This window comes from Pseudomonas sp. Mn2068 (assembly GCF_049319725.1).
Taxonomy (GTDB): Bacteria; Pseudomonadota; Gammaproteobacteria; order Pseudomonadales; family Pseudomonadaceae; genus Aquipseudomonas; species Aquipseudomonas gingeri.
Map to the genome: position 1 here is coordinate 55,912 of NZ_JBMOUG010000009.1, position 57,671 is coordinate 113,582.

General features: G+C 63.7%; 33 protein-coding genes (1 of these 33 running past the window's edge). 10 read left to right on the forward strand and 23 right to left on the reverse strand.

Annotated elements, in window-relative coordinates:
* Nucleotides 1–118: 118 nt before the first annotated feature.
* Nucleotides 119–799 carry an alpha/beta fold hydrolase gene (locus ACL9RJ_RS20810; RefSeq protein WP_017125696.1) on the forward strand — a complete coding sequence of 227 codons (681 nt, stop codon included), beginning with the start codon at nucleotides 119–121 and terminating at the stop codon, nucleotides 797–799.
* Between the two features lie 41 nt (nucleotides 800–840).
* Here the strand turns inward: ACL9RJ_RS20810 and ACL9RJ_RS20815 are convergent, their stop codons facing one another.
* The 3 genes from ACL9RJ_RS20815 to ACL9RJ_RS20825 all read right to left on the reverse strand — a co-directional run bounded on the left by ACL9RJ_RS20815 (nucleotide 841) and on the right by ACL9RJ_RS20825 (nucleotide 5,473).
* A complete protein-coding gene (locus tag ACL9RJ_RS20815) occupies nucleotides 841–1,566 on the reverse strand; it encodes a hypothetical protein (protein ID WP_177119581.1) in 726 nt (241 codons plus the stop codon).
* Between the two features lie 33 nt (nucleotides 1,567–1,599).
* On the reverse strand, nucleotides 1,600–3,180 hold the full coding sequence (locus ACL9RJ_RS20820; protein WP_017125698.1) for a hypothetical protein: 1,581 nt from the start codon (nucleotides 3,178–3,180) through the stop codon (nucleotides 1,600–1,602).
* 388 nt (nucleotides 3,181–3,568) lie between these two features.
* A complete protein-coding gene (locus tag ACL9RJ_RS20825; protein WP_052328568.1) occupies nucleotides 3,569–5,473 on the reverse strand; it encodes a hypothetical protein in 1,905 nt (634 codons plus the stop codon).
* Between the two features lie 393 nt (nucleotides 5,474–5,866).
* Between ACL9RJ_RS20825 and ACL9RJ_RS20830 the strand changes: the two genes are divergently transcribed.
* Nucleotides 5,867–8,071 carry an autotransporter outer membrane beta-barrel domain-containing protein gene (locus tag ACL9RJ_RS20830; protein WP_042935227.1) on the forward strand — a complete coding sequence of 735 codons (2,205 nt, stop codon included), beginning with the start codon at nucleotides 5,867–5,869 and terminating at the stop codon, nucleotides 8,069–8,071.
* A 76-nt stretch (nucleotides 8,072–8,147) separates the two neighbouring features.
* On the opposite strand, the gene ACL9RJ_RS20835 is transcribed toward ACL9RJ_RS20830, so the two are convergent.
* The 5 genes from ACL9RJ_RS20835 to acnA all read right to left on the reverse strand — a co-directional run bounded on the left by ACL9RJ_RS20835 (nucleotide 8,148) and on the right by acnA (nucleotide 20,953).
* Complete coding sequence (locus tag ACL9RJ_RS20835) at nucleotides 8,148–9,752, reverse strand: hypothetical protein (RefSeq protein WP_244861829.1); 1,605 nt, start codon at nucleotides 9,750–9,752, stop codon at nucleotides 8,148–8,150.
* A 592-nt stretch (nucleotides 9,753–10,344) separates the two neighbouring features.
* Nucleotides 10,345–11,910 (reverse strand): methyl-accepting chemotaxis protein, encoded by a 1,566-nt coding sequence (locus ACL9RJ_RS20840; protein ID WP_177084966.1) that lies wholly within the window; start codon nucleotides 11,908–11,910, stop codon nucleotides 10,345–10,347.
* Nucleotides 11,911–12,125: 215 nt separating this feature from the next.
* Complete coding sequence (locus ACL9RJ_RS20845; RefSeq protein WP_422765618.1) at nucleotides 12,126–12,917, reverse strand: lysostaphin resistance A-like protein; 792 nt, start codon at nucleotides 12,915–12,917, stop codon at nucleotides 12,126–12,128.
* A gap of 131 nt (nucleotides 12,918–13,048) precedes the next feature.
* Nucleotides 13,049–17,965: a hypothetical protein gene (locus tag ACL9RJ_RS20850; RefSeq protein WP_422765619.1), complete on the reverse strand. Its 4,917-nt coding sequence runs from the start codon at nucleotides 17,963–17,965 to the stop codon at nucleotides 13,049–13,051.
* Nucleotides 17,966–18,211: 246 nt separating this feature from the next.
* Nucleotides 18,212–20,953, reverse strand: a complete 2,742-nt coding sequence (gene acnA / locus ACL9RJ_RS20855; protein WP_017125707.1) for an aconitate hydratase AcnA — start codon at nucleotides 20,951–20,953, stop codon at nucleotides 18,212–18,214.
* 247 nt (nucleotides 20,954–21,200) lie between these two features.
* On the opposite strand from acnA, the gene rlmM reads away from it, so the two are divergent.
* Together rlmM and tusA are read left to right on the forward strand one after the other, a co-directional pair.
* Complete coding sequence (gene rlmM, locus ACL9RJ_RS20860; protein WP_017125708.1) at nucleotides 21,201–22,268, forward strand: 23S rRNA (cytidine(2498)-2'-O)-methyltransferase RlmM; 1,068 nt, start codon at nucleotides 21,201–21,203, stop codon at nucleotides 22,266–22,268.
* Between the two features lie 26 nt (nucleotides 22,269–22,294).
* Nucleotides 22,295–22,546: a sulfurtransferase TusA gene (gene tusA, locus ACL9RJ_RS20865; RefSeq protein ID WP_017125709.1), complete on the forward strand. Its 252-nt coding sequence runs from the start codon at nucleotides 22,295–22,297 to the stop codon at nucleotides 22,544–22,546.
* Between the two features lie 21 nt (nucleotides 22,547–22,567).
* Here the strand turns inward: tusA and ACL9RJ_RS20870 are convergent, their stop codons facing one another.
* Nucleotides 22,568–23,971, reverse strand: a complete 1,404-nt coding sequence (locus tag ACL9RJ_RS20870; RefSeq protein ID WP_212810731.1) for an MATE family efflux transporter — start codon at nucleotides 23,969–23,971, stop codon at nucleotides 22,568–22,570.
* 175 nt (nucleotides 23,972–24,146) lie between these two features.
* Between ACL9RJ_RS20870 and pdxB the strand changes: the two genes are divergently transcribed.
* Nucleotides 24,147–25,289 (forward strand): 4-phosphoerythronate dehydrogenase PdxB, encoded by a 1,143-nt coding sequence (pdxB, locus tag ACL9RJ_RS20875; protein ID WP_178991107.1) that lies wholly within the window; start codon nucleotides 24,147–24,149, stop codon nucleotides 25,287–25,289.
* 58 nt (nucleotides 25,290–25,347) lie between these two features.
* Here pdxB and ACL9RJ_RS20880 read toward each other — a convergent pair whose 3' ends face one another.
* Nucleotides 25,348–25,524 (reverse strand): PA1571 family protein, encoded by a 177-nt coding sequence (locus ACL9RJ_RS20880; RefSeq protein WP_017125712.1) that lies wholly within the window; start codon nucleotides 25,522–25,524, stop codon nucleotides 25,348–25,350.
* 277 nt (nucleotides 25,525–25,801) lie between these two features.
* Here ACL9RJ_RS20880 and ACL9RJ_RS20885 point away from each other — a divergent pair, with 277 nt between their 5' ends.
* A complete protein-coding gene (locus ACL9RJ_RS20885) occupies nucleotides 25,802–27,589 on the forward strand; it encodes an ABC transporter transmembrane domain-containing protein (protein ID WP_017125713.1) in 1,788 nt (595 codons plus the stop codon).
* Between the two features lie 53 nt (nucleotides 27,590–27,642).
* Here the strand turns inward: ACL9RJ_RS20885 and ACL9RJ_RS20890 are convergent, their stop codons facing one another.
* The 8 genes from ACL9RJ_RS20890 to ACL9RJ_RS20925 all read right to left on the reverse strand — a co-directional run bounded on the left by ACL9RJ_RS20890 (nucleotide 27,643) and on the right by ACL9RJ_RS20925 (nucleotide 37,122).
* Nucleotides 27,643–27,924, reverse strand: a complete 282-nt coding sequence (locus ACL9RJ_RS20890; protein ID WP_017125714.1) for a pyrimidine/purine nucleoside phosphorylase — start codon at nucleotides 27,922–27,924, stop codon at nucleotides 27,643–27,645.
* A gap of 86 nt (nucleotides 27,925–28,010) precedes the next feature.
* Entirely contained in the window at nucleotides 28,011–28,553 is a 543-nt protein-coding gene (locus ACL9RJ_RS20895; RefSeq protein ID WP_422765620.1) for an exonuclease domain-containing protein, read from the reverse strand.
* A 122-nt stretch (nucleotides 28,554–28,675) separates the two neighbouring features.
* Entirely contained in the window at nucleotides 28,676–30,637 is a 1,962-nt protein-coding gene (locus ACL9RJ_RS20900; protein ID WP_103032519.1) for an acetyl/propionyl/methylcrotonyl-CoA carboxylase subunit alpha, read from the reverse strand.
* Nucleotides 30,638–30,720: 83 nt separating this feature from the next.
* Nucleotides 30,721–31,539, reverse strand: a complete 819-nt coding sequence (locus ACL9RJ_RS20905; protein ID WP_017125717.1) for an enoyl-CoA hydratase/isomerase family protein — start codon at nucleotides 31,537–31,539, stop codon at nucleotides 30,721–30,723.
* Nucleotides 31,536–32,693 (reverse strand): citronellyl-CoA dehydrogenase, encoded by a 1,158-nt coding sequence (gene atuD, locus ACL9RJ_RS20910; protein WP_017125718.1) that lies wholly within the window; start codon nucleotides 32,691–32,693, stop codon nucleotides 31,536–31,538. The genes ACL9RJ_RS20905 and atuD overlap by 4 nt, the downstream gene beginning before the upstream one ends.
* A 136-nt stretch (nucleotides 32,694–32,829) precedes the next feature.
* On the reverse strand, nucleotides 32,830–34,446 hold the full coding sequence (gene atuC, locus ACL9RJ_RS20915; protein WP_422765621.1) for a geranyl-CoA carboxylase subunit beta: 1,617 nt from the start codon (nucleotides 34,444–34,446) through the stop codon (nucleotides 32,830–32,832).
* 3 nt (nucleotides 34,447–34,449) lie between these two features.
* Nucleotides 34,450–35,319 carry an SDR family oxidoreductase gene (locus tag ACL9RJ_RS20920; RefSeq protein WP_177084947.1) on the reverse strand — a complete coding sequence of 290 codons (870 nt, stop codon included), beginning with the start codon at nucleotides 35,317–35,319 and terminating at the stop codon, nucleotides 34,450–34,452.
* Nucleotides 35,320–35,331: 12 nt separating this feature from the next.
* Nucleotides 35,332–37,122 carry an acyclic terpene utilization AtuA family protein gene (locus ACL9RJ_RS20925; RefSeq protein ID WP_177084945.1) on the reverse strand — a complete coding sequence of 597 codons (1,791 nt, stop codon included), beginning with the start codon at nucleotides 37,120–37,122 and terminating at the stop codon, nucleotides 35,332–35,334.
* A 175-nt stretch (nucleotides 37,123–37,297) separates the two neighbouring features.
* Between ACL9RJ_RS20925 and ACL9RJ_RS20930 the strand changes: the two genes are divergently transcribed.
* Both ACL9RJ_RS20930 and ACL9RJ_RS20935 read left to right on the forward strand, forming a co-directional pair.
* The gene (locus tag ACL9RJ_RS20930; protein WP_017125722.1) at nucleotides 37,298–37,921 is read left to right on the forward strand and encodes a TetR/AcrR family transcriptional regulator; all 624 of its coding nucleotides are present in this window, start codon (nucleotides 37,298–37,300) and stop codon (nucleotides 37,919–37,921) included.
* 123 nt (nucleotides 37,922–38,044) lie between these two features.
* Complete coding sequence (locus ACL9RJ_RS20935) at nucleotides 38,045–38,836, forward strand: substrate-binding periplasmic protein (RefSeq protein ID WP_177130121.1); 792 nt, start codon at nucleotides 38,045–38,047, stop codon at nucleotides 38,834–38,836.
* A 62-nt stretch (nucleotides 38,837–38,898) separates the two neighbouring features.
* Here the strand turns inward: ACL9RJ_RS20935 and ACL9RJ_RS20940 are convergent, their stop codons facing one another.
* A complete protein-coding gene (locus ACL9RJ_RS20940) occupies nucleotides 38,899–39,447 on the reverse strand; it encodes an RNA polymerase factor sigma-70 (protein WP_017125724.1) in 549 nt (182 codons plus the stop codon).
* 306 nt (nucleotides 39,448–39,753) lie between these two features.
* Between ACL9RJ_RS20940 and ACL9RJ_RS20945 the strand changes: the two genes are divergently transcribed.
* Together ACL9RJ_RS20945 and ACL9RJ_RS20950 are read left to right on the forward strand one after the other, a co-directional pair.
* Nucleotides 39,754–40,512: a thioesterase II family protein gene (locus ACL9RJ_RS20945; protein ID WP_017125725.1), complete on the forward strand. Its 759-nt coding sequence runs from the start codon at nucleotides 39,754–39,756 to the stop codon at nucleotides 40,510–40,512.
* A 74-nt stretch (nucleotides 40,513–40,586) separates the two neighbouring features.
* Nucleotides 40,587–53,600: a non-ribosomal peptide synthetase gene (locus ACL9RJ_RS20950; RefSeq protein WP_422765622.1), complete on the forward strand. Its 13,014-nt coding sequence runs from the start codon at nucleotides 40,587–40,589 to the stop codon at nucleotides 53,598–53,600.
* 135 nt (nucleotides 53,601–53,735) lie between these two features.
* Here the strand turns inward: ACL9RJ_RS20950 and ACL9RJ_RS20955 are convergent, their stop codons facing one another.
* The 4 genes from ACL9RJ_RS20955 to dsbD all read right to left on the reverse strand — a co-directional run.
* Nucleotides 53,736–55,844 carry a hypothetical protein gene (locus tag ACL9RJ_RS20955; RefSeq protein WP_422765623.1) on the reverse strand — a complete coding sequence of 703 codons (2,109 nt, stop codon included), beginning with the start codon at nucleotides 55,842–55,844 and terminating at the stop codon, nucleotides 53,736–53,738.
* Between the two features lie 191 nt (nucleotides 55,845–56,035).
* Nucleotides 56,036–56,815 (reverse strand): thiol:disulfide interchange protein DsbG, encoded by a 780-nt coding sequence (dsbG, locus tag ACL9RJ_RS20960; protein ID WP_017125727.1) that lies wholly within the window; start codon nucleotides 56,813–56,815, stop codon nucleotides 56,036–56,038.
* Nucleotides 56,791–57,660, reverse strand: coding sequence for a TlpA disulfide reductase family protein (locus ACL9RJ_RS20965; protein ID WP_017125728.1), 870 nt, complete (start codon nucleotides 57,658–57,660; stop codon nucleotides 56,791–56,793). The genes dsbG and ACL9RJ_RS20965 overlap by 25 nt, the downstream gene beginning before the upstream one ends.
* Nucleotides 57,661–57,671 carry the 3' end of a protein-disulfide reductase DsbD gene (dsbD, locus tag ACL9RJ_RS20970; protein WP_017125729.1) on the reverse strand. The gene runs 1,738 nt beyond the window's last position, so 11 of the gene's 1,749 nt are visible here — the last part of the coding sequence; its start codon lies off the right edge, out of view; the stop codon is at nucleotides 57,661–57,663.

Consider the following 57,671-nt stretch of genomic DNA (forward strand, 5'->3'; position numbering starts at 1 on the left):
GGCCTTGCAGTGTCTGTGCAGGCAGGTAAGGTGCATTCATTTTCAGGAAAAGCGGCGCAGCGATGCGTTACATATCTAGAGGCCCGCTGTCGGTGCGGGTGGTGAAGTGAGAGGTCTTATGTCGACGCAGCAAGCAACCCGGTCCCAGGCACCCTGGCCGGCCAATCCCGCCTATCTGTACAACGCCGCCGGGGACGAAGGCCCGCGGGCCACGCTGATCCTCGCCCACGGTGCCGGCGCGCCGATGGACAGTGAGTTCATGAACGCCATGGCCGCGCGCCTGGCGGCAGAGGGCATCGACGTGCTGCGTTTCGAGTTTCCCTACATGGCCCAGCGACGCCTGGATGGCGGCAAGCGTCCGCCCAACCCGCAGGCCCGGTTGCTGGAGTGCTGGCGCGAGGTGTACGAGCAGGTCCGGCAGCAGGTCGGCGGGCCGTTGTTCATCGGCGGCAAGTCCATGGGCGGGCGCATGGCCAGCCTGGTGGCCGACGACCTTGGCGCGCAAGGACTGGTGTGCCTGGGCTACCCGTTCTATGCCGCGGGCAAGCCGGAGAAGCCACGGGTGGCGCACCTGGCCGGGCTCGCGACAGCGACGCTGATCGTCCAGGGTGAACGCGACGCCCTGGGCAATCGCCAGGCGGTATCGGACTATGCGCTGTCGGCCCGGATCGAACTGAGCTGGCTGCAAGCTGCCGATCACGATCTCAAGCCATTGAAGGCCAGTGGCTTCAGCCATGCGCAGCACCTGGACACAGCGGCGCGGCAGATCGCTGAATTCATTGGCCGACATGCCGGCTGAAGCGCCGGTTGCCCTGCCTGCGGCAACCGGCGCGGTTGGGCTCAGCGCGAACCGATGCTGACCACGACCTCGGTGGCGGGCGAGCGTTTCGACCAGTTGCCGACCACGTCATGGACCTCGTAGCGCACCGGCAGCTTGCTTGAGTCGCCGACGGCCTCGATGATCTGCGGCGGAATCGGGATAACCACCTCCGTGCCGGCTTCCGCCGCTGTCAGCGGCGGGTGGTCGACCGTCGATTCGGCCCAACTGACCCGGATCCGATCGCCTTCGCTCATCTGCTCGTAGGGCGTGACGATCACCCGCACACCCTGCGGGTCGACGATCACTGCTGGCGGCTGCACCCGGGGCGGGCGCAGGGCTTCGTTCTCGTAGGGCGTGGCCGGATCGATATCGATGCCGCCGGGGGCTTCCAGCTTGACGCGGATGTGGGTGATGTCGGAGTCCTGCGAGGTACTGCCGGGAAACGGGGTGAAGCGATAGCGAACCGGCACCGGATCCCTGGCCGACTCGATGTTTCCGGTATCCACCGCCAGGGTGACGAAGTCATTGATCGGTGGCGCGTCCCTCGGGTGATCGTAGCTGCTGACGGGGTCCGCGATTGCCCCCCAGTACAGGTCGATATGATCCAGGGGCTTGAGGTCCAACGGCCCCACCAGCACGGGCAGGGGTTTTTCCGGGTCGGCTACGTCAATGGCACCGACTCCGGCGGGATTGACGCTGAGGATCACCGGTTGATCCAGGTTTTTTGGGCTGATGTATTCAGACATGATGAAGGCTCCAGAAAGAGAAAAGACAGGTGGTCACTGCCCGCGTGCCTCGGGGCACCTGCCGGACACACGCATATCCACATAGGCGCTGCGCCGCTTTGAACGACCGATGCCGGTGAGGCTTTCCACGCTGAACGTGGCCTCGGCATGGCCATAGCAATTGCTGTCCAGCACCGCGCGCGGCACCTTCAGGTCGTAGCCATCGCGAACCTGTTCCTCGGTCAGTGGAGCGGACGTGTATGGCCACTGGTTTTTCGGATTGCCGCCCACCAGTTGGTCGAAGCCTTCGTAAAGAAAATGGATGACATCGCCTGGCCTGATGTTCAGATACGGGGCGATATGGACCGGTGCGCCGTCCTGGCCGTTGATCGTATTGATCGCACCATGCTCGTTCAGGTCGGTGAAGACCGGGGCTTCCGGTCCGTTCGGACCACCGGGCAGTTCATCCCGGGAGCGGACGATGATGCCTTGTTCCGGCGACCTGGAAGTATTCGGATTGCCGGCCTGGGTGATGGTGTACTGCACGCGTATATCAGTGCCGGTGCCCACCGGGCGGAAACGGTTGTTGGGCACCGCCAGGTTCAGGTCGCGGGCGGCGCTGATATCGCCTGCGGTGATGCGATAGGGCGGTTCGAACATCGCCTGGCCGCCCCAGGTCAACTGGATGAGCTGCCCTTCGACGAACGCGGGGTTCCAGGCGATGATGGCGCTCGCGTCCCGTTCGAAGTCGTTCTCGTCGATCAGGTTGTCCACGGCCTCGGGCGAGGCGCCGCGAATGATCGGTCGCGCCATGTCGCCGGGCACCGGCAGCCTGGCCCTGACGACGATATCCAGCGGCAACGAGTAACCGACGACATGACCGTTGCGGCTGACCTCATAGCCCAGGCGGATGTCACCGTCGCCGGCCTGTTCGATGGTTTCGAAGGCCACGTCGATACGCAGGATGATCGGCTGGCCGATGGTTGCCGGGTCGAAGGGACCCAGAGCCACGCTGCCCCAGTGCAGGAGAATCTGATCGCCGTCTTCCACCAGGTCCGAAGTGGGGATCCAGACTTCGATACCGGCCTGGGCCTGTTCGTGACTGATCGGCTCGACATAGCCATCGATGATTGGCGCGGGCAGGTCGAGCACCGGTTCATTGAGCAGCAGGAGAACGTTTGTGGCGGTCGATTCCTGTGAGCGGTTGCCGGCCCGATCCGTGACGGTGTAGAGCACCGGTCCGTTGAAATCGCCCAGTGACTCGAGAAAGGCGCGGGAAAACTCGATGATCACCTCCCGGGGCTCTATGTCACCCTCTTCGACCCTGCCGCCAGGCCCTTCGGTATCGCCCCAGAAGGTGCGGATCCTGTCACCGATGGCGAAACCGCTATAGCCGTGGACGGTGCCCGGCAGCACATCGCCCAGTTGCGTCAGCTCTTCCGAGGTGAGGCCGTCGTTGACCTGTGGCGGGAAATCGAGAGGGCCGAGGGTTGTGGGATGGCCGGGGGCGGTGGTGTCGATTTCAATCGAGGTAGGAAAAGACGGGGTCGTGCTGTTGTTATCGATATTGCGTACTTGATACCCCAGTTGATACTTGCCTTCTCTCAGTAGTTCGACTGGGATATCGAGTGTCAATAGATCTCCGGGGATGTCGCCCTCGGTAATAGGTTTTGGGCTCCCTACTGGATTGTTGTTCCAGAGTAATTGATAGGTTTCGTTTGTGCCGGGATTGTTCCATACAGGGAAAGTGACGGGAACGGGAGCATTCAGGACGGCAATGGGCAAGAGACCTTCGCCGTCATCAAGGGCCGATTCAACCCTGGGTTTTTCCAGGGCGGGCTCATCAGTGTTCCATTGTCTTTTTTCAAATGAGTTTTCCATGTGATCGCTCTTTAGTGAAGTTTATTGAAGTCGGGTTAATGGCAGGGTCGAAGAACCCTGCCATGTTTTTTTGGGGGTTATCAGTGGGCGTATTTTTTTTGAGCAGGAAGCTAATGGGTTACAGCCATTTGCTGCTCTGGACTTAGGAACAACCGAATCCAGGTCGGCTCATGTCGACCCTGACATGGGCCACACGGGAAGTGGCTGGTTCTTGGTTGTGCTCCGGCTTTGGCTCGACTCGGAAAGTAGCCTCCGCTCGACCCACGCAAAGTTCCCGCAACTTGGCGTCTGGTATCTGGAAGTCATAACCGTTGACGATATCCCACTGGTCTAATTCGCGTTGATCGGTGTGATGGGCCCCCAGAATCGGATTATTGTTTCTGTCGTATCCGTCGAAGGTCATGTAAACAGTATGTCCGATCTTGATATTGTCGTAAGGATCGACCCGTAGCGGTGTACCATCCGGGTTTTCGATAGGCCCCACGACGCCGCCTCCCGGTGTGGTACGGGTGAAGCGTGGTTCCGGCAGGCCGAGTTCGCCACCGGGTTGTTCGTTTCTGGAGCGAACCACGACATTCTGTACGGGGGCAACAGTTGGATTGGGGTTACTGGTACGGGTCACGGTGTAGCCTACCGGGATGGCCGCTCCGGTCCCCTGATTCTTGAGAATCTGGTTGAGGATCGGGAGGGTGAAATCCACTCCGGCATCAAAGTCGGACTGTTTGATTTCATACCACTGCGGTACTTCCTGTTCTCCCCAGGCGAGGTTGATGAAGTCACCGGCGCGCAGACCTGTCACCCAGCGGAAAATGGCGCGGGCATCGAGCTCGTAGTCATCCGGATCGATGACATTATCTTCGAGGTTGGGACTGCCACTGGTGCCCTGGATGGTCAGGGCCCGCAGGTTTTCCTCCGGCACTGGTAAGGTCAGGAACACCTCGACTTCCTTGACCAGGGAAGTCCCCTTCAGTTCGCCTTGGCGACGGACCTCGTATTTGACATTGACCTGACCTTCCGGAGTGAGGTTGATCACATCGAACTGGAGTACGGGCTGCAGAACCGGGTCGTTGTTTTCGTCGCCCGGGCGCAGCTCCAGCTCCGGCAGAGGGTTGTCATCGCCCCAGAAAAGTCTGATCCGATCACCTGGTGCGGCTCCGTCATAGCGGGGAATACCTACGGTAACGCCTGTTTTCGCATCCTGATAATCGATAATGCCGTCATCCGCCTGTTCCACTACGGGAGCCGGCAGGTCGTCCGGGACATCGGCCAGCAGCAGCCTGATGTAGTTAGGGACCGAACGCGGGGAAATATTCAGTGCGCGGTCGGTGATGAGGTAGGTGACTTCGGCTTCGTTACTGCCTATCTGCGTCTCGACCTGCTCCAGGAATGTCCGGCTGAAGGACAGGGTGACTTCTTCGCGTTCCACATCATTGAGGTTGACAGGGACCGATGGACCTTCGATATCTCCCCACCAAGTCTGGATGATGTCGCCATTGGCCATGGTGCTATAGCTGGTGACCAGCACGTCCAGTTTGTCACCCAGAGCGGTCAGTTCGGCAGAGGTCAGGCCACCTTCGACTTCCCGTGGAAAGACCATGGGGCCGTGGTTGGGTAGACCGGGTGCGGTCTGGTCGATTTCCAGCAGGTAATCATTGGATGGAGTTTCCTCATTGTTGACCGTGTTGAGGAATTTATATGCCAGCCGGTACTTTTTGTCAGTTGGATTGGAGGGGTCATTTTTTTCCACCAGGTATTCCTGGGGGATTTGCCGGCGCAAGTGCCTTGTTGGATTGTCCAGGTCTTCTTGTGTCACGGATGTCCAGGAATCATCCGGCAGATATTCACCTTCCCAGAGCAGTCGGTAGGAATAGTAAAGTTCGGCATCGTCCGGCAGGGCGAAGGTGACTTCCAATGGTGCGTTCAAAGCGGTGACTGGCAATAGTCCATCGGTAAAGGCCAGAGGCACATCGGGTACCGGATAGTTCGCACGGTCGGTTCGAATATAGCTTTCGCGATTCAAGATAATATGAGTTTTTGAATTGCACACGTTGGATTTCCTTTGTTTAAATATTTTTTGGTGATTTTCGGATGCGAGCGAGTTCGTCTACGTGATCTCGACTTTCAATTAAGCTTCGATCACTTAGTTATGTTGCGCTGGCTTCAGAGATAAAGCGGTATATGGGCTCTATCTGTTTTGGAAGTAATCGGGTTTGGGTTTTTATGTCAATGCTTTTTGAGGAAATATTTTTGTATTTTATATTGTGAATGTTCTGTAGGAAATTGCCTCTGTTGTTTGGAGAGGTTGCTTGGATTTTATTGGGACATGTTTAGTGTGAGTCAAAAGTCATCCCTCGCAGAATGAATCATTCAATAATTCACGCGGGAGAGATGTATGCGGTACCGGGGCCAAAAAAAAGAAGGCTTTATTCGTAAGGCCGGATTGAGCGTCGTGGGTTTGTCCTGTGGCGCTGCATTGAGTTTTCAGGCGCACGCGCAACAGATCGATGGCGGGAGTGGCATCAGCGGAACGGTGACCAACCGGACCGAAACACTGGACGCTTCCAGCCCGGTGGATTCGTGGAGCGTGCTCTATAAGGGAACATTGCAAATATTCGACGGCGCAGTGACCAATCAGGTAATCGTCAGCGAGGGCGGATATGTCTACATCGATAACGGGACGGTAAATGGGGTACTGAGTTTGTCCTACGGTACGGCATCTGTCGTCAGGGGAACGATCAGCAACACCACAGGTCGAGGGCTTCAGGTCGGCACCACCAATACTGCTGACGGGCGTATGAGTTCCACCGCCACCCTGCAAGACAGCAGTGTATTCGGGATGGGAATCGGTGCGATCGTTTCGCCGCTTGGCAACCTGACGCTGAACCATTCCATAGTGACTGCCGCCGCCGATGGCGCGGACGACGGAGAGGCTATTCGTCTTGCCGGCAGCACGTTGCGGATGACCAATGGCAGTGTCGGGCGGGGAGAGTCGGTTGGCCTGAGTATTATCGGTGATACCTCGGGGCCCGGTGTTCCGCCAATCGATATAAGGTCTTCGGTCGTGCTCGATAATTCGACGCTAGAAGGCCTGACGGGCCCCGCCATCCGAGTGGTGACTGGTTCCAAGGCGGATATTTCCATTCAGAACGGCTCCACCTTGCTGGCTGGCGACGGCAATTTGCTGGATGTCACGGGGGCCAGCGAAGTCACTTTCAACGTCGATAACAGCACGCTCACCGGCGATCTGGTCGCCGACGACACCAGCAGCCTGGATGTCACCCTGCAAAACAATGCCCAGCTCACCGGTAACCTGATCAACACCAATAGCGTGGCCATCAACAGTGGAGCGAACTGGACGATGGTCGGCGATGCCGAGGTCAAGTCGTTATCCATGGGCGGCGGCAGTGTGACTCTGGGCTCGGCCGAGCAGTTCTACACCCTGTCCCTGGGCGAGTTGTCCGGGACCGGGATGTTCAATATGCATGTCAACCTGTTGGACAACACGGGCGATCTGCTGGACATCAATGGCGAGGCCCATGGCGACTTCCTGCTGAATATCCAGAACACCGGCCTGGAGCCCAACTCCCCCGAGATCACCCCGCTGCATGTGGTGCATACCGAAGGTGGCAATGCCGTGTTCGACGTAGTCGGCGGCAGTGTCGATATCGGCGTCTATTCCTATCAGCTGGAAAAGCAGGGGGATGACTGGTTTATCGTTGGCGCCGGCAAGACCATCAGCCCCTCGACCCAGGCAGCGCTGGGCCTGTTCAGTGTTGGGCCGACCGTCTGGTATGGCGAACTGGCGACCTTGCGCAATCGGATGGGCGAGATACGTACCAGTGGCGAGGGCGGTGGCTGGATTCGCGGTTATGGCAACCAGTACAACGTCAGCGCGGACGCCGGGTTTGCCTACAAGCAACGCCAGAAAGGCCTGTCGCTCGGGGTCGACCTGCCCGTACCGGTGGGCAATGGGCAACTGTTGGTCGGGGTCATGGCCGGTCATAGCGAGTCCGACCTGAGCCTGAGCCGCGGTACTGCCGGCAAGGTCGACAGCGGCTATGTCGGGGCCTACGGCACCTGGTTGACGGAAGAGGGCTACTACCTGGATGCGGTGGCCAAGCTGAACCGCTTTCGCAACAAGGCGGATGTCCCGATGACCAATGGCGTCAAGGCCAAGGGCAGCTATGACAACTTTGCCTATGGCGGTTCACTGGAGTTCGGCAAGCACATCAGGTTGCAGGACTCGATGTTTGTCGAACCCTACGCCCAGCTGTCCACGGTCAACGTCAAGGGTGACAGCTATACCCTGGACAATGGCCTGCGGGCGAAGAACGACCATACGCTGTCCGTGCTCGGCAAGGCGGGCGCGACGCTGGGACGCAACCTGGAACTCAGCGATGGCGGCCTGTTGCAGCCTTATCTGCGCGCGGCGATGGTCCATGAGTTCTCCCGCAGGGGCAATACGGTGAAGGTCAACGATGTGTCCTTTGACAACAACCTGTTCGGGACCCGTGCCGAACTGGGCGTCGGGGTCTCGGCGGCCTTGTCGAAGAACCTGCAACTGCATGCGAACTTCGACTACATGAAGGGCGAGCACATCGAGCAGCCCTGGGGTGTGAATATCGGTATGCGCTACGGTTTCTGATGGCCGGGCAGCACTGCCCCGGCGTTCTGCAGAACCCTCGACGATCCTTCGTCGAGGGTTTTTTTATGGCTGGGGATCAGCGCACCGTCACGGTTGCACGCGATGAGATATAGACGTCGGCCGGCAACGAAGTGATCCGCCCCAGCTCGCTGATGACCTCGTAGCGCGCCCGGCCACGCCCGTGCTCGACGGCCATCAGGCGTGCCAGCGGCACCCGGAAGCGAACGCCGTGGCGGATCTCGTGGTCGGTCACCAGCCGCTCGGCGGTGAACTGCGCTTCAACGATCTCGCTGCCCCCCGTCAGGGCATCGAAGCCGAAGAACTGCAGGACGATGCGGTCGCCGGCCTTCATGTTGCGATACGGCGTCACATGCACCACGGTGCCCTCCGGGTCCCGGCGCGGGTCGACCACGTTGAGCACGTTGGCCCCCCTGAACACCGGTTCCAGCAACCCCGCCGAACCACCCGGCAGTTGCATCTGGAAGATCACGGCCACCGACTGCTTGGGCGAATAGGAGGTGTTCGGGTTGCCCTCGCGGGTCACGGTGTACTGTACGCAGATGTCCACTCCGCAGCCCTGTTCGGTAATCAGGCTGTTCGGGACATTGATGACCAGGTAGCAACCGCTGTCGACATCCTGCTGGGTAATCGGGCGTACCAGCGGCTGCGTCGACTTGCCCCAGAACAGATTGATCCGGTCACCGGCCCGGAAGGCGTCGCGCCAGGCGATGACAGCGTCGGCCGACAGCTGTGCGTGGTCCTCGTCGAGGTAGTTGTCCAGCGTCCGGGCGTTGGGGTTCTTGCCCTTGATCACCGGTGCGGCCAGTGCTTCGTTGACCACCGTCTGCGGCGTCGGGTCCTGGGGCCCGGGTAATTGCAAAAAAACCTCGAGTTCCAGGTCCGGGGACGTGAAGACCTCGCCATTGCGGCACACCTGGTAGTGCACCTTGGCCGGACCGTCGCCATGGCGGGAGATGGCCAGGTAGCGCACCATCACGTTCAGCAGCAGGGGTTTTTCCAGCTCATGGGCACTGACGACACGCCGGCCGGAGGCTTGCTCGCCGTTCCAGAACACCCGGATCTCGTCGCCAATGGCGACATGCTCGTAGCGGGGCACGGCGATTTTCACGCCGATGCGGGCGTGTACATCGTGCACCTGGCCGTCCTCGATCTGCAAGGCAACCGGGGCCGGCAGGTTGGCCGGCAGTTGCTGCAACTGCAGCTTGAGGGTGACCGGCTGCGAACGTACCGAGGTATTGCCGGCCCGGTCGCGCACGCTGTAGCTGACGGGGAAGTCGCCGTTGCCCAGTTGTTCGAGGAAGCCGCGCTCGACGGTGATCTGCACTTTGTCGGTCCCGGGTTCATCGGGCTGTACCGTGTACGCGGGGCCGGACTGTTCACCCCAGTAGCTCTGGATGACATCGCCCCATTTCATCTCGAAGTAGCCGGGAACGGTGGCGGTGAGCCGGTTGCCAAGCTCGATCAGCTCGCTGTTGGTCAGGCCGTCCAGGGCCTGCTCCGGGAGGATCGGGGCGGCGAGGAGGGTGCCGCCGGGTGGGGTGCGGTCGATGATAATGGGGGCGGTATCAGAGTCGACGGACTCCTGGCTGATAGTGTCATATGCCTTGTATTGGAGTTTGTTCTCTCCTTCGCCGGATAGCAGCTCCACAGGCAATGACAAGGTCAGCAGATCCCCTGTTTGATAATTCTCCAGAGAGACAGGCGACCCTGCCAGGACCCCGTTCCAAATCAGTTGGCAGGTTTCCGCAGGGTCGACGTTGTCCCACACGGTGACTGTAACAGCCAGGGGCTGGTTCAGATCGGCCACTTGCAACAGCCCATCCTCCGGGGCGGCAACGGCAACAAACGGGGCTTTCAGAAAAGTGGATTGGGTTTGACTCGCTAAATCCTTCATAAGGATATCCCTGTAATCTAATTGAGTGTTGTCAGTCGTTTTCACACTCGGACACGTCGGCGTTTATTGCCGGTGTTGTGTGTCGTCGCGTGCTTATCTGGCAAATAAGGCATTCAAGTCTTGGATGAAAGGTAACTGTCTGTGCGATATAGTGCCAAGAGCTCAACGAATAGTAAGTTCGATGTGTTGTCAAGAGTTTTGCGCAAGTAAGTTTGTTTGTCTGGCTTATGTAAGTTTTGAGTTTATATATATAAGGAAAATTCTTACTTCTTAAAAAGAAAAGTTTCTGATTTCGTCCGCGCAATAAAAAACCCGATGATTATCAGTCATCGGGTTTGTTGGGTTGCCTGTTGCTCTGTCAGCGATTGAAACGCTCCACCAGAGAGTATTGCGTGTTGGCCGTATGGGTCAGCTCCTCACTCAATTGGGCCGAGTTGTGCGCCTGTTCCGAAGTCTGGTCAGCCAGTTGCGCAATAGTGCTGATATTGCGGCTGATCTCTTCGGCCACGGAACTCTGTTCCTCGGTGGCAGCGGCGATCTGGGTGGTCATGTCGGTGATATTGGCCACCGCCTCGCTGATGCCCACCAGCGCGGCATCGGCCTCGAGGACCCGGGCCACACCTTCCTGGGCCTGGCGATGACCGGCGTCCATGGTCTGCACGGCGGTGCCGGCGGTCTGTTGCAGCTTGGCGATCAGGGCATGGATCTGCCCGGTGGACTCGCTGGTGCGCTGCGCCAGCTGGCGTACTTCGTCGGCAACCACCGCGAAGCCACGGCCCATTTCCCCGGCGCGGGCCGCTTCGATGGCGGCGTTCAGGGCCAGCAGGTTGGTCTGGTCGGCGATGCCCTTGATCACATCGACCACGCCACCGATCTCGTCGCTGTCCTTGGCCAGCTGGGTCACGGTACCGCCGGTTTCCCCGACCACCACCGACAGTCGCTCGATGGCTTCGCGGGTTTCCCCGGCGATGTCGCGGCCACGACGGGTCAGGCGATTGGCTTCCTGGGTGGCGTCGGCCGTGCGCTGGACATGGCTGGCGACTTCCTGGGTGGTGGCGGCCATCTGGTTGACGGCGGTGGCCACCTGTTCGGTTTCCTGGCGCTGGCGATCCAGGCCGCTGGAGCTCTTCTGGGCCAGCTCGTCGGACTGCCGGGCCTGGGCATTGAGGTGCTCGGCGGTATCCTGCAGGCGGGTCAGGCAGGTCTTCAGGCGCGCTTCCTGGCTGAGGATGGACATCTCCAGGCGCGCCTGGGCACCACGGCTGTCGGTGTACATCTGGGCGATCAGTGGGTCCGAGGTGGTCTGTTCGGCCAGGCGCAGCAGGCGCTTGAGACCGCGTTGCTGCCAGCTCAGGCCGAGCAGGCCCAGCGGCACCGAGACGGCGGCGGCGAGGGCGAAGCCCCAGTGGGAGTTGAGCCAGACGCCGATCAGGAAGCTCACCTGGCTGACCAGGATGAACGGCAGCCAGTCCTGCATCACCGGCAGCCACTTGTCGCGCTGGGGAATGGCCGACTTGCCCTGGTTGATGCGCTGGTACAGCGCCTCGGCCCGGCGGATCTGCTCGGCGGTGGGCTTGACCCGCACCGATTCGTAGCCAATCACCTGGTTGCCTTCGAAAACAGGCGTCACATAGGCGTTGACCCAGTAATGGTCGCCGCTCTTGCAGCGGTTCTTGACAATGCCCATCCATGGCAGGCCTTGTTTCAGAGTATTCCACATGTGCGCAAACACCGCCGCCGGGACGTCCGGATGCCGCACCAGATTGTGTGGCGCGCGGATCAGTTCTTCGCGGGAGAACCCACTGATTTCGACGAAGGCGTCGTTGCAGTAGGTGATCACGCCTTTGGCGTCGGTAGTGGAAATCAACCGTTGCTGAGCGGGAAAGGTGCGTTCGCGTTGGGTAATGGGTTGGTTGTTACGCATGGTTTTTCAATCCGCAAGGCTTTGACAGGTTTTCGGCAAGGCAGGGGAAATATTGAATATATTTTTCAACTTCCAGCGCCGGTTCACATTTTCGCCCTTGCGCACTCGTACTCGTCCTTGAATACGAGTCGAACACGCGTGAAGTTAACGCGTTGATTTTTCCGTTTGCGATTTGACCGAACGGAAATACCCATCGAGTACTTCCGTTCCATTTATCACGGTTGCAACATCGGATAAGTAAAGAAAACGAAGTGCAGCGTATTAAGCGCGACATGGGTGGCGATAGCCGCGGCCAAACCGCCAAAACGGTAGGCCAGACCATAGCCGACGCCGGCCAGTGTCGCCAGTAACACCCATTGCCATCCGGCACCCATGTGCGCCAGCCCGAAGATCAGCGCGGCGCCCAGCAGCGCCAGGGTCTCGCCACGGGGCAAGGACTTGAAGCAGCGGCCCAGGCCGCCCTGGATATAGCCGCGAAACAGGATTTCCTCGACCAGGCTCACCAGCAGCAGGTTGTTCAGCAGCCAGAGCCAGCCCTGTTCCGGCCATTTCGGCGCCCAGTCGACGATGCCCAGGATGACGGCGCCGCCCAGGGCCAGTAGCGATGTCGCGGCCCCGGCAATCGCCGTGGTGCCCAGCACCCGTGCCGGCGGGCGCTGCCGGACCAGCCACGGGCAGACCAGCAGCAACCAGAAGCCGATCAGCGGCTTGTCGAGATTGAGGTACAGGGTGAACGGCACGGCATCCGGGGTGAAGCGCACCGCGCTGATCATCCGGCCATTGCCGAAGCCCGGCAGCCAGTGCAGAGCGAGGCCGACGGCGACCAGCAGGAACAGGCCGTGGCCCAGGTAACGAAGCGGGCGATTGCGTTGCTGGAATGCCGCGGCGCCGGAGGCCAGCAGCAGGGCGAAGGCGATCAGGCTGGGCAGGCCCAGGTGGCCCACGCTCAACGCCAGGGCATAACCAAGGGAAAGCAGGGCCAGGTAAGCCCAGGGCAGAGCAGACATGCAGGGTCCTCGAGTCGTTGAACAGTAAAGCCCGGTCGTCTGGGCGAGGGATTATAACGTCCGGTCCAGAGCGCCTGGCCAATGAAAAACACCGGCATGGCCGGTGTTTTTTCAACCACGCTCGAGGGCGATCACGGCTGTGCCGGAGGCGGGTACTTGCCGTGGCTGGACACGATCTTCAGCGGCTCCTTGAATTTCGAGCCTTTCAAGGGCAGGTCGGGCATGACGCCATTTTGCAGCGGACCCTTGATCAGGAAGATATTGTCGCCCGAGAGCCCTTCGCCGGAAATCTTGTGCAAGGTCCAGCCTTCCGGCAGTTCGGACGTTCTCAATTCGAAGTAATGAGAGACGCGTGCCTTCTGCTGGGTGCGCCCGTGCAGTTTGCCAAAGATATTCTGGGAGAGTTTCTCCGGTGCAAGGCTGCCCGGTGCCAGGTCGGTCACGTAGATGCCATAGTCGGTACGGGTAAAGTCGCCCAACGGACTTTGCCGGGTGACCGGCAGGTGCATGTGCAAGGCCGTACCGTAGCCACTTCCGCGAATGGCGGCGTATTTGTCCCGGCCCATGTACTTGTACATGAACTCGCTCCACTCCGACCTTGGAATCTCCCGGCTTCTCAAGTTCGGACAATGGGGAACACTCTCGAAGTGTCGACTGGTCACCGGCGGCGATTCGGCGCTCTCGGGCGCCGGGCGTTTCTGCCGTGAAAGGATATCCGTGGAAGTTGCAGGTGCAGACGTAGGCGTAGATGTTTTTGCCTCCTGCAATGTTGTCTCATGGAGTTTTTTCCAGGATGTTGATTGAAGGCTGTCTCCCTGCATTTGCACATAGAACTTGTTCCGCAGTGCACGACTGGGAAGGATGCTTTCTATTTTTCCGTGGTATTGAGTGAGTTGCCTGGAACTGAGCGCCGCCCAGGCGTTATCGCCATCACGGACGGCAATGCTCCAGGTCTCGTCCGGACTCTTCACCAGAAACTTCTGCGTGGGCAGCGTGCCCGGCTGATTGTTGGTCTTACTGTAGAAGGCATGTACGTCGACCGAGTTGGCTTCCGGCCGCCGTTTTATCCGGATTACCCGGGTGTCTGCGCCAATGAAGAAGTCGAGCTTGGGAAGGGGCCTGATCGGTAGCGTGTCTTCCAGGGCGGCGCAGCCCAGTGCGGGCGCGGCAAGCATTTTATCGAAGGGCAGCCCGGCCGCGCCCGGGAGCTGGCGAACAGGTCGCGGGCAGCCGTTGTGCTTGCGGAACCTGCCGGTGATGTGGTCGCCTGCCGAGTCAAGCTGCTGTCCGAACGCCTGCCGGGCGTCGTGCAGTGCCTGCGTCGTCCGGCCCCTGGCATTGCGTAGGTTGTGCCAGAGTTTATTGACGGTACGTGCCAGTGTCCGCGGGCTGTACAAGGGAAGGGGCGAGACGGAGAAAACGCTCTCGCCCACGGCTTGGGTCAGTTGCAGGCCGCTTTTGCGCAGGCCGTGGCGGAATGCCTGATTGGCCAGGCCTGCGCTGACGCCACTGCCCACGTTGTTCAGGGTCTGCCATAAGCCACCGATGGCGGTTCGGCGGACAGTCTCTCCCGCCGCGCTGGTGAACGCGTGCTGTCCGATGGCGAAAACCTGGTTTCTCAGCCCCTGGCCCAGGGACGTCTGCAGGCCCGCGCGAACCGCCGTGGCCAATGTCTTGACCGCGGAACCCACGCCTTTGGCACCGGGAAGCGCCGTCAGGGCAATCTCCATGACCAGGCCGAGGTGGTCCTCGTTGCTTCGCTCGGCGGCGGGTTTGGCAAAGTAGTCGTAGAACGGAATCAGCGACAGGAGGCTGAAGCGTTCTCCCCGGTTATGGGGCGGGAGGGTGTTTTGCTCCTTGGAATGACTGACCTCCCAGATCATGGGCGTATCCCATACCGGCGTGACCAGCTTGTCGATGACCTGTCGGGCGGTGCTGGCGGGGTCGCCTGGGCAGAGTCGGCCGGCGTTGAGCCCGGCGTGCCATTCGCCGGCTTCCAATCCGACCCCGGCAGGAATACCGGCTCTTACCAGTCGGCCTCCCACCGACGCCGGCTTGGGCAGCAGCATGGCGGAGCGGCTCCAGATATCAATCCAGCTGGTGCCCAGTCCGTCATCCGCCTTCAGGATATTCAGGAAGTGGCTTTGACTGCCCTCCAGCGGTTCGAACTCGACGACGGCCAATGTTCCAGCCTTGTAGAACAGCGAGTGGCGTGACGAGGGAGCGAGGATGCGCCAGCGCCCGCGGTCAAGGGCATGCAGTTTCTGCAGTGGCAGGCCCTGAAAGATCAGTTCGAGTTGCGACTTGACGATGGGCAGGTACTTCTCTCTGTAGCGGGTCGAATCCTCCGTGAACTTTGTGAGGAGCGCGTTTCTCTGGGCCAGGAAATAGTCGTGTTGCACCATGTTCATGCCGCACAGGAAAGCGTCGAGGGTACTGATGTCCTGATCGCCGAAGCGCGCATCGGGATCGGCACCCAGGGCCCAGAGTTGCACGCTCGCCATGGCACGCAGATCCGGCGCCCGCTCATGTTGCACTGACAGCAACTGCGCCTGGTTTCGTTCTTCTGCCTCCCTGGTCAGGTCGAGCCATTCCATGGCGTTGGCATAACCCCAGGCGCGCGCGGTGGCGGCGGTCTGCTCGCCCAGGATGAGGCCGCTCAGCTCGCTGAGTGGATTTTCCGCCGGGGCCCTGGCGGAAGAAAGCCTTTCGGCGTCGCCTGTTTCCTGCGAGTCGATATCGAGATCGTTCTGCCTGGCGATACCCTTGGCCATTGCCACCACCTCGGCGATCGAACAGGCCATCGAGGCACGGGGCGTGATTTCGTTGAGCAGTCGCGCCGCCCAGCGCAGGGTGATCGCGGCAGCATCACTCTGATAATCCAGGGTCAGGTCGTCGCTGTCTCGCAGGAACAGCTCCGGGCGTGCGCGTTGCAGCAGCAGGCCCGCGAGAAAGGTGGCGTGGCCTTTCTGGTCGGTCACTTGCTGGTCCATGAGGCGTGCGTGGATGGGCGTGATCAAGTGTTCCCTGAGATGGCCCCATGTCTGGAATTCGGGGCCCGGCACCGTACCGCCAAGGTCGGAGCCCAGTTGCCACAGGTCCTTCACCGCTGGCCAGGCGATATCCAGCAGCGTTTCCACGAGCAGGCAGGCCTGCTCGCCCGGGGTCAGTGCCGCTGGCGTCGCGGATGCCGGGGCCTGGGTCATTTGCGCGGCCCATTCCGTGAATTTCGGCAAGCCTTGCAGTAGCTGGTAGTGTTCGAACGCGCCCCACGCCGGCAGCGCCTGGATAAAGGGGGCGCTCAAGCCGATCTTGTCGAGCACGCGTGAGGCGAATGCCGGTGCCGACGCGCTTTCCTTGCTGGCGTCCTGTAGCTGTTGTCGGTTGGCGGCGAAAGTGGCGCCCGCGTCCTCCAGCAGGAGCACCGTTTCCGCCACGGGGATTTCAGCCGGTTTTGCCGGTTCGATCCCGGGCCTCCAGGCACTGGCGGGGATGTACTGCCGTGTCAGCAGTGTGCTTCGGAACACCAGTTCCAGCAGATCCATCTGCGGATCGGCGGCCACCCAGGGCGCGATAAATGCTGGTATCGAGGAAAAGCCGTTGTCGGCAATAACCGTCGCGGAGGCTGCAAGGCCGCGCACCAGTCGCCGGAGAATAGCCCAGGCGCCCGCCGCCGATCGGATCTGCATGCCGGTGAAGTCTGACAGGAGGACATGAAGATCCGCCTTGCGACAGAGGTACGAAAGCGCGCGATTGGCCTCATCGAGAGTCGATGCGTGTTTCAGCGCCATCAGCGGTGTCGGCGTCATCCCCGTCATATCCTGGTGCATGGCTACGTAGGGGTAGAAGGCGTAGGGATAGAGAGCTTCGGTAATGCTGCGGGTCTGGCTCCAGCGTTCGCTGGCCCGGCTGCGCAGTTGTTCTTCGCCGAGCACGCTGGCGCAAGGATCCTGGGGAAGGATGGAGAAAACCGCTTCGTCGTCCGGCCCCGCCAATGCCTTCAGGGTGCTCTCGACTTGGCGCAGGCCTCCGGTATGGGTGTCCAGCGCGATACGCTGGAGTCCCAGGGCGAAATGAACAGCCACCGGCTGCGCGTCCGCCGGGATCGGCAAACCCAGTACATCGCCTGAGGGTTTGCGTTCGGCACCCTCGATGTTTTCCGTGGTGGTCGAGCAGAATTCGCTCTTTATATCGAAAGGCGCCAGGGTATCGTCGTATGACCAGCGGGCCATGGCATAGGCAGTCAATCGCAAGTCGCTTCGACTGCCGATCTGGCTCGCGTATTCAGGCAGCATTTCCTTGAGCAGCCTGGCGCAGAACAGTTGCACGTCCGCCCGTTCGAGAAAGTGCAGGCAACGCTGCAACAGGTCTTTTTCGTCCTTGAAAGGACTGTTGTCGATGCTGCCGAGGTTTTCGCGGATCCAGTCATTGAACAGTAAATAGTGTTCCCGGTAATTTCCGTTGGCCGTGGCGGCATCGACCGCATCCATGAACACCTCCGGCGATGAATACAGGAGATGGTTGCACGCGGCACAGTACCAGGGTACTTCGACATTGTTCGCGGTATAGCGGCGTCCATCGGGCAGGGGGCGTGAGTTGTCTTGCTCCGTGCCGTCCAGCAAGGCTCGTGCCTGGCTGGCGACCTTGACCAGGGGTTGGCTGATGTCAGCCCAGTAACTCTTCGGGCCTTCATGGCGATCATCGGACAAGAAATTGTCCGGCAGGTTGTTTTCCGTCCTGAACAAGTCAAAGGCGTAGGTGAGATAACTGTCGGTCTTGTCCAGAATCGTGCGAAGAGTGGTCGAAGGGTGGCGATACTCATCTTTCGCCGTCAGCAGTTTCGAATGGGCGACATCGAATACCGACGCTGAAAGCCCTCCCGTAACTCCGGCCTGGTCGACGACCGCCAGGAAAGAGGCGGCTGCCGCGGCGAGGCAAGTTTCTGCGGTGTATCCGGAGACTGGGGGAACAAGTTGCGGGCGCGAAGTTGCGTGGGATTGAGCGGTTTTCAGAAAAGCCTGTTCAAATTGTATTGAGTTCTTGTTCATGCAAGTTGTCTTTTTGTAGTTGTGGGGCTTGCCTCCAGTTTAGATAGGCTCGAATTTAAATTGAAAGTGCTCGAAAGTTTACTGGCTTACTTGTCGGTGCGGGAGGAAGTTTCAGCGCAATAAGGAAACTATCAGTTTGTCTGTAGGATAATATTCGGCAATAAAAGGCCGGGTCTGCAACCTGCGCCCTGTGGAAAGCGCACCGGCCAGGGCCGGTACGCTTTCACGCGGGATGACAGGAAATACTCAGGAAGCAATCAGTTGCCGCAATACATAGTGCAGGATTCCCCCGGCTTTGAAGTATTCCACTTCATTGAGCGTGTCGATCCGACACAACACGTCGACTTTTTCCTGGCTGCCGTCCTCACGGGTCAGGGTCAGTTGCAGGTTCATCCGCGGTTGCAGTTCGGCGCCGCTCAAGCCGCTGATGCTCAGGGTTTCCTTGCCGGTCAGGCGCAGGCTCTTGCGATTCTGGTCAAGCTTGAATTGCAGCGGCAGCACGCCCATGCCCACCAGGTTGGAGCGGTGGATACGTTCGAAGCTCTCGGCGATCACCGCCTTGACGCCCAGCAGGTTGGTGCCCTTGGCCGCCCAGTCACGGCTGGAGCCGGTGCCGTATTCCTGGCCGGCGATCACCACCAGCGGCGTGCCTTCGGTCTGATAACGCATGGCCGCATCGTAGATCGCCAGCTTTTCGCCCGAAGGCACATGCAGGGTATTGCCGCCTTCTTCGCCGCCGAGCATTTCGTTGCGGATGCGGATATTGGCGAAGGTGCCGCGCATCATCACTTCATGGTTGCCGCGGCGTGAACCGTAGGAGTTGAAGTCCCGTGGTTCCACGCCCTGTTCGCGCAGATAGCGTCCGGCCGGGCTGTCGGCCTTGATATTGCCGGCGGGGGAGATGTGGTCGGTGGTCACCGAATCCCCCAGCAATGCCAGTACCCGGGCGCCCTTGATGTCCTCGACCACCGGCAGGGGCCCGGTGATATCGTCGAAGAACGGCGGGTGCTGGATATAGGTCGAGTCCTTCTGCCAGACATAGGTGGCGGCCTGGGGGACTTCAATCGCCTGCCACTGGGCGTCACCGGCAAACACCTCGGCGTATTCCTTGTGAAACATCGCGGTATTGACCTGGGCCACGGCGTCGGCGATTTCCTTCTGGCTCGGCCAGATATCGCGCAGGTACACCGGTTTGCCATCGCTGCCGGTGCCCAGCGGTTCGCGGCTGATATCGAGGCGCACGCTGCCCGCCAGGGCGTAGGCCACCACCAGCGGCGGCGAGGCCAGCCAGTTGGTCTTGACCAGCGGATGGACGCGGCCTTCGAAGTTGCGGTTGCCGGACAGTACCGAGGCGACGGTCAGGTCCGATTGCTGAATGGCTTTCTCGATCGGTTCCGGCAGCGGTCCGGAGTTGCCGATGCAGGTGGTGCAACCGTAGCCGACCAGGGCAAAACCCAGTTCATCGAGGTAGCGGGTGAGACCGGCGGCCTTGTAGTAGTCGGTGACCACCTTGGAGCCGGGGGCCAGGGAGCTCTTGACCCAGGGCTGGCGCTTCAGGCCTTTCTCCACGGCCTTCTTCGCCAGCAGCCCGGCGGCCATCATCACGCTGGGGTTGGAGGTATTGGTGCAGGAGGTAATGGCGGCAATCACCACCGCGCCATCCTTCAGGCGGTAGGTATGGCCTTCATAGCTGTAGTCGACGCCGCCGACCTGATCCGCATTGCCGACGGCGACACCGCCGCCGCCCTCGCTTTCCAGGCGACCTTCTTCCTTGCTCGCGGGTTTGAGCTGCAAGCCCATGAAGTCACTGAAGGCCTGGGCGACATTCGGCAGCGAGACCCGGTCCTGCGGGCGTTTCGGCCCGGCCAGGCTGGCCTCGACGCTGCCCATGTCGAGGGCCAGGCTGTCGCTGAACAACGGCTCCTGGCCCGGCAGGCGCCAGAGTCCCTGGGTCTTACTGTAGGCCTCCACCAGTTCCACGGTGGCGGCCGGCCGGCCGGACAGGCGCAGATAATCCAGCGTGACCTCGTCCACCGGGAAGAAACCGCAGGTGGCGCCATATTCCGGGGCCATGTTGGCGATGGTCGCGCGGTCCGCCAGGGGCAGTTCGGCCAGGCCGTCGCCGTAGAACTCGACGAATTTGCCGACCACGCCTTTCTTGCGCAGCATCTGCGTCACGGTCAGCACCAGGTCGGTGGCGGTGATGCCTTCCTTGAGCTTGCCGGTGAGCTTGAAGCCGATCACTTCGGGAATCAGCATCGACACCGGCTGGCCGAGCATCGCCGCTTCCGCCTCGATGCCGCCGACGCCCCAGCCGAGCACGCCGAGGCCGTTGATCATGGTGGTGTGGGAGTCGGTGCCGACCAGGGTGTCGGGGAAGGCATAGGTGCGGCCGTCCTCGTCCTTGGTCCAGACCGTGCGCCCCAGGTACTCGAGGTTGACCTGATGGCAGATGCCGGTGCCCGGCGGCACCACGCTGAAGTTGTCGAAGGCGCTCTGGCCCCAGCGCAGGAAGGCATAGCGTTCGCCGTTGCGCTCCATCTCGATATCGACGTTCTGGCCGAACGCCGCCGCTGTGGCGAACTTGTCGACCATCACCGAGTGGTCGATCACCAGGTCGACCGGCGACAGCGGGTTGATCCGCTGCGGATCGCCGCCGGCCCTGGCCACGGCGGCACGCATGGCGGCCAGGTCGACCACCGCCGGCACGCCGGTGAAGTCCTGCATCAGGACCCGGGCCGGGCGGTACTGGATTTCCCGGTCGGAACTGCGTGTCTTGAGCCAGGCGGCGAGTGCCTTGAGGTCGGTGCCGGTGACGGTCTTGCCGTCCTCCCAGCGCAGCAGGTTTTCCAGCAGGACCTTGAGCGACATCGGCAGCTTGTCCAGGTCGCCGAGCGACTGGGCGGCTTGCGGCAGGCTGAAGTAGTGGTAGGTCTTGGTGCCTACATTCAGGGTTTTAAGGGTTTTCAGGCTATCGAGCGATGACATGAAATGACTCCTTGAGGCCCGCACGGCACGGGCCGGGTGGAACGAACAGAGCCTTGAATCTAGCTCCGTTCGGGGGATCTGGCTAATCACTGGACTCTATGGGGCAGTCCAAGGTTCCGAACTCGGCTATCATGCGCAGGTTTAAATGACAGGCTTGGCTTCGATTACAGGAGCCGGCTTGCCGGCGATGAGGTCGCAGAGTCCGTGCAAGCCTCCTCGTCACAGTCGCCCAGCCCAGGAATTTTTTGTGAACACCCTCTTTATGCACTGCCGGCCAGGTTTCGAAGGCGAAGTCTGTTCCGAGATCTCCGAGCACGCCGCGAACCTGAATGTCGCCGGTTACGCCAAGGCCAAGGCCAGCAGCGCCTATGCCGAATTCGTCTGCACCGAGGACGATGGCGCTGCGCGGCTGATGGCCGGCCTGCGCTTTGCCGACCTGATCTTCCCGCGCCAGTGGGCCCGGGGCAGCTTCATCGACCTGCCGGAAACCGACCGCATCAGCGTGATCCTTGCCCAACTGGCGACATTCCCGCTCTGTGGCAGCCTCTGGCTGGAGGTGGTCGATACCAATGACGGCAAGGAACTGTCGAACTTCTGCAAGAAATTCGAAGGACCGTTGCGCAAGGCCCTGACCCAGGCCGGCAAGCTGGTGGAGGATGCCGGCAAGCCACGCTTGCTGCTGACCTTCAAGAGCGGCAGGGAAGTCTTTCTCGGCATGGCCGAGGCGGATAATTCGGCGATGTGGCCGATGGGCATCCCGCGCCTGAAGTTTCCCAAGGACGCGCCGAGCCGCTCCACCCTCAAGCTGGAAGAGGCCTGGCACCACTTCATCCCCCGCGATCAGTGGGAAGAGCGGCTCAATGGCGACATGACCGGCGTCGACCTCGGCGCGGCTCCTGGCGGCTGGACCTGGCAACTGGTCAATCGCGGCATGCTGGTGACCGCCATCGACAACGGCCCGATGGCCGAAAGCCTGATGGACACCGGGCTGGTCCAGCACCTCATGGCCGACGGCTTTACCTTCAAGCCGAAACAGCCGGTGGACTGGATGGTCTGCGACATCGTCGAGAAGCCGGCGCGCAATGCCGCCTTGCTGGAAACCTGGATCGGCGAGGGGCATTGCCGCGAAGCGGTGGTCAACCTCAAGCTGCCGATGAAGCAGCGTTATGCCGAGGTCCGGCGCCTGCTGGAGCGGATCGAGGAAGGCTTCAAGGCCCGCGGCATCCGGGTGGCGATCGGCTGCAAGCAGCTGTATCACGACCGTGAGGAAGTCACCTGCCATCTGCGTCGACTGGATATGAAAAAGCCGCGATAATGCCGAACCGGTTTCAGGAGTTAAGCATGACCCAGCCCCATGACCCCAATGTTGACGGCACCCTCGATGCCACCGGCCTCAACTGCCCCGAGCCGGTGATGATGCTGCACCAGCATATCCGCGACCTGCAGCCCGGCGGCCTGCTCAAGGTGATCGCCACCGACCCGTCGACCCGTCGCGATATCCCCAAGTTCTGTGTGTTCCTCGATCACGAACTGGTGGAGCAACGGGAAGAGTCCGGCACTTACCTGTACTGGATCCGCAAGAAGCTCGGCTAGACGGCCACGACCTGCCGGAGCCTAGCCCCGGCTCATCCGGATCCGCTTGCGCGCACTGCGTGCCAGGCGGATCGACAGCATCACCGCCGCGCACGACAGCCCGACGATCAAGCCCACCCACAGCCCGCTGGGGCCGCTCGGTGCACCGAACCAGTCGGTCAGGCCAAGGGCGTAGCCCACCGGCAGGCCGATTCCCCAATAGGCGAACAAGGTCAGGATCATGGTCACCCGGGTGTCCTGGTAGCCGCGCAACGCCCCGGCTGCGGTGACCTGGATCACATCCGAGATCTGGAACAGCGCCGCATACACGATCAGCATGCTCGCCACCTGGATCACCACCGGATCGCGGGTGTAGACCGTCGCGATAGGCTCGCGAAGCAGCAACATCAGACTGGCGGAAATACAGCCATAGACCAGCGCGGTGGCCACCCCGACCCCGGCGGTGAAGCGTGCTTCCCGTGGTTGCCCGCGGCCCAGGGCCTGGCCGACGCGCACGGTGATGGCCATGCCGAGGGAGTAGGGGACCATGAACACCAGCCCGCTCATGTTCAGGGCGATCTGGTGCCCGGCCACCACATGGGCACCCAGGCTGCCGATCAGCAGGGCGATCACCGCGAAGATGCTCGACTCGGCGAACACCGCGATGCCGATGGGCAGGCCGATGCCCAGCAGACGCTTGATCACCGGCCATTGCGGCCAGTCGAAATGGCTGAACACCTGGCTCGGTCGATAGACCTTGGCCCAGCGCACCCAGCCGGTCATGCCGAACAGCATCACCCACATCACGATCGCCGTGGCCCAGCCGCAACCGGGACCGCCCATGGCCGGTACGCCGAGGTGGCCGTAGATAAAGACGTAGTTCAACGGAATGTTCAGGGCCAGCCCGCACAGGCCCAGGACCATGCTCGGCCGGGTGCGGCCCATGCCGTCGCTGCAGCAGCGCAGCACATGATAGAGCGCCACCGTCGGCAGGCCGGTGCCGATGCCGCGCAGGTAGTCCATGCACGGGCCGATCAGTTGCGGATCGACTTTCATCAGGTGCAGGACCGGCTCGGCGTTGTAGAGGATCACGCCCGCGCCCAGGCCCACCACCAGCGCCAGCCACAGGGCCTGGCGCACCAGCGGGCCGATCTCGGCCGGCGTGCCGGCACCATGGCGCTGGGCGACTTTCGGCGTGGTCGCCAGCAGGATGCCGGTCATCAGCAGGAACACCGGCACCCAGATCGAGTTGCCCAGCGCCACGGCCGCCAGGTCCCGGGGGCCGACGCGCCCGGCCATGACCGCGTCGACAAAACCCATGGCGGTGTGTGCCAGCTGGGCAATGATGATCGGCAGGGCCAGGCCCAGCAGGTTGCGCACTTCCAGGCGCACCCGTGCCGGGCGGCTGAGGGGCTGGGCGTCCAGGGGAGCAGTAACGGTGTTCACCAGTGATGTATCCAAGTGTTGCGAAGAAAACCGGGGATTCTACGCATTGACGCCAAGGTCAGGAAATTTCCTCTTGTAGTGCATTTGTAATGGGCTTTCTGTCTCCGGGGCCAATCGCCGACTGGCCGCGGCTGGCGATCTGCGCCACACTGCGGGTCCGCGAAAGGAGCCTGCCATGCTGATTGTTGCCGACGAGAATATCCCCCTGATCGATGCCTTTTTTGCCGGTTTCGGCGAGATCCGCCGCCTGCCGGGGCGCGCCATCGATCGCGCGGCGGTGGCCGGGGCGGATGTGCTGCTGGTGCGCTCGGTGACTCCGGTCAGCCGCGAGCTGCTCGAAGGCAGCGCGGTGCGGTTTGTCGGCACCTGCACCATCGGTACCGATCACCTGGACCTGGACTACTTCCAGGAAGCCGGCATCCACTGGTCCAGCGCGCCCGGCTGCAACGCCCGCGGCGTGGTCGACTACGTGCTGGGCAGCCTGCTGACTCTGGCCGAGATCGAGGGCGCCGAACTGGCCCGACGCACCTATGGCGTGATCGGGGCCGGCGAAGTCGGCGGGCGCCTGATCAAGGTCCTGTGCGGCCTGGGCTGGAAGGTGCTGGTCTGCGACCCACCGCGCCAGGCGGCCGAAGGCGGCGATTATGTCGACCTGGAGCAGATCATCGAGCAGTGCGACGTGATCAGCCTGCACACGCCCCTGATCCGTTCCGGGGCGCTGTCGACCTGGCATCTGCTGGATCGCCAGCGGCTGGGGCGACTCCGGCCCGGCACCTGGCTGATCAATGCCGCCCGCGGCCCGGTGGTGGATAACGCCGCTCTGCGCGACGTCTTGTTGGAGCGCGAAGACCTGCAGGCCGTGCTCGATGTATGGGAAGCCGAGCCGCAGGTGGATGTCGAGCTGGCGGAACTCTGCGTGATCGGTTCGCCACACATCGGCGGCTACAGCCTCGACGGCAAGCAGCGCGGCACGGCGCAGATCTACCAGGCCTACTGTGCCTTTATCGGCCAGGCGCCGACGGTCAGCCTCGATGACCTGCTGCCCGCGCCGGGGCTGGCGCAAATCACCCTCAATGCCGACTGCGATCCGGCCTGGGCCATGGCGATGATCTGCCGCGCGGTGTACGACCCGCGCCGCGACGACGCGGACTTTCGCCGCAGCCTGACCGGCAATGTGGCCGAACAGCGGGTGGCGTTCGACCTGCTGCGCAAGCACTATCCCGAGCGGCGTGAAATCGAGGGGCTGGCGGTGAAGATCAATGGCGAGTCGGCGGCGTTGCGGCAACTGGTCCTGGCCCTGGGGGCCGTGCCGGTCTGATCGCGGCGGACAGAAAAAACCCGGCAGCAGGGCCGGGTCGATAAAAGAGTTCGGGCTGTCAGTCTTGCTGCGCAGGCTTGACCAATCGCTGTTCCAGTTCGCGGCAGGCGTCCTGGATCATTTCTTCGGTGATCGGAACTTCGCGTCCTGCTGCGTCGATAATCGCGCAGCCCAGGGCTTCTGGCTTGGGATGACGAATCACCGGGATCTGGTTAGTGCTGTGTTGCAAGTCCATGGCCTGTCTCCTCATCAGGTACTTGGCAAGTGTATAACCGCGGCATGACCAGGCTGTGACAACCTTCTACCGCACATCCTTCTGTCGCACGCCTCATGTCGCGTGGCGCCGCATGACCAGTGCAACAGAAATAAAGGCGGGTCGCCAGCCGGGCGTTAGACCGATCTTCTCTAGGCGCTAGCGTTCGCGGTCATAATCAACCTGACTGATTGCGTTTTGCAGAAGTTCCCTCGAACTTCGGTGTAGGCTCTGTGCATCCCATCACGGATCCGCCTTCATGCTTTCAGCTCGTCAACGCCGGGCCATCCGCCTGGCCAGCCGTTTTGTCGCCCCTTATCGCTGGCAGGCCGTCGGTGCCTTGCTGGCGCTGATCGTCACCGCGGGCATCACCTTGTCCATGGGCCAGGGCATTCGCCTGCTGGTGGACAAGGGGTTCATGACCCAGTCGCCGCACCTGCTCAACCAGTCCATCGGCCTGTTCCTGCTATTGGTGCTGGGGCTGGCGGTGGGGACGTTCGCGCGCTTCTACCTGGTGTCGTGGATCGGCGAACGGGTGGTCGCCGACATTCGCCGGCAGGTCTTCAACCACCTGATCTACCTGCATCCGGGGTTCTACGAGAACAACCGCAGCTCGGAAATCCAGTCGCGGCTGACCGCCGACACCACCTTGCTGCAATCGGTGATCGGCTCCTCACTGTCGCTGTTCCTGCGCAACGCGCTGATGGTCATCGGTGGCGTGGTGCTGCTGTTTATCACCAATCCCAAGCTGACCAGCATCGTGGTGGTCGCCTTGCCGCTGGTGCTGGCGCCGATCCTGATTTTCGGGCGACGGGTGCGCAGCCTGTCGCGCCTGAGCCAGGACCGTATCGCCGACGTCGGCAGCTATGTGTCCGAAACCCTCGGCCAGATCAAGACCGTGCAGGCCTATAACCACCAGGTGCAGGACGAAAGGCGTTTTGCGGTGACCGTCGAAGAGGCCTTCCAGACCGCGCGCAAGCGTATTGTCCAGCGGGCCTGGCTGATCACCCTGGTGATCGTGCTGGTACTCGGGGCGGTGGGCGTGATGCTCTGGGTCGGCGGCATGGACGTGATCGCCGGGAAAATCTCCGGCGGCGAACTGGCGGCCTTCGTCTTCTACAGCCTGATCGTCGGCAGTGCCTTCGGCACCCTCAGCGAAGTGATCGGCGAGCTGCAACGGGCGGCGGGAGCGGCGGAGCGTATCGGCGAGCTGCTGCAGTCGAGCAACGATATCACCGCGCCGAGCAGTGGCCTGGTGCGGCTGGCCGAACGGGTCAGTGGCAACCTGGTGCTGGAGAACCTGCGTTTCAGCTACCCGTCGCGACCGGACAGCTACGCCATCGACGGCCTCGACCTGACCGTCAGGGCCGGTGAAACCCTGGCGCTGGTGGGGCCGTCGGGAGCGGGCAAGTCGACCCTGTTCGACCTGCTGCTGCGTTTCTACGATCCGCAACAGGGCCGCCTGCTGCTCGACGGGCAACCCCTGACCCAACTCGACCCGCTCGATCTGCGACGCTGTTTTGCCCTGGTCTCACAAAGTCCGGCGCTGTTTTTCGGCAGCGTCGAGGAGAACATCCGCTACGGCAACCCGACGGCCAGCGACGAGCAGGTGCGCGAGGCGGCGCGGATCGCCCATGCCCATGACTTCATCATGCAGATGCCCGATGGCTACCGGACCCACCTGGGCGATGGCGGTCTCGGCCTGTCCGGCGGCCAGCGCCAGCGCCTGGCGATTGCCCGGGCGTTGCTGGTGGATGCGCCGATCCTGCTGCTCGACGAAGCCACCAGCGCCCTCGATGCACAGAGCGAACACCTGATCCAGCAAGCCCTGCCGAGCCTGATGCAGGGGCGCACCACCCTGGTGATCGCCCACCGCCTGGCCACGGTACAGAACGCCGACCGGATCGCGGTGATGGATCAGGGCAGGCTGGTCGCCATCGGCACTCACGCCCAGTTGATCGCCAGCAACCCGCTGTATGCGCGATTGGCGGCGTTGCAATTCAATGCCCGGAGTGCAGAGTCCGAAGCACCCCTGCCGCACCAGTAGCCCTCATGAAAAACGGCGCCCGCAGGCGCCGTTCTGGTGTTGCTCGCCCGGACTCAGCGGTATTCGCACAGGTAAGCGGTTTCCACGGCGACTTTCAGCTGGAACTTGCTGTTGGCCGGTACGTTGAACTGGCTGCCGCTGGCGAAGGTTTCCCAGTCGCTGCTGTCGGGCAGCTTGACGGTCAGGGCGCCGGACACCACGTGCATGATTTCACGCTGGGCAGTGCCGAACTCGTATTCGCCCGGAGCCATGACGCCGATGGTGGCCGCGCCTTCGGCTTGTGCGAAGGCAATCGACTTGACGGTGCCGTCGAAGTACTCGTTGACTTTAAACATGGGCGATTCCTCGAAATGAGCTGGAAAATTTGGCCGGTCAGTATGCCGAAGCGGTTTTGCCTCGTCACGCGTTGAAGAAACTGTATTCAGCCCGGCAGGATCAGCGGCAGCAACCGTGCGGTGTTGCGCGCATCTTCCAGCGCCCGATGCTGTTGCCCGCTGAACTGCATGCCCGCCAGTTGCAGGGCGCCGTTCAGGCCCAGGGGCTTTTGCAGCTTGCGGGCCTTGGCGAAACGCTGCTTGAGGTTGGCGTGGGGGATCTGGCTCAGCAGGCTGTTCAGTTGCAGGTGCCGCCAATCCTGTTCCAGTTGCCGACGGTCATAGTCGCCCCAGCTGGCCCAGCCCTCCAGGCGGTCCCGGTGTTGGCCGAGCCAGCGCTCGAATCCTTCCCAGACCTCCGCCAGCGGCGCGGCGCCGTCGATATTGGCCTGGGTGATATGCGTCAGTTCACGGCAAAAAGGCGTCAGCAGCGGCCTGCGCAGGGGCCGTACGAAACGCTGGAAGTGGTCCAGCTCGCGGCCCTCGCGGTTGACCAGGGTCGCACCGATTTCGATGATTTCCATCTCCGCCAGCAGCCAGCCCCCGTCATCCGTCGTGGCTTCCAGATCAATCACCAGCCAGTGCGGCATCTCGAGCTCCGAAGACAGCATCCTAGTCGGCTCAGCGTAGCCAAAGCCAACGCATCCGCCTAGGCTCTGCGTGAAAACTGCCTGATCGGCGCCCGGCGAGTTGTCTTACGGAGCCGGGGTGCCTATTCGACCACCAGCAATACCTGCCGGTTTTTCACCTGGTCGCCGCGAGCCGCCTGGACGCGACTGACCACGCCGTCGATAGCGGCCTTCAGCGGATGCTCCATTTTCATCGCTTCGAGCACCATCAACAGCTGGCCTTTGCGGACCTGGCTGCCCTCGCTGACCAGCACCTCGACGATCGCCCCGTCCATGGGCGCCTTCACCGTGCCGGAACTGGCCGTGGTCCGGCCTGCCACCGGCGCCAGGCTCAGGTCGCGCAGATGCAGGCTGCCGGGGCGGGTGAACAGCCACAGTTGATCGGCGTCCAGGCGATAGGCATGCCGACGTCGTACGCCATCGAGTTCAACCGTTACCCAGCGGCTGTTCCGCTCCAGTACGCGCACTTCGATCTCACGGTCGGCGTGGCGGATCTGCAGCGTCGTATCGGGACGGGCCAGCAGGAGCAGGTCAGCCGTGGTCTCGCCCAGGCCCAGGCGATAGTGCCGGGGGATGCCGGGGTTGTTGCGCCAGTTGGCGAGTCGGCCAGCATGCTGCGCCGCCTGCGCGTCATGGAAAAGCGCCGCCGCCAGCGCCAGTTCGGCACTGGACGGCTGATAGGGCTGCAGGCTCGGATCGGCGCTGAAGTGTTCGCCGATAAAGGCGGTGCTGAAATCGCCGGCGACAAACAACGGATGTCCGAGCAGGTTCGCCAGCAGGCGCTGGTTGCTGGCCAGGCCCAGCAGGACGCAGTCCTCGACCGCGCGCAGGAGCTTGCGCCGGGCTTCTTCGCGTGTCGCGCCATGGGCGATCAGCTTGCCCAGCAAGGGATCGTAGAACGGACTGATCACCTGGCCTTCGAGCAGGCCGTGGTCGATCCGCACACCTTGCGCCAAGTCCGGTTCCCAGCCCAGCAACTGCCCGGTTTGCGGGAGGAAGTCGCGGGCCGGATCTTCGGCATACAGGCGCACCTCGATGGCATGTCCCCGGAGGGTGACCTGCTCCTGGCGCAAGGGCAGCGGCAGTCCGGCGGCGACATCGAGCTGCCAGGCCACCAGGTCGAGGCCGGTGATCAGCTCGGTGACCGGGTGCTCGACCTGCAGGCGCGTATTCATTTCCAGGAAGTAGAAGCGGCCGCGGGCGTCCAGCAGGAACTCCACGGTCCCGGCCCCCACGTAGTTCACCGCGCGCCCGGCCTGCAAGGCCGCTTCGCCCATGGCCTGGCGCAGTGCCTCGGTCATCACCGGGCAGGGGGCTTCCTCGATGATTTTCTGGTGACGGCGCTGGATCGAGCAATCGCGCTCGCCGAGGTACAGCAGGTTGCCGTGCTGGTCGCCGAACAGCTGGATTTCCACATGGCGCGGTTCGACCAGCGCCTGTTCGAGGATCAGTTCGTCGTAGCCAAAGGCGTGCAGCGCCTCGGAGCGGGCGGTACGCAATTGCCCGGCCAGTTGCGCGGGCTCGTCGACCCGGCGCATGCCGCGCCCGCCGCCGCCGGCACTGGCCTTGATCATCAATGGATAACCGATCCGCTCGGCTTCGCGGGCGAGGGTCGCGTCGTCCTGCTCGACGCCCTGGTAGCCGGCGATACAGGGCACGCCGGCGGCCAGCATGGCGATTTTCGAGCGGCGCTTGCTGCCCATCAGTTCGATGGCTTCGGGGCTGGGGCCGATAAAGAGCATGCCGGCCTCCTGGCAGGCCCGGGCAAAGGCGGCGTTCTCCGAGAGAAAGCCGTAGCCGGGGTGAATGGCATCGGCACCGCAGCGGCGCGCGGCGTCGAGCAGGGCCGGGATGTTGAGGTAGGATTCGGCCACCTGTGGCGCGCCGATGCACACGGCTTCGTCGGCCAGTTGCACATGGCGGGCAGCCGCGTCGGCCTCGCTGTAGACGGCGACGGTCCGATAGCCTTGTGCCTTGGCCGTGCGAATCACCCGGCAGGCGATCTCGCCGCGGTTGGCGATCAGGATCTTGTTGAAGGCGGGCATCGGCGCGGTCCTTTGGTCTTGTGTGGGTAATGAGGTGTCTGCGTCGGCAAACGCAACCTTTGCAGGAGCCGGCAAGCCGGCTCCTACAGGGGATCGCTGCGCCGAGGTCTTTCAGGCGCCCAGTTCGGTTCGCGCTTGTTCAGGAAGGCCAGGGTCCCCTCGACGCCTTCGGCCCCGGTCACCGCCTCGCCGAAGCGCAGGGCGGCCTGATCGAGCAACGGCCCCAGCGGCTGCTCATCCAGCAGCAGGGCCTTGGTCGCGGCATTCGCTCCCGGTGCACAACGCAGTACCTGGCCGAGCACCTCGCCGAGGCGCTCGGCCAGGCCCTGGCTATCGCGCTCGACAAAATGCACCAGCCCCAGGCGCGCGGCCTCTTCGCCGTCGAAGCGCGCGGCCGTCAGCGCCAGGCGGCGCGCCTGGGTCAGGCCGATGCGGTGGACCACAAAGGGCGCGATCTGCGCCGGCAACAGGCCCAGGCCGGTTTCCGGCAGGCCGAACTGCGCGTCATGCGCGGCCATCGCGATATCGCTGACACAGGCCAGGCCAAAGCCGCCGCCGAGTACCGCGCCTTGCAGCACGGCGATCACCACCTGGGGTTGCTGCTGGGTTTCCTCCAGCAGGGCGCCGAACGTCCGGTTCAGCGCCTGATAGGCCTGGGCACCCTGGGTACGGGCCTGGGCCATGTCGCGGATATCGCCGCCGGCGCAGAAATGCCCGCCGGCACCGCACAGCACCAGGGCCCGCACGGCGCGATCGTCACGCACGGCGGCGAGCACCGCGCGCAACTCGGTGACCATCTGCAGGCTCATGGCATTGCGGCTGTCCGGGCGGTCGAGGGTGATATGCAGCACGCCGTTGTGGACTTCCAGGCGCAGGGTCTGGCAGGCGGGCAGGGCGTTCATCGTTTTTTCCCCGGCAGGATGCCCATCAGCTTGCAGATGATGCCCAGCATGATTTCGTCGGCACCGCCGCCGATCGACACCAGCCGCACATCGCGATAGGCCCGGGCCACCGGGTTGTCCCACATGTAGCCCATGCCGCCCCAGTATTGCAGGCAGCCGTCGGTGACCTCGCGGCCCAGTCGTCCGGCCTTGAGCTTGGCCATGGACGCCAGGCGGGTGACGTCCTGGCCCTTGATGTACTGCTCGGTGGCCTGGTAGACCAGCGCCCGCAGGCATTCGATCTCGGTGGACAGTTCGGCGAGGCGGAAGTGGATCACCTGGTTGTCGAGCAGCGGGCTGCCGAAGGTCTGGCGTTCCTTGCAGTAGGCAATGGTACTGTCGACGCAATACTCCAGGCCCTTGATCATGTTCGCCGCGCCGAACAGCCGTTCCTCCTGGAACTGCAGCATCTGCATCATGAACCCCGCGCCTTCCTGGCCGATGCGGTTGCGCTGCGGCACGCGGACATCGTCGAAGAAAATCTGCGCGGTCTCGGAACTGCGCATGCCCAGCTTGTCCAGGTGCGGGCTGAGCGTGATGCCCGGGCTGTTCATCGGCACCATGATCAGCGACTTGTTGACGTGCGGCTTGTCGTCCGAGGTGTTGGCCAGCAGACAGATAAAGTCGGCGCTCGGCGAGTTGGTGATCCACATCTTGCTGCCATTGATCACATAGTCGTCGCCGTCCTTGCGCGCATGGGTCTTGAGCCCGGCGACATCCGAGCCGGCGCCGACTTCGGAAACCCCGATACAGCCCACCTGCTCGCCGCTGATGGCCGGACGCAGGAACTCCTCGCGCAGGGCATCGGAGCCGAAGCGCGCCAGGGCCGGGGTGCACATGTCGGTCTGCACGCCGATGGACATGGGGATCCCACCGCAGTGGATGCTGCCGAATTCCTCGGCGGCGACGATCGAATAGCTGTAGTCCAGGCCCATGCCACCGAACTGCTCCGGCTTGGAGATGCCCAGCAGGCCCAGTTCGCCGGCCTTGCGGAAGAGCGCATGGATCGGGAAGCGCCCGGCTTTTTCCCATTCCTCGACATGGGGATTGATCTCGTGTTCGACGAACTGGCGAACGGTACGGCGCAGCGCTTCATGTTCCTGGGTAAAGATCATTGTTGTTGTTCTCCTGTGATGTGATCGTTCCCACGCTCTGCGTGGGAATGCAGCCGGTGACGCTCCGCGTCACAGATCAAAGCTTCGCGGGCAAGCCCGCTCCCAGCGAGTCGGAACGATCCCATGGCCTCGACTCTCAGGACCTCGCCACGCCGAAGCTGTTGGCGTGCAGTGGGCGCACCTCGGCCTCGTGGCAGATATCCAGCAGGTAGCCCAGCAGTGTCCGGGTATCCCGTGGGTCGATCAGGCCGTCGTCCCACAGGCTCGCGGTGCCATAGAGCGCGGTGGACTGGCTGTCGAGTTTTTGCGCGGTCACCTGTTCCAGCATGTCGAGCATTTTTTCGTCGACGACCTGGCCATCCTTGACCTGCCGGGCCTCGGTGACAATACGCAGCACCTTGCCGGCCTGGGCGCCACCCATCACCGCGGTGCGGCTGTTGGGCCAGGCGAAGATGAAGCGCGGGTCCAGGCCGCGGCCGCACATGGCGTAGTTGCCGGCGCCGTAGGAGCCACCGACGACCAGGGTCAGTTTAGGCACCCGGGCGTTGGCCACCGCCTGGATCATCTTCGCGCCGTGCTTGATCACCCCCTGTTGCTCGGATTCGGTGCCGACCATGAAACCGGTGGTGTTGTGCAGGAACAACAGCGGCGTGCAGCTCTGGTCGCACAGTTGGATGAATTGCGCGGCCTTGCTCGCGCCCCTGGGCGTGATCGGACCGTTGTTGCCGATCAGCCCGCAGGCGCGCCCCTGGATCTGCAGATGACCGCAGATTGTCTGCTGGTCGAACTCGCCCTTGAACTCCAGGAAGTTCGAACCATCGGCCAGGCGGGCGATGATTTCCCGTACGTCATAGGGCTTTTTCGGATCGTCGGGAATCAGTCCCAGCAAGTCGTCGATGGGGTACAGCGGTTCGGCGAAGTCCGGCGCGGCCGAGAGTGGCAGTCGCGCGTTCCACGGCAGGCTGGCGACGATCTCGCGGGCCAGGCGAATCCCGTCGGCGTCGTTTTCCGCCAGGTACTCGGCGGTGCCGGCCACCTGTGCGTGCATCTCGGCGCCACCGAGTTCTTCGTCGGTGGCGACTTCGCCCGTGGCGGCCTTGAGCAGCGGCGGTCCGGCGAGGAACAGCTTGGCCTTGCCGCGCACCACCACCACATAATCCGACAGCCCCGGCTGATAGGCACCGCCGGCGGTCGCCGAACCGTGGACCACGGTGATCTGCGGCAGGCCCATGGCGGACATCCGCGCCTGATTGGCGAAACTGCGCGCGCCCTCGACGAAAATCTCCGCCGCGTAATTCAGGTTGGCGCCGCCGCTTTCCGCCAGGGTGATCACCGGCAGTTTGTTTTCCATGGCGATCTCTTGCAGGCGCAGGGACTTTTTCAAGCCGCTGGGGGAGATGGTCCCGCCCTTGATCGCACTGTTGTTGGCCACCACCAGCAGGCGTACCCCGCAGACGTAGCCGATGCCGGCGATCAGGCCGCCGCCGGCCTGGCTGCCATCCTTGTCGTCGTGCAGCTTGTAGCCGGCCAGGCTGGCCAGTTCGAGAAACGGCGCACCGGGGTCCAGCAGCAGGTTCAGGCGTTCCCGGGGCAGCAACTGGCCGCGCCGGGTGAACTTGTCCCGGGCCTGTTCGGCCTTGTCCAGCAGGTTCTGCTCCAGTTGGCGAAGGTGTTCGAGACTGGCGAGCAGGGCGTCGCGATGGCGGGCGAAATCGGCGGATTGACGGTCGAGCTGGGATTCGATCACCGGCATGGCTTACTCCTTGTCCTTGAGCACGTCCGGCTGGCAGGCCCGGTGGAAACCGTTGTACGACTCGCTGTGCCGCGCCGGTTGCAGCGGCCAGGCCCGGCTGCCGAGGCTGGCGGCGCCGTCGATGCGCAGGGTGCTGCCGCTGACGAAGGCCGCCGCCGGGCTGAGCAGGAAGACAATCGCCGCGCTGACCTCGGACTCGGTGCCGATGCGCTTGAGCGGCACGTGTTCGCGCAAGGTGGGAATGACTTTCCTGAAGGCGCCTTCGTAGGTGTCCATGCCGCTGGAGGCGATCCAGCCCGGCGCCACGGCATTGACCCGGACCCCGGCATGCCCCCACTCGAAGGCGGCGGTCTTGGTGAAGTTGTCCATGCCGGCGCGGGCGGCGCCGGAGTGCCCCATGCCAGGCATGCCGCCCCACATGTCGGCGAGCATATTGACGATGCTCCCGCCGTGCTGGCTCATGGACTGGTTGAAGACTTCCCGGGCCACCAGGAAACCGCCCACCAGATTGGTGCGCAGCACGGTTTCGAAACCTTTCTGGTTGATCGAGGCCAGGGGCGCCGGGTATTGGCCGCCGGCATTGTTGACCAGGCCGTGGATCGGGCCGTGTTCGGCCAGCAGTTGGCTCACCAGCTGTTTCACCGCGTCTTCGTCGCGGATATCGCAGGCCTGCCAGGCGGCGCTACCGCCATCGGCATGGATCTCGGCGGCGACCGTTTGCAGCTTCTCGGTCTTGCGCCCCACCAGCAGCACCCGGGCCCCGAGCGCGGCCAGTTCGTGGGCGGTGCAACGGCCGATGCCGCTGCCACCGCCCGTCACCAGGATGGTCTGGCCGTTGAACAGATCGGGTTTGAACACGGAAGCGTAGGCCACGGTGACGGTCCTTCAGGCAAGTTGATCGGCAAGCTGTTGCGGCACGGGAATCTGTATCTCCAGCAGTTGCTGGGCAAAGGCCTTGCCCTGGGGATCGATGCGCAGGCTGGCGACACCGCCGCCGCCCAGGGCGTTTTCCAGGAGGAAGTTGAGGCTGTGGGTGCCCGGCAGGTACCAGCGTTCGACGCGCCCGTGCAGCGGGTCGAGGACATGGCCCATCCAGTCGACGACCACTGCCGCGGTCAGGGCCTCGGCGATCCAGGGCAGGTATTCCGGGCGCCGGGCCATGACCCCGATATTGCTGTGATTGCCCTTGTCGCCGGAGCGTGCCACCGCCAGCTTGATCAACGGCACGCTGGCTTCGGCGCGGCCTTGCGGTCGTGGTGGTGGCAGGTCTTCGGCGACATCGGCCGGATCGAACGAGGCGAGGGCGGGCAGGGCGCAGGGGTGGACTTGCCCGTCGATGTGCACGCCGAGTTCACAGCGCTGTTTGTCGATCAGGAAGGAGAACAGGCGGATCAGCGGGTACACCGTCGGCCTTCCGCCGACAATGCCGGTCAGGCCCGGCGCCATGCCGGTGGCGGCCTGGGCGATTTCCCGGGAGAACAGGACCAGGGCCTGCTTGTCCGGATGACGCACGGCGAGCTTGATCACCACCTCGCGGCTGTCCTGGCGCAGGCCGTGGGGACCATAGGTGGCCTCGCTGCCGAGCAGTTCGATATTCACTTCGCTGTAGGGCGCCCAGCCGCGCAGGCGGAACATTTCCCCGGTCTTGTCGATGATCGCCTGGCTGACCCGCCGGGCCTTGTCCACGGCATCGATGCCGGCCATCAGGCAACTGGCGGTGCAGCGGAAACCCTCCGGCCAGGTGGCGCTGACCTTGTATTGCCCGGTGGGCGGCAAGCCCCTGGCGCCGCGCACGCTGACGGCGTTTTCGCCGTGTTGGGCGAGTGTCACCCGGGTGAAGTCGCAGATCACGTCCGGCAGGTGATAGGCCCGCGGGTCGCCGATCTCGTAGAGCAACTGCTCGCCCACGCTCAGCGGGCTGACCAGGCCGCCGCTGCCGTCGGGCTTGCTGACGATGAAGTTGCCGTCGGCACTGACTTCGACGATCGGGAAGCCGATATGTTCGTAGTCCGGCACATCGCGCCAGTCGGTGAAGTTGCCACCGGTGCACTGGGCGCCGCACTCGATGATGTGTCCGGCCAGGGCCGCCTGGGCCAGCTTGTCGTAGTCGCTCCAGGGCCAGCCGAATTCATGCACCAGGGCGGCGCTGACCACTGCGCTGTCCACCACCCGCCCGGTGATCACGATATCCGCGCCCAGTCGCAGGGCTTCGACGATACCCGGAGCGCCGAGATAGGCGTTGGTGGAGACGCAAAACCCTGGCAATGGCGCGCCGCTGAACATTTCCTGGATGCCGCTGGCGGCCAGTTGCTTGAACTGCGGTTGCAGGTCATCGCCTTGCAGCACGGCGATCTTCAAGGCCACCCCGGCCTTGTCGCAGGCCCGTTGCAGGACGGCGGCGCAGGCCTGCGGGTTGACCCCGCCGGCATTGCTGATGACGCGGATGCGTTGCCGGGCGATATCCGCCAGCAGGGGTTCGAGCACTTCGACGAAGTCCGTGGCGTAGCCGGCCCCCGGATCTTTCAGGCGCGCTCCGGCGAGGATCGACAGAGTGATCTCCGCCAGGTAGTCGAACACCAGGTAATCCAGGCGTCCGGCTTCCACCAGCGGTCGGGCGGCGGTAGAGGTATCGCCCCAGAAGGCGCTGGCACAACCGACACGAACCGTCCTGTTCATCCGCACACTCTCCGAAAGGGATGCAATGAGACTACCAAGCAAGCGCTTGGTTTGTAAATCCCGGGGGCAAGTTTAGCCCAAGCGCTTGCTTGGGACCGCCCGTAGGCTTAAATTGCGCGCGCAACCTCCCGGTTTCCGGGGGTGCAACGGCACAGCGTAGCCAGAGGAGAATGCCGTGAACGAACAACAAGCCCAGCAGGTGATGCGGGATCTGGTGCAAGAAGGGCAGTTGACCGATCCGGACAGCGCTCGTGGCAAACTGCTGCAGACCGCCGCGCACCTGTTTCGCAACAAGGGCTACGAGCGCACCACCGTGCGTGACCTGGCGAGCGCCATCGGCATCCAGTCGGGAAGCATCTTTCATCACTTCAAGAGCAAGGACGAGATCCTGCGGGCCGTGATGGAGGAAACCATCCGCTACAACACCGCCGTGATGCGCGCCTCGCTGGCCGAGGCCGGCAGCTTGCGCGAGCGGGTGCTGGCGCTGATCCGCTGTGAGCTGCAGTCGATCATGGGCGGCACCGGCGAAGCCATGGCGGTGCTGGTCTATGAGTGGCGTTCGCTGTCGCCGGAAGGGCAGGCCAAGGTCCTGGCGCTGCGCGACGTCTACGAGCAGATCTGGCTGCAGGTGCTGGGCGAGGCCCGCGACGCGGGCTACATCAAGGGCGATGTGTTCATCACCCGGCGCTTTCTGACCGGGGCCTTGTCATGGACTACCACCTGGTTTCGCCCCCAGGGCAGCCTGACGCTGGAGCAACTGGCCGATGAGGCCCTGACGCTGGTTCTCAAAGATCGCTAAGTGCTCGTTGTGCAAGTAATTATTTAATCGGCGCGGCGTTGTCTAAGTGGTCGAAAGCGCCTAGCTTAATGGTATCGATGGTATTTTCTGAGGTGCGTGGCCTTGAACCTTTCGCCAGTACGGATGGCATTCCGAATTCTAGGGTTGGCGCTGGGGGTGCTGGCGGTGCAAACCGTGTCGGCCGCGCAAGAAGTCAAGATTGGTGCCGCGCACTTTCCGCCCTACACCATTCGACCCGAGCAGGGCGCCGATACCGGTGTGCTGCCGCAACTGGCCGAAGCCTTGAACGCCTTGCAGAGCGACTACCGCTTTGTCCTGGTGCCGACCTCGATTCCCCGACGTTTTCGCGATTTCGAAGAAGGTCGCACCGACATGGCGATCTTCGAGAACCCGGAGTGGGGCTGGAAGGAGATTCCCCACGTCAATGTCGACATGGGCCTGGAAGATGCCGAGATCTTTGTCGCCCAGCACAAGCCGGATCGTGGCCAGGCTTATTTTGCCGACCTGAAAGGCAAGCGCCTGGCGCTGTTCAGCGGTTATCACTACGAGTTCGCGCAGTTCAATGCCGATCCCAAGTTCCTCGCCGAGACCTATAACGCCACGCTGACCTATTCCCATGACAGCAACCTGCTGATGGTGCTGCGCGGTCGGGCGGATATCGCCCTGGTCACCCGTTCCTATCTGTTCGACTACCTGGGCCGCAATCCGGGAACCGCCAAGGAGTTGCTGATCTCCGAGCGGATCGATCAGGTCTATCACCACTACGCCCTGCTGAGTCCGAAGGCGCCGATCAGTGGGGAGGTCTTTGCTCGGCTGTTGCAGCGCCTGCGCGACAATGGCGAGTTGCTGAAGATCTTCCAGCCTTATCGGATCACGGTCATGCCCGTGGCCGATGCGACCAGGGCGCCGCTCTGACGCGCCTGCCGGTCATGTCCTGACAATGAGCGGGTGTCCCCGCTCTTTCTGCCTGCCGGCGCTCAGCGCCGGGCGAAGGTGTCGCCGCGGGTCCCCGAGACCTTGCGGCAGTGCACCAGTGCGTCGCGGATCATGAAGTTCACCAGCGTCGGCGATACGCCCAGTTCCTTGGCGATGTCCTTTTGCGGCACGCCGTGCAGGCGATACATCTCGAAGGCATAGCGGGTGCGCTGTGGCAACTCGGTCAGCGCGTCGGCGATATGCTCCAGCGTCGAGAAGTTGATGTGCGAGGTTTCTGGCGAAGCACCGTGGATGACCACATTCAACCCTTCCTCCTCCGGCCCCGAGTACTTCAGTTCCAGGGCCTGCTTGCGATAGTGATCAATCGCCAGGTTACGCACGATCTGGAATAGATAGCTGAGCTGGGCCTTGAACGACGAGGTGATCTGCGGCGCCGATTGCAGCCGGAAAAACGCGTCCTGTACCACGTCCTCGGCCCGCGAGCGGCACCCGGTGATGCGCGCGGCGATCTTGACCAGGATCAGGCGATTGTCGACAAAGGCCTGGAGTAACGGTGAATCACACCTGCTTGTGGATACTTGTTCCGTCATGGAAATCACCTTGTAGCGAATAGGTTGTAGGCCGGGGTCTGTCAGCGACTGGCTACACATCGAGCGACAAATTATGTTGAATGATAATGATTGTCAATTGAGAAGTAGAATTAATGATACCTGCTGATGCATTACCGAGACATGACGCACCGCCCTGGGGCGTTTGTCCGCTGACTTGTGGCGCTGCGCCGGACTAATTATTTGCCAACGTCATCCGTTCTCATGTGGACAGGCCGGGTAAGCGACCCGGTCAAGGATCGATACCCGTGAGGAGGGCGCAATGGTTAATCGCAACGGTGGCTGGGCATGAGCACCTCTTTGAACCTTCGCCTGTTCTGCCTTCCCTATTCAGGCGCCAGCGCCATGGTCTACAGCCGCTGGCGGCGCAAGCTGCCGGAGTGGCTGCAGGTGCGCCCGCTGGAGTTGCCGGGACGCGGCATGCGCATGAACGAGCCGCTGCAGGTGGATATCGCGCGCCTGGCCCGGCAGTTGGCGGATGAAATCGCCGCCGAGCTGGACCGTCCCTATGCCTTGTTCGGCCACAGCCTCGGCGGCTTGCTGGCGTTCGAGCTGGCCCATGTGCTGCGCGCCCGCGGGTTGCCGGCGCCACTGGCGTTGTTTGCTTCCGCCACGGCCGGGCCGGCCAGGCGCGATGTCAGTGAGTACGCCCTGGCGAAAACCGACGAACAACTGCTGGAGCGCCTGCGCGACCTCAAGGGCACCCCGGCGGATGCCCTGGCCAACAGCGACCTGATGCAGATGATGCTGCCCATCCTGCGTGCCGACTTCCTGCTCTGCGGCAGTTTCCAGTACGGCGAGCGCGCATCGTTGTCCGTGCCGATCCACGTGTTTGGCGGCAAGCAGGACAGTGTCCGCGTCGATGAACTGCTCGACTGGCAGGAAGAAACCGCCACCGGTTTTTCCCTGGACATGTTCGAGGGCCATCACTTCTACCTGATCGAGCAGGAAGCCGCGCTGCTGCGCCACCTGCGTCGTTATGCCGACCAGCACCTGGCGCGCTGGCGCAATGACCAGGCCCGTCAGTTGACCCGCGCCGCCAGCTGACACCCGTGTTGCGCCCGCGGGCGCAGCCCTATCCAAGAATTCAATTTGCTAGCCGACTCCAGGCAGGAATCCCCATGATGGACGCGTTCGAACTCCCCAATACCCTGGCCCAGGCCCTTCAACGCCGTGCGCTGCAGACTCCGGATCGGGTGGCGCTGCGTTTTCTCGCCGAAGACAAGGAGCAGGGCGCGGTCCTCAGTTATCGGGATCTGGACCTGCGGGCCCGCACCATCGCCGCGGCCCTGCAGGCCGATGCGCGGCTGGGCGACCGTGCGGTGCTGTTGTTCCCCAGCGGCCCGGACTATGTCGCGGCGTTCTTCGGTTGCCTATACGCCGGGGTGATCGCGGTACCGGCCTATCCGCCGGAGTCGACCCGTCGTCATCACCAGGAACGCCTGCTGTCGATCATCGCCGATGCCGAGCCGCGCCTGGTATTGACCAGCGCCGACCTGCGCGAGCCATTGTTGCAGATGGACGAACTGTCGGCCGCCGGTGCGCCGCAACTGCTCTGTGTCGATACCCTCGACAGCGGGTTGGCCGCTGCCTGGCAGGAACCCGGGGTACAGCCGGATGACATCGCCTTCCTGCAATACACCTCCGGCTCCACCGCGTTGCCCAAGGGCGTGCAGGTCAGCCACGGCAACCTGGTCGCCAACGAATTGCTGATCCGCCACGGCTTCGGTATCGATCTCAATCCCGACGACGTGATCGTCAGCTGGTTGCCGCTGTACCACGACATGGGCCTGATCGGCGGCCTGCTGCAACCGATCTTCAGTGGCGTGCCTTGTGTGCTGATGTCGCCGGCGTATTTCCTCGGCCGCCCGTTGCGCTGGCTGGAGGCGATCAGCGAGTACGGCGGAACCATCAGCGGCGGGCCGGATTTCGCCTATCGGCTGTGCAGCGAGCGGGTCAGCGAAAGCGCCCTGGCCCGGCTCGACCTGAGCGGCTGGCGCGTGGCCTATTCCGGTTCCGAGCCGATCCGCTTCGACACCCTCGAACGTTTCGCCGAGAAGTTCGCGCCGTGCGGTTTCCGCGAGCAGAGCTATTTCGCGTCCTATGGCCTGGCGGAAGCCACCCTGTTCGTTGCCGGTGGCCAGCGTGGCCGGGGAATTGCGGCGTTGCGCCTGGATGAGGCGGCGCTCGCGCAGAACCGCGCGGAGCAGGGCGCGGGCAGTCCGATCATGAGTTGTGGCACCAGCCAGCCCGAGCACGCGGTGCGGGTGGTCGAGCCGAACACCTTGCAGGTACTCGGCGACAACCACGTCGGCGAGGTCTGGGCCGCCGGCCCGAGCATTGCCCAGGGTTACTGGCGCAACCCCGAGGCGTCGGCCAAGACCTTTGTCCGGCATGACGGCCGCACCTGGCTGCGCACCGGCGACCTGGGCTTCCTGCGCGAGGGTGAGCTGTACATCACCGGGCGCCTGAAAGACATGCTGATCGTGCGTGGGCACAACCTCTACCCCCAGGACATAGAGCAAACCGTCGAGCGCGAAGTGGAAGTGGTGCGCAAGGGCCGGGTTGCCGCCTTTGCCGTCACTCGCGACGGTCAGGAAGGCATCGGCATCGCCGCCGAGATCAGCCGCAGCGTGCAGAAGATCCTGCCTGCCGAAGCCCTGATCAAGGCCATCCGCCAGGCCGTGGCCGAGGCCTGCCAGGAAGCGCCCAGCGTGGTGGTGCTGCTCAATCCGGGGGCCTTGCCGAAGACCTCCAGCGGCAAGTTGCAACGTTCCGCCTGCCGCAACCGGCTGGCCGATGGCAGCCTCGACAGTTATGCGCTGTTCCCCGACCAGGCCACTGCCCAAGGCGAGGTGGCCGAGGCGGTTGTCGATGATCTGCAGGGCCTGATCGGACGGATCTGGTGCGAACAGTTGCAACTGCGGCAGATTGCCGGCGACGACCATTTCTTCCTGCTGGGCGGCAACTCGATCCTGGCGACCCAGGTGGTTGCCCGGTTGCGTGAAGAGCTGGGCATCGAATTGAACCTGCGGTTGTTGTTCGAGGCGCCGACCCTGGCCGCGTTCGCCACCCAGGTGGCGCTCCAGCAACAGGACGGCGGGCTGGCCCAGGGTGCTATCGCGCGTTTGTCGCGCCATGAAGATCTGCCGCAGTCCTTGGCCCAGAACCGCTTGTGGTTCCTCTGGCAACTGGATCCCGACAGCAGCGCCTACACGATTCCCGGTGCCTTGCGCCTGCGCGGCGAGCTGGACGAAGCGGCGCTGCGCAGCAGCTTCGAGCAACTGATCGAACGCCACGAATCCCTGCGCACGCGTTTCCACGAGCGCGATGGGCAGGCCCTGCAACGGGTCGAGGCCCATGTCGCGTTCGAACTTCAACTGATCGATCTCGGCGACCTGCCGGCGGAGCAGCGTGAGGCCCGCGCCCGGCAGATCCGCGAGGATGAAGCCCACACCCGGTTCGACCTGGAGAAGGGGCCGCTGCTGTGGGTGACCCTGGTGCGCCTGGACGACCAGGAACACCAGTTGCTGGTGACGATGCACCACATCATTGCCGATGGCTGGTCGCTGAATATCCTTATCGACGAATTCTCCCGGCTGTACGCGGCGGCTGCCCAGGGCCAGGTCGCCGAACTGGCGCCGTTGCCGTTGCAGTACGCCGACTACGGCAGCTGGCAGCGCCAGTGGCTGGCCCAGGGCGAAAGCCAGCGCCAGCTGGCGTACTGGAAAACGCACCTGGGCGCCGAGCAACCGACGCTCGATCTGGCTACCGATCATCCGCGTTCGGCACAGCAACGCCACAGCGCAGCGCGCCTGAACCTGCGCCTGGATGCCCCGCTCAGCCAGGCGGTGCGCGAGGCCGCCCAGGCCTGCGAGGCGACGCCGTTCATGCTGTTGCTGGCGACGTTCCAGAGCCTGCTGCACCGCTACAGCGGCCAGCGCGATATCCGCATCGGCGTACCGAGCGCCAACCGCCCGCGCCTGGAAACCCAGGGGCTGATCGGCTTCTTTATCAATACCCTGGTACTGCGTGCCGAGCTGGACCCGCGCCTGCCGTTCGCCGACCTGCTGGCACAAACCCGCCAGGCGACCCTGGAGGCCCAGGCCAACCAGGACCTGCCGTTCGAACAACTGCTCGAAGCCTTCCCCGAGGCTCGCGAGCAGGGCCTGTTCCAGGTCATGTTCAACCACCAGCAGCGCGACCTCGGTGCCTTGCGCCGCCTGCCGGGGCTGCTGGCCGACGAACTGCCCTGGCACAGCCGCGAGGCCAAGTTCGACCTGCAACTGCACAGCGAGGAAGATCGCAATGGCCGCCTGAGTCTGGCTTTCGACTACGCCGACGAATTGTTCGACGAGGCGACCATCGCGCGCCTAGCCGGGCATTTCGTCAGCCTGCTGCAGCAGGTCACGAGCCAGCCGCAACAGGCCATTGGCGACCTGTCGTTGCTGACCGCGGCTGAACAGCAACAGCAACGCCAGTGGAGCGTCGCGCCGTGTGCCGAAGCCCGCCAGTGGCTGCCCGAGCTCTTGAACCGGCAGGCGCTGCTGACCCCGGAACGCATTGCCCTGTTGTGGGAGGGCGGCAGCCTCGACTTTGCCGAGCTGCATGCCCAGGCCAATCGCCTGGCCCACTATCTGCGCGACAAGGGCGTCGGTCCGGATGTGCCGGTGGCGATTGCCGCCGAACGTTCACCACAGTTACTGGTCGGCTTGCTGGCGATCATCAAGGCCGGCGGTGCCTATGTGCCGCTGGATCCGGATTATCCTCGCGAACGCCTGGCCTATATGCTCGCCGACAGCGGTGTCGAATTGCTGCTGACCCAGAGCCATCTGCTCGACGACCTGCCGGTGAGCGCCGGCGTCAGCGCCGTGGCGATGGACCTGCTCAAGCTCGACAACTGGCCGAGCCAGGCCCCGGGCCTGCACCTGCATGGCGACAACCTGGCCTATGTGATCTACACCTCCGGTTCCACCGGCCAGCCCAAGGGCGTCGGCAATACCCACGCGGCCCTGGCCGAGCGGCTGCAATGGATGCAGGCGACTTACGCCCTCGACGCCAGCGACGTGCTGATGCAGAAGGCGCCGATCAGTTTCGACGTTTCGGTGTGGGAGTGTTTCTGGCCGCTGATCACCGGTTGCAAGTTGGTGCTCGCCGGTCCCGGCGAACACCGCGACCCGTATCGCATCGCGCAACTGGTGCAGGCCTTTGGCGTAACCACGCTGCACTTCGTGCCGCCGCTGCTGCAACTGTTTATCGATGAGCCACAGGTGGCGCAGTGTGCCAGTCTGCGACGGCTGTTCTGCGGTGGCGAGGCGTTGCCCGCCGAGCTGCGTAACCGGGTGCTGGAGCAATTGCCGCAGGTGCGGTTGCACAACCGCTACGGCCCGACCGAAACCGCGATCAACGTCACCCACTGGCATTGCCAGTTGGCCGATGGCGAGCGTTCGCCGATCGGCCGGCCCCTGGGCAACGTGCTATGTCGGGTCCTCGACGCCGACCTGAACCCGCTGCCCAGCGGCGTGCCGGGTGAATTGTGCATCGGTGGCATCGGTCTGGCCCGTGGTTACCTGGGACGTGCCGGGCTGACCGCCGAGCGTTTTGTCGCCGATCCGCTGGGGGCGGCGGGCGAACGCCTGTACCGCACCGGTGACCGTGTTCGCTGGGGTGCCGATGGTGTGCTGGAATACCTCGGTCGCCTGGACCAGCAGGTCAAGCTGCGTGGCTTCCGGGTCGAGCCGGAGGAAATCGAAGCGCGCCTGCTGGCCCTGGACGGTGTCGCCCAGGCGGTGGTGCTGGTGCGCCAGACCGCTGCCGGCGGGCAACTGATAGGCTACTACACCAGTCCCGAGGCGACGCAAACCGATGACGTCCAGGCTGCCCTGCTCAAGGCCGCCCTGGCGGCGCAGTTGCCGGAATACATGGTGCCGGCGCAACTGATGCGCCTGGACGCCATGCCCCTGAGCCCCAGCGGCAAGCTGGACCGCAAGGCCCTGCCCGAGCCGCAGTGGCAGGTGCGCGAGCATATCGAGCCGGGCACGGCGCTGGAGCAGCAGATTGCCGCGATCTGGCGTGAAGTGCTGGGCCAGCCACGCGTCGGCCTGGGCGATGATTTCTTTGCCCTCGGCGGCCATTCGCTGCTGGCGACCCAGATCATTTCCCGCACCCGCCAGGCCTGCGATGTCGAGCTGCCGTTGCGGGTGTTGTTCGAGGCCCCGGAACTGGGCGCGTTCGCCGAGCAGGTCCGCCTGATCCAGCTGTCCGGCCGGCGCAACCCGCAATCGGCGATCGGCACCGTCGACCGCAGCCAGTTGGTGCCGTTGTCCTATTCCCAGCAGCGCATGTGGTTCCTCTGGCAGATGGAGCCGGACAGTCCGGCCTATAACGTCGGCGGCATGGCGCGGTTTACCGGCGTGCTCGATGTGGCCTGTTTCGAGGCCGCATTGCAGGCGTTGATCCTGCGCCATGAAACCCTGCGCACGACCTTCCCGAGCATCGATGGCGTGGCCCACCAGCGGGTGGCCGCCGAGACCGGTATCCGCCTGGCCTGGAAGGATTTCTCGGCCCTTGATCGCGAGGCGCGCGAGCAACGTGTGCAACAACTGGCCGACAGCGAAGCGCACCTGCCGTTCGACCTGGAGAGCGGACCGTTGCTGCGGGCCTGCCTGGTCAAGGCCGGGGAGCAGGAGCATTACTTTGTCCTGACCCTGCACCACATCGTCACCGAAGGCTGGGCGATGGATATCTTCGCCCGCGAACTGAGTGCGCTCTACGAGGCGTTTATCGACGGGCGCGAGTCGCCGCTGCCGCCGTTGCCGGTGCAGTACCTCGACTACAGCGTCTGGCAGCGCCAGTGGCTGGAGTCCGGCGAGCGCCAGCGCCAGCTGGACTACTGGACCGCGCAACTGGGCAACGAACATCCGTTGCTCGAATTGCCGGGCGACCGCCCACGGCCCGCGGTACAGAGTCATCGTGGCGAGTTGTACCGCTTCGACCTCAGCGACGAGCTGGCGGCACGGGTCCGGGCGTTCAACGCGCAACATGGCCTGACCCTGTTCATGACCATGACCGCCGCGTTGTCCGTGCTGCTCTATCGCTACAGCGGCCAGACCGACCTGCGTATCGGCGCGCCGGTGGCCAACCGGATCCGGCCGGAAAGCGAGGGCCTGATCGGCGCCTTCCTCAATACCCAGGTGCTGCGCTGCCAGCTCGACGGGCAGATGTGTGTCGAGGCGTTGTTCGAGCAGGTACGCCACACCGTGATCGAAGGCCAGTCCCATCAGGACCTGCCGTTCGATCATCTGGTGGAAGCCCTGCAACCGCCTCGCAGCGCCGCCTACAACCCGCTGTTCCAAGTGATGTGCAACGTCCAGCGCTGGGAGTTCCAGCAGAGCCGCAGCCTGGGTGGGATGAAAGTCGAATACCTGGTCAACGATGCCCGGGCGACCAAGTTCGACCTCAACCTGGAAGTCACCGACCTCGACCACCGCCTGGGTTGCTGCCTGACCTACAGTACCGACCTGTTCGACGAACCGCGCATCGCGCGCATGGCCGGACACTGGCGCAACCTGCTGGAGGCCCTGATCGGCGACCAGCGGCAGCGCCTGAGCGAGTTGCCGTTGTTGCAGGCCGACGAACAGCAGGCGCTGTTTGCCAGCCTGGGGGCGGAAGACGGCGAACAGCGGCTCGACCAGTGCATCCACCGCCTGTTCAGCCAGCAGGCCGAAGCCCGGCCACAGGCGCCGGCACTGACCTTTGCCGGCCAGACCCTGAGCTATGCCGAACTCGATGCCCGGGCCAATCGCCTGGCCTGGCGCCTGCGCGAGCAGGGCGTGGGCCCGCAGGTGCGGGTCGGCCTGGCACTGGAGCGGTCGCTGGAAATGGTTATCGGCCTGCTGGCGATTCTCAAGGCCGGCGGCGCCTACGTGCCGCTGGACCCGGAATACCCGCTGGATCGCCTCAACTACATGATCGAAGACAGCGGCATCGGCTTGCTCCTGAGCAATGCCGCGTTGCTCGAGGCCCTGGGTCCGTTGCCGGCGGGTGTCGCGCAGTGGTGCCTGGAGCAGGACGGTCCGGCCCTGGCCGGGTACCCGTGCGACGAGCTGCCGTTTATCAGCCTGCCCCAGCACCAGGCGTACCTGATCTACACCTCCGGTTCCACCGGCAAGCCCAAGGGCGTGGTGGTCTCCCACGGTGAGATCGCCATGCATTGCCAGGCGGTGATCCGCCGCTTCGACATGCAGCCCGATGACTGCGAACTGCATTTCTATTCGATCAACTTCGACGCCGCCACCGAGCGTCTGCTGGTGCCGTTGCTGAGCGGCGCCCGGGTGGTGCTGCGGGCCCAGGGGCAGTGGGATGCCGAGGAAATCTGCCAGCTGATCCGTGAGCAGCAGGTCAATATCCTCGGTTTTACCCCGAGCTACGGCAGCCAGTTGGCCCAGTGGCTGGCGACCCAGGCGCAGACCTTGCCGGTACGCATGTGCATCACCGGCGGCGAAGCGCTGACCGGCGAGCACCTGCAACGGATTCGCGCGGCCTTCCAGCCGAACCTGTTCTTCAACGCCTATGGCCCGACCGAAACCGTGGTCATGCCACTGGCCAGCCTGGCACCCGAACAACTGGAAGAGGGCGCGGCCAGCGTCCCGATCGGCCGGGTGATCGGTGCCCGTGTGGCCTATATCCTCGATGCCGACCTGGCCTTGGTGCCGCAAGGCGCCACCGGCGAGTTGTATGTCGGCGGCGCCGGCCTGGCCCAGGGTTATCACCAGCGTCCGGGAATCACCGCCGAGCGTTTTGTCGCCGATCCGTTTGCCGGCGATGGCGCCCGCCTGTACCGCACCGGCGACCTGGTCCGCCAGGGCGCCGACGGCCTGGTGGAATACCTCGGGCGCATCGACCATCAGGTGAAGATCCGCGGTTTCCGCATCGAACTGGGGGAAATCGAAACCCGCCTGTTGGACCACCCGGCGATTCGCGAGGCCGTGGTCCTGGCGCTGGATGCCCCCGGTGGCAAGCAACTGGCCGCTTACCTGGTCAGCGATGTGGCGACCCGGGAGGAAGAGCGGCAGGTCGAACTGCGTGAAGCGCTCAAGGCACACCTGAAAAGCCAGTTGCCGGACTACATGGTGCCCACCCACCTGATCCTGCTGGCGAGCATGCCGCTGACCGCCAATGGCAAGCTCGACCGGCGTGCCTTGCCGGCGCCGGACCCGGAGCTCAACCGCCAGCACTATGTGGCGCCGAGCAACGAGCTGGAGCAAAGCCTGGCCGGGATCTGGTGTGAAGTACTGAACGTCGGCCAGGTCGGGCTCAACGATAATTTCTTCGAACTGGGGGGCGACTCGATCCTGTCGATCCAGGTGGTCAGCCGGGCCCGCCAGCTGGGTATTCACTTCAGCCCCCGCGACCTGTTCCAGCACCAGACCGTGCAGAGCCTGGCGGCGGTGGCAACCCGCAGCGAGCGGATCAGCGCCGAGCAAGGCCTGCTCAGCGGTGCCAGCAGCCTGACACCGATCCAGCACTGGTTCCTCGACAGCGAGATTCCCCAGCGCCAGCACTGGAACCAGGCGCTGGTCCTGGCACCGGTGCGGGCCCTCGAGCCCCACGCGCTGGAGCAGGCCCTGGCGGCACTGCTGGTCCATCACGACGCCTTGCGCCTGAGTTTTACCGGCGAAGCGGGCAACTGGCGAGCCGAATACCGGGCGCCGGACGTGACGCCGTTGCTGCAACAGGTGCGCATCGCGGCGATGACGCAGTGCCCGGCCCTGTTCAGCGAGACCCAGCGCAGCCTCGACCTGCAACAGGGGCCGTTGCTCCGGGCCTTGCTGGTGGACGGGCCGCAGGGCGAACAACGCCTGCTGCTGGCGATTCATCACCTGGTGGTGGACGGGGTGTCCTGGCGCATCCTGCTGGACGACCTGCAGACCGCCTACCGTCAACTGCTGGCCGGTCAGGCGCCGCAATTGCCGGCGAAGACCAGTTCCCTGCGTGACTGGGCGGACCGCCTGCAGGCCTATGCCGGCAGCGAGTCGCTGCGCGAAGAGCTGGCGGGCTGGCAGGCGCAACTGGCCGGACCGGACCTCGAACTGCCCTGCGAGCGTCCGCAGGGCGGGCGGCAGAATCGTCATGCCGAGACCCTCAGCGTCCGTCTCGATGCGTCCCGGACCCGTGCCTTGCTGCAACAGGCCCCGAGCGCCTACCGCACCCAGGTCAACGACCTGTTGCTGACCGCCCTGGCGCGGGTGGTCTGCCGCTGGACCGGGCAGCCGTCGGCGCTGGTGCAACTGGAAGGCCACGGCCGGGAAACCCTGTTTGACGAGATCGACCTGACCCGCACCGTCGGCTGGTTCACCAGCGCCTATCCGGTACGCCTGACCCCGCTGAATATCGAGGAAGCCGCGGGGCAGGGCGACTCGATCAAGGCCATCAAGGAGCAACTGCGCGGGGTGCCGCACAAGGGCCTGGGCCATGGCGTGCTGCGCTACCTGGCCGAACCGTCGCTGCGCGCGGCCATGGCGGCCCTGCCGGTGGCGCCGATCACCTTCAACTACCTCGGTCAGTTCGACCAGAGCTTCGGCGATGACGCGCTGTTCCGTCCGCTGGAAGAGTCGGCGGGCGAGGCCCATGCGGCCGAGGCGCCGTTGCCCAACGAGTTGAGCATCGACAGCCAGGTCTATGGCGGTGAGCTGGTATTGCGCTGGACCTTCAGTCGCGAGCGTTTCGACAGCAGCACCGTGGCCGAGCTGGCGGACGCCTACCTGGGCGAACTGAGCAGCCTGGTCGAGCATTGCCTGCGCGACGATGCCGGCGGCCTGACGCCCTCGGACTTCCCGCTGGCGCGCCTGACCCAGGGGCAACTCGATGCGCTGCCGGTGGCTGCCAGCCAGATCGAGGACGTCTATCCGCTGACCCCGATGCAGGAGGGCCTGTTGCTCCATACCCTGCTGGAGCCGGGCACCGGCCTGTACTACATGCAGGACCGCTACCGGATCAACAGCGAGCTCGATCCGCAGCGTTTCGCCCAGGCCTGGCAGGCGGTGATCGCTCGCCATGAAGCCTTGCGTGCGTCGTTCTGCTGGAACGTCGGCGAGGACATGCTGCAAGTTATCCACAAGCCGGGCAGCACGCCGATCGAATACCTGGACTGGAGCGCCGAGCCCGAGGACCAGCAGGAGCCCCGTCTGCAGAGCCTGCTCAAGAGCGAGCGCGAGGCCGGCTTCGATCTGCTGCGCGAGGCGCCCTTCCACCTGCGCCTGATCAAGGTCGGCGCGGCACGCTACTGGTTCATGATGAGCAACCACCACATCCTGATCGATGCCTGGTGCCGTTCGTTGCTGATGAACGATTTCTTCGAGATCTACACCGCCCTCGGCGAAGGGCGTGAAGCGCAACTGGCCGTGCCGCCGCGCTACCGCGACTATATCGGCTGGCTGCAACGGCAGGACCTGGCCGCGGCGAAGCAGTGGTGGAAACACAACCTGCAAGGCTTCGAACGCACCACCCATATCCCCAGCGACCGGCCGTTCCTGCGTGAGCATGCCGGGGAAAGCGGCGGCATGGTGGTGGGCGACCGCTACACCCGTCTCGATCCCCGTGACGGCGCGCGGCTGCGGGAACTGGCGCAGCAGCACCAGTTGACCGTCAACACCTTCGCCCAGGCGGCCTGGGCCCTGGTCCTGCGCCGTTTCAGCGGTGATCGCGATGTGTTGTTCGGGGTCACCGTGGCCGGTCGTCCGGTGGAGATGCCGCAGATGCAGCGTACCGTCGGGCTGTTCATCAACAGCATCGCGCTGCGGGTGAAACTGCCGGAAGACGGCGCCGGCTGCAGCGTGCGCAGTTGGCTCAGCGGCTTGCTCGAACGCAATATGGAGCTGCGCGAGTACGAGTATCTGCCGCTGGTGACGATCCAGGAAAACAGCGAACTGCCCAAGGGTCAGCCGCTGTTCGACAGCCTGTTCGTGTTCGAGAACGCCCCGGTGGAAGTCTCGGTGCTGGACCGGGCGCAGAGCCTCAATGCGACCTCGGATTCGGGCCGCACTCATACCAACTTCCCGCTGACCGCGGTCTGTTATCCGGGCGATGACCTGGGACTGCACCTGTCCTATGACCAGCGTTACTTCGAGGCGAGCAGCGTCGAGCGTCTGCTGGGCGAGTTCAAGCGCCTGCTGCTGGCGCTGGTGGAGGGTTTCCATGGCGACATGGATGAGTTGCCGCTGCTCGGCGCCGAAGAACGCGATTTCCTGCTCGAAGGCTGCAACCAGAGTGCCCGTGACTATCCGCTGGAACAGAGTTACGCGGCATTGTTCGAGGCACGGGTGGCCGCGCATCCGCAACGGATCGTCGCGACCTGCCTGGACCGGCAATACAGCTATGAGCAGTTGAACCAGTGCGGCAACCGCCTGGGCCATGCCCTGGTCGCGGCCGGTGTCGGTTTCGACCAGCCGGTGGCCCTGCTGGCCGAGCGCGGCCTCGACCTGCTGGCGATGATCGTCGGCAGCTTCAAGGCCGGCGCCGGCTACCTGCCGCTGGACCCTGGCTTGCCGGGCCAGCGCCTGGGCCGGATCATCGAGCTGAGCCGCACGCCCGTGCTGGTCTGCACTGCCGCGTGCCGTGCCCAGGCCACGGCGCTGCTTGACGAACTGAGCGGCGCGCGCCCGCAACTGCTGGTGTGGGAAGAGGTCCAGCAGGGTGCCTACCCGCTGTCCAACCCGGGAATCCAGAGTGCGCCGGACAACCTCGCGTACGTGATCTACACCTCCGGTTCCACCGGCCTGCCCAAGGGGGTGATAGTCGAGCAGCGCGGCATGCTCAACAACCAGTTGAGCAAGGTGCCGTACCTGACACTGGACGAAACCGATGTGATTGCCCAGACGGCCTCGCAGAGCTTCGATATTTCGGTCTGGCAGTTCCTCGCCGCACCGTTGTTCGGGGCCCGTGTGGATATCGTGCCGAATGCCATCGCCCATGACCCGCAAGGCTTACTGGCCCATGTCCGGCAGCAGCGGATCACGGTGCTGGAGAGCGTGCCGTCGCTGATCCAGGGCATGCTGGCCCAGGAACGGGTCAGCCTCGACGGCCTGCGCTGGATGCTGCCGACCGGCGAGGCGATGCCGCCGGAGCTGGCGCACCAGTGGCTGTTGCGTTATCCACAGGTCGGCCTGGTCAACGCCTATGGCCCGGCGGAATGTTCGGACGACGTGGCGTTCTTCCGCGTCGACCTGGCCTCGACCCGCGGCAGCTACCTGCCGATCGGCACGCCGACCGACAACAACCGTCTGTACCTGCTCGCGGGGGCCGATGAACTGGTGCCGCTGGGCGCGGTGGGTGAGTTGTGCGTGGCCGGTACCGGTGTCGGTCGTGGTTATGTCGGCGATCCGCTGCGCACGGCCCAGGTATTCGTGCCCAATCCGTTCGGCGCGGCGGGCGAGCGGCTGTATCGCACCGGCGACCTGGCGCGTCGGCGCAGCGACGGCGTGCTGGAGTACGTCGGCCGGATCGACCATCAGGTGAAGATTCGCGGTTACCGCATCGAACTGGGGGAAATCGAAGCCCGCCTGCACGAGCAGCCGGAAGTCCGCGAGGCGGCGGTCAGCGTCCAGGAAGGCGTCAACGGCAAGCATCTGGTGGGCTATCTGGTGGCGGCCGACGCCGCTTTGAATCCGGGTGAAGGCCTGGATCGGATCAAGCAGCGACTGCGGGCGGCATTGCCGGAGTACATGGTGCCGTTGCACTGGCTGTGGCTGGAGCGCCTGCCGCTCAACGCCAACGGCAAGCTCGACCGCAAGGCGTTGCCGGACCTGGAGATCGGCCAGTTGCACGGCCAGGACTATCTGGCGCCGCGCAACGAGCTGGAACACACCCTTGCCGCGATCTGGGCTGAGGTGCTGAAGGTCGAGCGGGTCGGGGTGCTGGACAACTTCTTCGAACTGGGCGGCCATTCGTTGCTGGCGACGCAGATTGCTTCACGGGTGCAGAAGACCCTGCAACGCAATGTGCCGCTGCGGGCGATGTTCGAATGCAGCACGGTGGAGGAACTGGCCGGCTATATCGACGGGCTGGCGGCCAATGAGATCAACGAGGAGAAAGTCGATCGCCTGAGCGACCTGATGGCGGAGCTGGAAGACTTGTAGAAGGGCCGATGATCGTTCCCACGCTCCGCGTGGGAATGCAGCCCGTGGCGCTCCGCGTCACAGATCCAAAGCGGACGCAGAGCGTCCAGTGAGGCATTCCCACGCAGGAGCGTGGGAACGATCAAACGCGCCTTGTCACTTCTCCTTGTAGGACCACTTTATGCTGTCGGTGGGGATGCCCAATGCCTTGAGCTTCTCCTCGACCGAGCCCAGGCAGGCGCCGCCATCGGGTTTGTAATGGCCCGAGGCGTCGTTCACCATGGCGATGACATCCACCACACCATCGATATCCGCTCGTCTCTCGACCCTGAATTCGCCCGCGCAGATCACCGGCCTGCCGTTCCCCAACTGGCTGTGGCGGACATAGCCGGCACTGTCGTCGTGATTCCAGAGCCGGTAGATGATCGACCCCTCCGGGGTGAATACCCAGGTGTAGCTGTTGTTGTCGTCATTGGGCCTGAGGGCTTCGCAGTCGCGGGTTTTCAGGATCTCGCCGATCAGCCGGCCATTGTTCATGCCGATCAATTGCCCGACGCCGTCGATGCTGGACGGGTCGTAGTTGCGCCAGGCTTTCAGGTCGCCGATATAGGGCATCAGCGTCACCGGGTAGGTCTGGCCGTTGAAGTCTATGTGCCGGTTGTAGCGGATATCCCGCCAGTTGCACCAGGAAATCGTACTGCCCCAGGAAATATGGGCGGAACGGTAGGGCGGCGAAACCCAGCGATTGATGCTGCGCAGCGAGTCGTTCAGGTAGCGGTCGTTGGCTTTCAGCAGGATCGATTCCAGCTTCCACTGGTCGTTGCCCCCCGATTCGGCTCTCGACTCCTGGTAGAACAGGATCGTATGCACATCGCGCATCGGGATCCTGGGCTTGCCGAACATCGCCTGGATATCGATATCGACGGTGACCGAGTCGCCCGCGCAGGGCGCGTCGAACAGGCGCACGGCTTTGTCGAGGGAGGTCAGGGTCATCATGATCTTGTCCGAAGTGCCGCCCCAGAAGACGTTGGCGATAGTGACGGTGACCGACAGCTTGCTGATGTAGCCCAATGGCTTGGGTTGAAAGACCACGTCGGTGGCGCGGCGCTGGCGGATAGGGTGGATCCGCCAGTACAGGCGTTCGGCACGCAGCGTGTCATATTCCACCAGCCCGATCCGCCCGTTTTCGAACTCGAGTACCTTTCCTGACAGGGGCTGGATCAGGTAACCGTCGGTGCTCATGTACCAGTTCTGATGGGCATCCGCCGGATCGGGAGCTGCGAGGTGGATGTTGCCGGCTCTGGCGGTCAGGGCCAGCCCGCTGGCGAGATCGATCAGTTTTTCCTGTTCGTATCGCCAGGCGCCTTCCAGCTCCCGGGGATCCTCCAGCGATACCAGTTGCAGGCGCGAGGCGTTGAGTAACAGCCTGGAGCCCTCGTGCTTGCCGCTGCCGAGGTAGAAGGGCTGCTCGGGCAGCAACTGCGCCAGCTGATTGTCGTGGGTGAAAGGCGAAACGATGTAGGGCTTGAAAAACCATTCCTGGCGTTCTGCCAGGGACGCGGAGTACTCGGCCAGTTCCACGGTCCGTTCGCCGGTCTGCGTCCAGGCCAGGTCATTGCTGAACGAGCGGATGCTGCCCTGGCGGTCGATGTTCCACTGGTCATGGCCCGCTTCGTCGCTTTCCACCAGGCGCAGCGACGGAGTCCCGGCATGGTCCGGCACCGCCGACAGGCGTCGATTGCCCCGGCCGGTAAAGATGGCGCCGATATTGTCGACGACCCAGATCTGCTGGCTGCTGGCGGCGAGGGGTTCCAGGGTCGCCGTCGGGCTGGCGTCGCCCCAGGCCAGGGCGGCATCGCTGCGGGTATTGATGATCCAGAAGTACTGGTGGGTATCTTCCGCGGTTTCCTGCAGGATCGAGCGGCCCCGGGTGTGGCGGCCGTGTTGTCCATCCAGGAAGACCAGCCACTCGGTATTCTCGATGTGCAGGGAAACCAGCTTCTGGTCGCCCAGTTTCAGCAGCTTCTGGCCCAGCAGTTCGCGCGTCGGACCGTAGGCCAGCAGATGCAGCTCGCCGGGATTCTCGAGATTGTTGAGTGGCCAGTAGTCGATACAGCCCTGGCTGATGACGATGAGGGGGCCATTGGACTCCATGCTCGGCACCTGGCCGGCCTCTGCCCAGATGGGTTCCAGATGATCGGCGAACGACGGGGCGCGGGAGCGTGGGATATGGCGTATCTGCGCCAGGTAAATATTGAGCGACATGGCTCTCCTTGAGCGTTGCGACTGAGTGAAGTCACAGCTTAGGGAGTGCGCCGTTGCCTGTCGTTTGTGCCTTGCCGACAGTCATGGCCGGACAATGGACAGGCAATGCGTGGGAGAGACCGACCGCGAGGCGGCCTGCTGGCGATCGCTCCCACCTGGGCAGGGGAGCGATCGTCCGGCCCGTGGGATGGTTACTTCGGCCCGAGGATCTTCACCAGCTTGTCCGCCGACGGCGCGCCCTGCTGCTGTTGCAGGTCACCGTTGTCGTCGAGGTAGAAGATCGATGGTGTGGCCGCCAGTTCCAGGTCTTCCATCAGCTTCATGTTGGCATCGAGCCTGGCCTGGATCTCTTTCGGAATCGTCGCCAGCGGCTTGAGCGAACTGCCCTTGCCGGCCTTCTCGTGGTCGTGCAGGGCCTGTTGCGGGTCCTTGGCGGTAAACAGGGCGGCGGCCTTGGCCGCGCTGTCTTCGCGGATGATCCCGACCATGATGTGCCGCAGTTGCACCTTGCCGGAATCGACCCAAGGCCGTGCCTGCTCCCAGAACATGTTGCAGTACGGGCAGTTCGGGTCGCTGAACAGATAGACGATGCGCGGTGCATCCTTCTTGCCGTCCTCGATCCAGTTGCTCTGTTCCATCTGTCCCCAGACCTGCTTGGACATCGGCGCATACACCAGTTTCTGCAACGGTGCCTGGCTCAGGTCCTTGCCGTCGGCGTCGTACAGGTTGCCGGCGATCACATGCTTGCCATCGGGGGTCAGGTACAGGGCCATGCCCCGGTTCTGATACTGGGCGGCATAGCCACGCAGGCCACCGGGGGCGTCGAAGCTGCCGACGATCCTGGCGCCCTTGGCCTCGATGCTCTTGATTGGCGCGGGCAATTCCTCGGCCTGGGACACGGGCACCTGCAGCAGCAACGCGCCGAGGGCGGTGCTCAGGCTCAGGTTCAGCAGGCGGCGGTTGAAGGACATAGCGGTTTCCTTGCTGGGGCCGATGAGGCCGTATTGGAGTGGGGTGGGCCGAAGTTTTCCAGGACCCGGGCCAGGCTGGCCTCGGACAGTTCGCCCAGGTGGCTGCCGAGCAGGCGGCCGTCGGCGCTGTACAACAGGGTGGTGGGCAGGGCCATGGAACCGACGGTGCGGGCCAGTTGGCCGCTGCCGTCGAACAGCACGTTGTTGAGGTTCAGGCCCTGGGTCATGAGGAACGTGGTCACGCTCTGCATGCTTTCGGCCTGGTTGACGAACAGGAAGGTCACGTCCTGGCGTTCATGCTGGGCCTTTTGCAGCACCGGCATTTCCCGCCGGCACGGCGGGCACCAGGTAGCCCAGAGGTTGATCACCAGCGGCCCGCCCTGATAGTCGGTCAGGTGCACGGTCTGCCCTTCGGCGTTGACCAGGGTGATGTCCGGCAGGCGCGAGCCCTGCTCGTAGAGGGTGGTCGACAGGGTCGCCAGCAGCCAGAAGGCCAGTCCGCTGCCGAGGCCGAAGCCCAGCGGCTTGCGCAGCGCCGGACGCCGCCAGCACCAGGCCAGGGCGCCGACCAGCAGGGCCAGCAGGCCGGGCCAGAGCAGGAAACCGCCATCGCGGATATCGAGGACCTGCAGCGGATCGTTGCGGAAGTAGCTCCAGTAGGCGATCACGAAACCGCCGCGGGCCGCCAGCATCGCCAGCAGGAACAGGCTGAACAGCACCGACTCCGGGTTATCGCCGCCGCGCCTGGCCACCCGCCAGCCGACCAGCGTCGCCAGGGCGAGGGCCAGCAGCAACAGCAGGTGGTTGATCGAGAGGGCGAAAGTACCTAGGGTCAGGGTAAGCATTTAGCGGGCAT

What these genes read in the sequence shown, in the direction of transcription:
- tusA (WP_017125709.1), top strand. Translation starts at nt 22,295, where the DNA reads ATGACCCAGCCCCATGACCCCAATGTTGACGGCACCCTCGATGCCACC.
- atuC (WP_422765621.1), bottom strand. Translation starts at nt 34,446, where the DNA reads ATGCCGGTGATCGAATCCCAGCTCGACCGTCAATCCGCCGATTTCGCC.
- ACL9RJ_RS20840 (WP_177084966.1), bottom strand. Translation starts at nt 11,910, where the DNA reads ATGCGTAACAACCAACCCATTACCCAACGCGAACGCACCTTTCCCGCT.
- ACL9RJ_RS20845 (WP_422765618.1), bottom strand. Translation starts at nt 12,917, where the DNA reads ATGTCTGCTCTGCCCTGGGCTTACCTGGCCCTGCTTTCCCTTGGTTAT.
- ACL9RJ_RS20950 (WP_422765622.1), top strand. Translation starts at nt 40,587, where the DNA reads ATGATGGACGCGTTCGAACTCCCCAATACCCTGGCCCAGGCCCTTCAA.
- acnA (WP_017125707.1), bottom strand. Translation starts at nt 20,953, where the DNA reads ATGTCATCGCTCGATAGCCTGAAAACCCTTAAAACCCTGAATGTAGGC.
- dsbG (WP_017125727.1), bottom strand. Translation starts at nt 56,815, where the DNA reads ATGTCCTTCAACCGCCGCCTGCTGAACCTGAGCCTGAGCACCGCCCTC.
- ACL9RJ_RS20890 (WP_017125714.1), bottom strand. Translation starts at nt 27,924, where the DNA reads ATGTTTAAAGTCAACGAGTACTTCGACGGCACCGTCAAGTCGATTGCC.
- ACL9RJ_RS20905 (WP_017125717.1), bottom strand. Translation starts at nt 31,539, where the DNA reads ATGAACGCCCTGCCCGCCTGCCAGACCCTGCGCCTGGAAGTCCACAAC.
- pdxB (WP_178991107.1), top strand. Translation starts at nt 24,147, where the DNA reads ATGCTGATTGTTGCCGACGAGAATATCCCCCTGATCGATGCCTTTTTT.
- ACL9RJ_RS20815 (WP_177119581.1), bottom strand. Translation starts at nt 1,566, where the DNA reads ATGTCTGAATACATCAGCCCAAAAAACCTGGATCAACCGGTGATCCTC.
- ACL9RJ_RS20880 (WP_017125712.1), bottom strand. Translation starts at nt 25,524, where the DNA reads ATGGACTTGCAACACAGCACTAACCAGATCCCGGTGATTCGTCATCCC.
- ACL9RJ_RS20810 (WP_017125696.1), top strand. Translation starts at nt 119, where the DNA reads ATGTCGACGCAGCAAGCAACCCGGTCCCAGGCACCCTGGCCGGCCAAT.
- ACL9RJ_RS20965 (WP_017125728.1), bottom strand. Translation starts at nt 57,660, where the DNA reads ATGCTTACCCTGACCCTAGGTACTTTCGCCCTCTCGATCAACCACCTG.
- ACL9RJ_RS20945 (WP_017125725.1), top strand. Translation starts at nt 39,754, where the DNA reads ATGAGCACCTCTTTGAACCTTCGCCTGTTCTGCCTTCCCTATTCAGGC.
- ACL9RJ_RS20955 (WP_422765623.1), bottom strand. Translation starts at nt 55,844, where the DNA reads ATGTCGCTCAATATTTACCTGGCGCAGATACGCCATATCCCACGCTCC.
- ACL9RJ_RS20885 (WP_017125713.1), top strand. Translation starts at nt 25,802, where the DNA reads ATGCTTTCAGCTCGTCAACGCCGGGCCATCCGCCTGGCCAGCCGTTTT.
- ACL9RJ_RS20850 (WP_422765619.1), bottom strand. Translation starts at nt 17,965, where the DNA reads ATGAACAAGAACTCAATACAATTTGAACAGGCTTTTCTGAAAACCGCT.
- ACL9RJ_RS20940 (WP_017125724.1), bottom strand. Translation starts at nt 39,447, where the DNA reads ATGACGGAACAAGTATCCACAAGCAGGTGTGATTCACCGTTACTCCAG.
- ACL9RJ_RS20925 (WP_177084945.1), bottom strand. Translation starts at nt 37,122, where the DNA reads ATGAACAGGACGGTTCGTGTCGGTTGTGCCAGCGCCTTCTGGGGCGAT.
- ACL9RJ_RS20900 (WP_103032519.1), bottom strand. Translation starts at nt 30,637, where the DNA reads ATGCCCGCCTTCAACAAGATCCTGATCGCCAACCGCGGCGAGATCGCC.
- ACL9RJ_RS20895 (WP_422765620.1), bottom strand. Translation starts at nt 28,553, where the DNA reads ATGCCGCACTGGCTGGTGATTGATCTGGAAGCCACGACGGATGACGGG.
- atuD (WP_017125718.1), bottom strand. Translation starts at nt 32,693, where the DNA reads ATGATCTTTACCCAGGAACATGAAGCGCTGCGCCGTACCGTTCGCCAG.
- ACL9RJ_RS20935 (WP_177130121.1), top strand. Translation starts at nt 38,045, where the DNA reads ATGGCATTCCGAATTCTAGGGTTGGCGCTGGGGGTGCTGGCGGTGCAA.